At 35.8% G+C, this 40,584-nt stretch carries 39 protein-coding genes and 3 tRNA genes; 24 read left to right on the plus strand and 18 right to left on the minus strand.

Annotated elements, in window-relative coordinates:
* Nucleotides 1-226: 226 nt before the first annotated feature.
* From ACEN2H_RS09175 to ACEN2H_RS09185, 3 genes are all read right to left on the minus strand, one after another.
* Entirely contained in the window at nt 227-940 is a 714-nt protein-coding gene (locus ACEN2H_RS09175; RefSeq protein ID WP_441732038.1) for a tRNA1(Val) (adenine(37)-N6)-methyltransferase, read from the minus strand.
* Between the two features lie 75 nt (nt 941-1,015).
* Nucleotides 1,016-1,540 carry a ribosome maturation factor RimM gene (gene rimM / locus ACEN2H_RS09180; RefSeq protein ID WP_441732039.1) on the minus strand — a complete coding sequence of 175 codons (525 nt, stop codon included), beginning with the start codon at nt 1,538-1,540 and terminating at the stop codon, nt 1,016-1,018.
* 14 nt (nt 1,541-1,554) lie between these two features.
* Entirely contained in the window at nt 1,555-2,118 is a 564-nt protein-coding gene (locus ACEN2H_RS09185) for a 30S ribosomal protein S16 (protein WP_331580908.1), read from the minus strand.
* A 199-nt stretch (nt 2,119-2,317) separates the two neighbouring features.
* Here ACEN2H_RS09185 and ACEN2H_RS09190 point away from each other — a divergent pair, with 199 nt between their 5' ends.
* Both ACEN2H_RS09190 and ACEN2H_RS09195 read left to right on the plus strand, forming a co-directional pair.
* Nucleotides 2,318-2,803, plus strand: coding sequence for a DUF6252 family protein (locus ACEN2H_RS09190; RefSeq protein ID WP_441732041.1), 486 nt, complete (start codon nt 2,318-2,320; stop codon nt 2,801-2,803).
* A 152-nt stretch (nt 2,804-2,955) separates the two neighbouring features.
* Nucleotides 2,956-3,318 carry an RNA recognition motif domain-containing protein gene (locus ACEN2H_RS09195; protein WP_007137132.1) on the plus strand — a complete coding sequence of 121 codons (363 nt, stop codon included), beginning with the start codon at nt 2,956-2,958 and terminating at the stop codon, nt 3,316-3,318.
* Nucleotides 3,319-3,503: 185 nt separating this feature from the next.
* Here ACEN2H_RS09195 and ACEN2H_RS09200 read toward each other — a convergent pair whose 3' ends face one another.
* From ACEN2H_RS09200 to ACEN2H_RS09215, 4 genes are read right to left on the minus strand one after another with little or no spacing between them, the layout of a single operon-like run.
* Nucleotides 3,504-4,133 (minus strand): SCO family protein, encoded by a 630-nt coding sequence (locus tag ACEN2H_RS09200; protein ID WP_441732043.1) that lies wholly within the window; start codon nt 4,131-4,133, stop codon nt 3,504-3,506.
* The gene (locus tag ACEN2H_RS09205) at nt 4,130-4,771 is read right to left on the minus strand and encodes a toxin-antitoxin system YwqK family antitoxin (RefSeq protein WP_441732044.1); all 642 of its coding nucleotides are present in this window, start codon (nt 4,769-4,771) and stop codon (nt 4,130-4,132) included. The genes ACEN2H_RS09200 and ACEN2H_RS09205 overlap by 4 nt, the downstream gene beginning before the upstream one ends.
* Entirely contained in the window at nt 4,743-5,528 is a 786-nt protein-coding gene (locus ACEN2H_RS09210; protein ID WP_441732045.1) for a YHYH protein, read from the minus strand. The genes ACEN2H_RS09205 and ACEN2H_RS09210 overlap by 29 nt, the downstream gene beginning before the upstream one ends.
* A gap of 5 nt (nt 5,529-5,533) precedes the next feature.
* Nucleotides 5,534-5,830 (minus strand): EF-hand domain-containing protein, encoded by a 297-nt coding sequence (locus ACEN2H_RS09215; RefSeq protein ID WP_441732046.1) that lies wholly within the window; start codon nt 5,828-5,830, stop codon nt 5,534-5,536.
* Nucleotides 5,831-6,220: 390 nt separating this feature from the next.
* Between ACEN2H_RS09215 and ACEN2H_RS09220 the strand changes: the two genes are divergently transcribed.
* On the plus strand, nt 6,221-7,036 hold the full coding sequence (locus ACEN2H_RS09220; RefSeq protein ID WP_441732047.1) for a sensor histidine kinase: 816 nt from the start codon (nt 6,221-6,223) through the stop codon (nt 7,034-7,036).
* Nucleotides 7,029-7,697, plus strand: coding sequence for a LytR/AlgR family response regulator transcription factor (locus ACEN2H_RS09225; RefSeq protein ID WP_441732048.1), 669 nt, complete (start codon nt 7,029-7,031; stop codon nt 7,695-7,697). Before ACEN2H_RS09220 ends, ACEN2H_RS09225 begins: the two co-directional genes overlap by 8 nt.
* Nucleotides 7,698-7,802: 105 nt before the next feature.
* On the opposite strand, the gene leuB is transcribed toward ACEN2H_RS09225, so the two are convergent.
* The 4 genes from leuB to leuC all read right to left on the minus strand — a co-directional run bounded on the left by leuB (nt 7,803) and on the right by leuC (nt 12,683).
* Nucleotides 7,803-8,864 carry a 3-isopropylmalate dehydrogenase gene (leuB, locus tag ACEN2H_RS09230; protein WP_441732049.1) on the minus strand — a complete coding sequence of 354 codons (1,062 nt, stop codon included), beginning with the start codon at nt 8,862-8,864 and terminating at the stop codon, nt 7,803-7,805.
* 91 nt (nt 8,865-8,955) lie between these two features.
* Nucleotides 8,956-10,479: an alpha-isopropylmalate synthase regulatory domain-containing protein gene (locus tag ACEN2H_RS09235; RefSeq protein ID WP_441732050.1), complete on the minus strand. Its 1,524-nt coding sequence runs from the start codon at nt 10,477-10,479 to the stop codon at nt 8,956-8,958.
* Nucleotides 10,480-10,600: 121 nt separating this feature from the next.
* Nucleotides 10,601-11,197 carry a 3-isopropylmalate dehydratase small subunit gene (gene leuD, locus ACEN2H_RS09240; RefSeq protein WP_441732051.1) on the minus strand — a complete coding sequence of 199 codons (597 nt, stop codon included), beginning with the start codon at nt 11,195-11,197 and terminating at the stop codon, nt 10,601-10,603.
* Between the two features lie 85 nt (nt 11,198-11,282).
* Nucleotides 11,283-12,683: a 3-isopropylmalate dehydratase large subunit gene (leuC, locus tag ACEN2H_RS09245; protein WP_441732052.1), complete on the minus strand. Its 1,401-nt coding sequence runs from the start codon at nt 12,681-12,683 to the stop codon at nt 11,283-11,285.
* A gap of 672 nt (nt 12,684-13,355) precedes the next feature.
* Here leuC and dnaE point away from each other — a divergent pair.
* The 6 genes from dnaE to ACEN2H_RS09275 all read left to right on the plus strand — a co-directional run bounded on the left by dnaE (nt 13,356) and on the right by ACEN2H_RS09275 (nt 21,015).
* Nucleotides 13,356-17,891 carry a DNA polymerase III subunit alpha gene (gene dnaE / locus ACEN2H_RS09250; RefSeq protein ID WP_441732053.1) on the plus strand — a complete coding sequence of 1,512 codons (4,536 nt, stop codon included), beginning with the start codon at nt 13,356-13,358 and terminating at the stop codon, nt 17,889-17,891.
* A 202-nt stretch (nt 17,892-18,093) separates the two neighbouring features.
* Nucleotides 18,094-18,411: a thioredoxin gene (trxA, locus tag ACEN2H_RS09255; RefSeq protein WP_441732054.1), complete on the plus strand. Its 318-nt coding sequence runs from the start codon at nt 18,094-18,096 to the stop codon at nt 18,409-18,411.
* 148 nt (nt 18,412-18,559) lie between these two features.
* Complete coding sequence (locus ACEN2H_RS09260; protein WP_441732055.1) at nt 18,560-19,486, plus strand: DUF58 domain-containing protein; 927 nt, start codon at nt 18,560-18,562, stop codon at nt 19,484-19,486.
* Nucleotides 19,487-19,571: 85 nt separating this feature from the next.
* Nucleotides 19,572-19,645 (plus strand) — tRNA-Asp (locus tag ACEN2H_RS09265).
* Nucleotides 19,646-20,157: 512 nt separating this feature from the next.
* Nucleotides 20,158-20,231 (plus strand) — tRNA-Asp (locus ACEN2H_RS09270).
* Nucleotides 20,232-20,538: 307 nt separating this feature from the next.
* Nucleotides 20,539-21,015: a hypothetical protein gene (locus ACEN2H_RS09275; RefSeq protein ID WP_441732056.1), complete on the plus strand. Its 477-nt coding sequence runs from the start codon at nt 20,539-20,541 to the stop codon at nt 21,013-21,015.
* Between the two features lie 98 nt (nt 21,016-21,113).
* Here the strand turns inward: ACEN2H_RS09275 and ACEN2H_RS09280 are convergent, their stop codons facing one another.
* Nucleotides 21,114-22,211, minus strand: a complete 1,098-nt coding sequence (locus ACEN2H_RS09280; protein ID WP_441732057.1) for a glycosyltransferase family 2 protein — start codon at nt 22,209-22,211, stop codon at nt 21,114-21,116.
* Between the two features lie 15 nt (nt 22,212-22,226).
* On the minus strand, nt 22,227-23,192 hold the full coding sequence (locus ACEN2H_RS09285; protein WP_441732058.1) for a hypothetical protein: 966 nt from the start codon (nt 23,190-23,192) through the stop codon (nt 22,227-22,229).
* 56 nt (nt 23,193-23,248) lie between these two features.
* Here ACEN2H_RS09285 and ruvC point away from each other — a divergent pair, with 56 nt between their 5' ends.
* From ruvC to ACEN2H_RS09340, 11 genes are all read left to right on the plus strand, one after another.
* Complete coding sequence (ruvC, locus tag ACEN2H_RS09290) at nt 23,249-23,803, plus strand: crossover junction endodeoxyribonuclease RuvC (RefSeq protein WP_441732059.1); 555 nt, start codon at nt 23,249-23,251, stop codon at nt 23,801-23,803.
* A 141-nt stretch (nt 23,804-23,944) separates the two neighbouring features.
* Nucleotides 23,945-25,072: a radical SAM family heme chaperone HemW gene (hemW, locus tag ACEN2H_RS09295; RefSeq protein ID WP_441732060.1), complete on the plus strand. Its 1,128-nt coding sequence runs from the start codon at nt 23,945-23,947 to the stop codon at nt 25,070-25,072.
* A gap of 86 nt (nt 25,073-25,158) precedes the next feature.
* On the plus strand, nt 25,159-25,443 hold the full coding sequence (locus tag ACEN2H_RS09300; protein ID WP_441732061.1) for a GIY-YIG nuclease family protein: 285 nt from the start codon (nt 25,159-25,161) through the stop codon (nt 25,441-25,443).
* A 40-nt stretch (nt 25,444-25,483) separates the two neighbouring features.
* Nucleotides 25,484-26,263 carry a cyclase family protein gene (locus ACEN2H_RS09305; RefSeq protein WP_441732062.1) on the plus strand — a complete coding sequence of 260 codons (780 nt, stop codon included), beginning with the start codon at nt 25,484-25,486 and terminating at the stop codon, nt 26,261-26,263.
* A gap of 47 nt (nt 26,264-26,310) precedes the next feature.
* The gene (locus ACEN2H_RS09310) at nt 26,311-26,670 is read left to right on the plus strand and encodes an MmcQ/YjbR family DNA-binding protein (RefSeq protein WP_441732063.1); all 360 of its coding nucleotides are present in this window, start codon (nt 26,311-26,313) and stop codon (nt 26,668-26,670) included.
* Nucleotides 26,671-26,794: 124 nt separating this feature from the next.
* Nucleotides 26,795-27,208: a response regulator gene (locus tag ACEN2H_RS09315; RefSeq protein ID WP_441732064.1), complete on the plus strand. Its 414-nt coding sequence runs from the start codon at nt 26,795-26,797 to the stop codon at nt 27,206-27,208.
* Nucleotides 27,209-27,211: 3 nt separating this feature from the next.
* Nucleotides 27,212-27,754: a heme NO-binding domain-containing protein gene (locus ACEN2H_RS09320; RefSeq protein ID WP_441732065.1), complete on the plus strand. Its 543-nt coding sequence runs from the start codon at nt 27,212-27,214 to the stop codon at nt 27,752-27,754.
* Between the two features lie 6 nt (nt 27,755-27,760).
* Complete coding sequence (locus ACEN2H_RS09325; protein WP_441732066.1) at nt 27,761-30,445, plus strand: PAS domain S-box protein; 2,685 nt, start codon at nt 27,761-27,763, stop codon at nt 30,443-30,445.
* Between the two features lie 343 nt (nt 30,446-30,788).
* Nucleotides 30,789-31,106 (plus strand): Hpt domain-containing protein, encoded by a 318-nt coding sequence (locus ACEN2H_RS09330; RefSeq protein ID WP_441732067.1) that lies wholly within the window; start codon nt 30,789-30,791, stop codon nt 31,104-31,106.
* Nucleotides 31,107-31,119: 13 nt separating this feature from the next.
* A complete protein-coding gene (locus ACEN2H_RS09335; protein ID WP_441732068.1) occupies nt 31,120-31,833 on the plus strand; it encodes a LytR/AlgR family response regulator transcription factor in 714 nt (237 codons plus the stop codon).
* A gap of 259 nt (nt 31,834-32,092) precedes the next feature.
* Complete coding sequence (locus ACEN2H_RS09340; protein ID WP_441732069.1) at nt 32,093-32,803, plus strand: PH domain-containing protein; 711 nt, start codon at nt 32,093-32,095, stop codon at nt 32,801-32,803.
* Between the two features lie 213 nt (nt 32,804-33,016).
* On the opposite strand, the gene pckA is transcribed toward ACEN2H_RS09340, so the two are convergent.
* A complete protein-coding gene (gene pckA / locus ACEN2H_RS09345; protein WP_441732070.1) occupies nt 33,017-34,618 on the minus strand; it encodes a phosphoenolpyruvate carboxykinase (ATP) in 1,602 nt (533 codons plus the stop codon).
* A gap of 74 nt (nt 34,619-34,692) precedes the next feature.
* Nucleotides 34,693-35,085, minus strand: a complete 393-nt coding sequence (locus ACEN2H_RS09350) for a DUF423 domain-containing protein (RefSeq protein ID WP_441732071.1) — start codon at nt 35,083-35,085, stop codon at nt 34,693-34,695.
* Nucleotides 35,086-35,293: 208 nt separating this feature from the next.
* On the opposite strand from ACEN2H_RS09350, the gene ACEN2H_RS09355 reads away from it, so the two are divergent.
* Nucleotides 35,294-36,664, plus strand: a complete 1,371-nt coding sequence (locus ACEN2H_RS09355) for a saccharopine dehydrogenase family protein (RefSeq protein ID WP_441732072.1) — start codon at nt 35,294-35,296, stop codon at nt 36,662-36,664.
* Nucleotides 36,665-36,960: 296 nt separating this feature from the next.
* On the opposite strand, the gene ACEN2H_RS09360 is transcribed toward ACEN2H_RS09355, so the two are convergent.
* Nucleotides 36,961-38,349, minus strand: coding sequence for a dipeptidase (locus tag ACEN2H_RS09360; RefSeq protein ID WP_441732073.1), 1,389 nt, complete (start codon nt 38,347-38,349; stop codon nt 36,961-36,963).
* Nucleotides 38,350-38,462: 113 nt separating this feature from the next.
* On the opposite strand from ACEN2H_RS09360, the gene ACEN2H_RS09365 reads away from it, so the two are divergent.
* Nucleotides 38,463-38,547: transfer RNA gene (locus ACEN2H_RS09365), tRNA-Leu, on the plus strand.
* A 60-nt stretch (nt 38,548-38,607) separates the two neighbouring features.
* Here ACEN2H_RS09365 and ACEN2H_RS09370 read toward each other — a convergent pair.
* Nucleotides 38,608-38,904, minus strand: a complete 297-nt coding sequence (locus ACEN2H_RS09370) for a c-type cytochrome (protein ID WP_441732078.1) — start codon at nt 38,902-38,904, stop codon at nt 38,608-38,610.
* Nucleotides 38,901-39,473 (minus strand): hypothetical protein, encoded by a 573-nt coding sequence (locus tag ACEN2H_RS09375; protein WP_441732075.1) that lies wholly within the window; start codon nt 39,471-39,473, stop codon nt 38,901-38,903. Before ACEN2H_RS09375 ends, ACEN2H_RS09370 begins: the two co-directional genes overlap by 4 nt.
* A gap of 384 nt (nt 39,474-39,857) precedes the next feature.
* Here ACEN2H_RS09375 and ACEN2H_RS09380 point away from each other — a divergent pair.
* On the plus strand, nt 39,858-40,584 hold a 727-nt coding region (locus tag ACEN2H_RS09380; RefSeq protein ID WP_441732076.1), incomplete at its 3' end, for a glycoside hydrolase family 30 protein.

A 40,584-nucleotide genomic window follows, 5' to 3' on the forward strand; every position in this document is an offset into this window, starting at 1 on the left:
TTAAGGCAATTTGCGCGATTTGTTGTTTTTACAGCACAAATTTACATAAAGAAATATAACAAAACCACTATGGAATGTTATAATTTTAAACAAACAATGTGAAATAGTTGTTTTTTCTTAGGCGCAGGGGTAAAGACGCTATCAAATGGCAGTCTAGGGACATATATGGGGTAAATTGGGGAAATGTAGGGGGGTGAACTATGAATTCAAATGTGCTTTTTAAGAATTACATTTTCATATAAAACTCCTTTGTCAACGCAATATATTCTGGTGTGTAAATATGTCTTTCGGTTTCAATGATTAATTCGTCGATAGTTATATCAATATTTTCAGTCTGGCCAAAAGCCAATAAACTGCGTTTAATATCGGTTGTAGGTGTGCCTTTAACACGGGTGATTTTTAACGGGTACAGTTCGTATTCCTTGGCAAGAGTCAAAAAAGTGTCTTCTTCTTTGAAAGGAATTATCACTGAAAAAACACCGTTTTCTGAAAGCAACAAAGCGGCTGCTTCGATGAGATCTTCAAAAGGCATGGCGTCTTGAAAACGTGCCATATCTCTTTGTTTACTTTCGGTTTTGTAATCCTCATTGTAAAATGGAGGATTGGAAATGATCAGGTCGTATTCGTCTTCGGGTTCTTCGACGAATTCATGCAAACCGGCATGAAAACAGAATAAACGATCGCTCCAAGGAGAGTTTTCAAAATTTTCTACCGATTGTTCGTAGGCTTCTTCGTCAATCTCCAGCGCGTCAATTTGTTCGGCATGACTGCGTTGCGCTAACATTAAGGCAATTATGCCTGTTCCAGTTCCTATATCCAATATACTGAACGGATTGTTTTCAATTGGTGTCCAAGCGCCAAGCAAAACGCCATCGGTGCCTATTTTCATGGCACAACGGTCTTGGTCTATTGAGAATTGTTTGAATTGAAATTTTGACATGGAAACAAATGCGTAATTTTAGTTTATTTAGATTTTTAACGATAATCGAATAAACAAATAACCGATTAGAATTTTCTAAAGGTACATTTCGATTAGGCCTTCAGGCAAATCCATGATCACTTTTTTGTTCTCACGGTCAATTTTGACAAGGAAATGATCAATCATGGGTATGAGAATTTCCACATCACCTTTTAGTACTTCAAATAGAGGTTGCGCAGTGGTGTCATTGATGGATTGGATATCTCCAACATAACCAAGACGTTTGTCTTCAACTTCAAAACCAATTACTTCGTGAAAATAGAATTTGTTACCGCTAAGTTTGGGCAACATTTTTATTGGAAGATAGAGATCGTTACCTATGATGGCATCGGCTTCTTCTTCATTACTGACGTCTTCAAAGCGAATTCGAAGGAAGTCGTTTTTGTGCAACGAGCTGCTTTCAATAAAAAAAGGAACCAAGTGTTTGTTGCATTCAACAAACACTGATTCCAAGTTTTCGTATAGCTCTGGTTCGTCCGTGTCTAAATAGGCAAGGACTTCCCCTTTAAAACTAAATTTTTTGGCGATTTTGCCTAAATAGAAACAATCTTCTTTACGCATCTTCGCTTCTAAATTTATGCTTGAGTTTCTTCGTTGTTTTCTTCTGCAGCAGGAGTTTCTTCAGTTGATTCAACTTCAGCAACTTCTTCTTCAACAGCAGGAGCAGCAGCAGCAATAGCATCTGCTTCAGCTTTTGCAGCTGCAGCTAAACGTTTTGCATTCACATCTTGTTCTGCTTTGAAAGCTTTAGCTTTAACATCAGCTTGAGTTTTAGTCAAACCTTCTTTTTTAGCATCAACTGTACCAGTTTTTGCTTCTAACCAAGTTGCTAATTTTGCATCAGCTTGTTCTTGAGTTAGGGCTCCTTTACGGATACCACCGTCAAGGTGATGTTTCAATAAAGCTCCTTTGTAAGAAAGAATTGCTTTAGCAGTTTCAGTTGGTTGTGCACCATTGTGCAACCATTTAACTGCGCTATCAAGGTTTAAGTCGATAGTTGCTGGGTTTGTGTTTGGATTGTAAGTACCGATTTTCTCTAAGTATTTACCGTCTCTTTTTGAGCGAGCATCTGCTGCTACAACCCAGTAAAAAGGTTTTCCTTTTTTACCGTGTCTTTGTAATCTAATTTTTACTGACATAATCTAAATGATTAAATTTTGAGGTACTCGACCTCTGTTAATTAAGGGTGCAAAGATATACTATTTTTTGGAATATGACAATAGGACCTTAATATAACGAATATGATTGTTTTATGTCTTTTTAGTCAATATTTTTTTAACACTAATCCTGTTTATTTAGGGATAATAGCATACTTTTGTTTGTATAAAGATGCATTTTATGAAAAAACAAATCCTTCTTATTATCGTGCTGTTTTCCTTAATCTCCTGTGCGGAAGATGTTAGTTTTAACAATCCTTCCTTTCAAGGGGTAAAAGACAATGTCTTTTGGAGGGCTATTGAATCAAAAGCTTCAGTAGGCCCGGGTGGAGCTTTAGTTATTGAGGCCTATTCCGGAAACGAAGTGATTACTTTAAAGACCACTTCAACAACGGCTCAAACCTATGTCTTGGGAACCAGTACTTCCAAGACGGCAACTTATGTGAGGACAGACAGTGATGGCGCAATTACTTTCACGACTGGAATCGATATTGGCGACGGCCAAATAGTCATAAAAGAATATGATGAAGTAAACCATACGGTAACGGGCACTTTTAAATTTAATGCAGAAAATGTTTACAGCAATCCGTTAGCAGGTTCTGTTTTGAATTTCCAACAAGGTGTCTTTTATAAAGTTCCCGTAAGGCAGCAAGTGCTAACCAATTAGGAAGTAAACGCCTGTTGGGAATGGTTTTTATTTAGGCATTTTAGAAGTTCGTTCCTTTTTTTAAATTAAAATAAAAACATAAATAAGCTAATTTATAGTGTGTTATAAAAAAATAACATTATATTTGTTGCAATTATTATAAATAAGTACATATGAATATTTTTGTTGGAAGCCTTCCATTCAGTATTGAGGAAGCAGATTTAAGAGAGTCTTTCGAGGCTTATGGTGCAGTTGATTCTGTAAAAATTATTACTGATAAATTTACTGGAAGAAGTAAAGGATTCGGTTTTGTTGAAATGACGAATGATGATGAAGCTCAAAAAGCGATTGATGAATTGAACGGTGCTACTGTTCAAGGACGTGCAATTGTGGTTAACAAATCTGAGCCAAAACCAGAAGGAGAAAGAAGAAGTTTTAACAATAACAGTCGTGGTGGAGATTCACGCGGTGGTTATGGTGGTGGAAACAGCCGTGGTGGAGAAAACCGTGGTGGTGGAAACAGAGGAGGATACTAATATTTTTTTCTAAACTATAAGAAAAGGGGACCATGTAAATGGTCCCCTTTTTTGTTTTTAAGATTATGGTATTGTTCTTTTGGAAATGGATACTATTTTTAAATCTGATAGTGCTAAATATTAGTTATAATATGCTTCAAATATTACTGTTACTACAGTTCATCTGTATGAGTGTGACAACTGTTTTATTCTTTCTCTAATACTTTAATGTCTTCTGATAATGAAGCCATGCTTGTAGGATCGAGACTATTGTAAATTCCTCTTATTATCCTGCTTTTATCTATTAATACAAAGTTCTCCGTATGCAAGAAGATCGAATTGTCTTTATTTTCCCCCAAGTCTTCTTCGACGAAATAAAATTTTCTCCCTAGATTATAGATTTCGTCCTTTGTTCCTGTCAATAATTTCCATTTGTTGTATTGTACGTTTTTCTTTTTACCATAATCGGCTAATACTGAAACACTATCTTGTTCAGGAGTTACAGTATGTGACAGTAATAAAATAGCGTCGTCTTTTATAAATTCCTTTTGTAAAAGCGACATGCTATTAGTCATTTTGGGGCAAATTCCAGGGCATGAAGTAAAAAAGAAGTCAACAACACAAATTTTGTTTTCAATATTTTTTTCTGTGAAAGACTTGCCTTCTTGATCTGTAAGTTGGAAAGCTCGTATTGAATGAAAAGGTTTGTCCGTTGGTAGTTCCCACACCGGTGTGAAGTCTGAAGTGTTATAGTAGGGCAGTTTTCTAACAAGCTCTTTGTCTTGGCAAGAGAGTAATAATAGAAATAATGGAATAATTAGATACTTTAGTTTCATTCTTTGTTTGATTTTAATTTGCCATCTCTTAAAGTATAGCATAAAGTCGATTTTTGTAATCCGTATCGATGGCCGTCTTTTGCTTGGTAATTGATGTACGGTTTACCATTTTCACGCCAAGCTTTTTGCATGCCGTCTTCCTTATCGTCTTTAAAAGTTAAAAAAGAATAAGGTGTTCCGCTTTCATACCATTGTTTTTGAAGTCCTTCCCGTTTGTCATTGTTATAAATGAAGTCAAACTTTTGATGTCCATTTTCCCAATAACCAAAATGGTTCCCAAAACTTTTTCCGTCTTTATAACTACGCGAATCTTTTATTTTTCCATCCAAAAAATAGCTAATCGTTATTCCGTGTTGTTTTCCATTCAGAAAACTAAAGACTGCTTTGACTTGAGTTGGACTATAATTTTCTTTTACAAATCCCGAATAGATATCCCTTCTTAAATAAACAACTCCATTATCTAATTTTATATTCTTGTTGTCTGAAGAAATGGTATCAGTAGGTATTTTTGATATATCAACGACAAAAGAAGAAGGAGTTAATCCTTCTTCTTTTGTCGTTTTCTTGCAACTTGTAATAGCTAGCATAAAAATAAATAAACCAGCAATTTTAAGAAGTAAATGTTCCCTTAGTACCATGATAACTTCCTGCTTTTAAAATATAGAATCCAGAATTTAAATAATTCACATTTGAACAATGGTAGTGATAAATCCCGTCAGGATATTCCGTAGTTGCTCCAGTATGACCTCCATTTGTATCTAAAGTAGTAGGATAGGTTCCGTCTTTATCTTTACGACCGTAGATTGGAAAGCCATCACGCAACCAACCAATTAATTTGGAATCGTCTTTAGATGTAAAATCGCCATTAAAGTGGTAGTGGTATAAGCCTCCCGGACCGCTATGCGCACCTCCTCTGTCGAAAGTCGTAATGGTTTGAGAGTCCACAGGTACATTTCCACCTTCTCTGTCGTTATATATGGCTACTCCATTCAATGCCATACCAATTGGTCCAAGTGAAGTTGCTTCTTTTGTAGTAGCTGCAACTGGATTTATAGGAATGGTCATCACGAAAACTTGTGATTGAAGGCTACCTGGGGTTAGTGTTTGTCCTGTTGTTTGTTGTTCATAAAGTGCATTTCCCATTCCCCAATAAGGTGTTACGTGATCAGGTGTTCCGTTTGACTTTAATGTCAATGATGTTCCATCAGTTGATAAAGTTACTGCTGTTTTATAGTTGCTACTAAAAACAGTTGGAACAGTTGTACTTCCCGTTGTTGTGGTTGTTGAACTGCTGTCATCAGAAGTCGAATCATCTTTACTGCAGGCTAGGACTAGTATACTTAATGAGATTCCTATTGCAATGGTCCATTTTTTATTTTGTGCTAATTTTTTCATCTGTATTATTTTTTATTTTCTGGTCTTGGTCCTTCAGGTTTTGGTGCTTTTTTCATTTCTTCCTTTGTTATAAACCCATCTTTATCAAGGTCAATTTTATCAAAGTCGTTTTTCAAAGGTCCTTTAACTTCTTTTTTAGAAAGTTTACTGTCTTTGTTCTTATTCATTTGTTTGAATAGCTCTTCAATAGTTGGCGGTTTTTGTCCCTCTTTTCCTTGAGGTGGCTGTGCATAAGTAAAAACTGTTCCTATTAGCATTATAAAAACGCTGTAAACTATTTTGCTGCTCATTTTATTTCTCATGATTTTTGAATTTTATAATTGATATTGAGTACAAATCTGAGGATTTAAAGAATATAAACTTTTACTTTTCAGTAAACGGCTTGATGTTTTCAGTAAATGGCTTTGCTTGTACTTATGAATATTCGATTTCAAGGGGTTAAAAGCGTCGTTATTTCAAAATCATTAATTTTAATTGTATTTATTTGTAGTATGAATAAATTTACTAGAGCTGTCTTCCAGCTAGTTTTATGGTTTTTGGTTTTGATAATTCTTGCTTTAAATCAAGAGAATCTTATACGTTTTCTAATTGAAAATTCAGCTACTTATTTTTGTCAAGCAGTCTTAATTATTGGTCTGATATATTTCTTGGCGCCAAATTATCTTTTCAAAAAGAAGTATGTCCAATTTGTTTTGTTTTCGATTTTAATTATTTTTATTGGGGCTTTTATTTCTTCTTTATTCCTTAGAGGGCATCATGGGATTGATATGCCACCACCACCTGATTTTATAAAAAAGAATCAACCTGGCCCATTTTTTATCAATTTACTTTTGATTAGTGTTTCTTATGTTTTTGCGACTTTTTTAGAAACTTTTTCTTTTGCTCAAAAGAAAGAAGAGGATTTAATTTTAAGCAAAAGTGAAACTATGGAAAATGAACTTAAGTTTTTGAAATCACAGATTAACCCACATTTTTTATTTAACTCTTTGAATAATATTTATGCGCTTTCAACGATAGATTCGGGTAAAGCACAAGAGAGCATACTTTACTTGTCAGATATGCTTCGTTACGTTTTATATGATTGTGAAAAACCAGTTGTGGCTATTGAAAAAGAGGTTACTTATATCGAGGATTTTATACAATTATTTGTACTTAAAAGCAGTAAAAAATATCCTATTACAACATCTTTTAATATAGAGAATCCTAAGCTGGAAATAGCTCCAATGTTGTTAATTCCTTTTGTAGAAAATGCATTTAAACACAGTAATATTCAAAATATTGGGGAGTCTTTTATCAATATAAATTTACATTCTACAAGTGATAGCATTGTTTTTGAAATCGAAAATAGTTTTAAAAAAGGACCAATAAGCAAAGATGGAGTAGGTGGAATTGGGGTACGGAATGTAAAAAAGAGACTATCCTTACTTTATCCCGATACACATATACTGGAAATTACTGAAAATAGTGATACATTTAAAGTGAAATTAAAAATGGATATTAATGTTTAAATGTGTTATAATTGACGACGAAGAATTAGCTAGGGAACTACTGAAAAGTTATGTTGCCAAATTAGATTTTTTAGAATTGGCAGGGTCTTTTGAAAATCCATTAGAAGCGATGACTTGCCTGAAGACAGAAGATATAAAGATTGTGTTTTTAGATATTCAAATGCCTGAAATTAAAGGGACGGCATTTGCAAAATTGATACCGTCAACTGCCAAGATAATTTTTACGACGGCTTATTCTGAATATGCATTAGAAGGTTTTGAATTAGATGCCATTGATTATTTATTAAAACCCATTGCTTTTCAACGGTTTTTAAAAGCAGTTCAGAAAGTCAAATCTGAAGTGCCTAGTTTTGCTGATACAATAACTATAAAATCGGGCTATGATCTTTTTAAGGTTAAGCTGGATGACATCACACATATTGAAAGCGATAGTGAATATGTAGTTTTTCATGTCAATGGAAAAAAAATAATGAGTTATCAATCATTAAAATCATTGGAAAAAAGTTTAAACTCTTCCCAATTTATTAGAGTGCATCGCTCCTTTATTGTAAATAAGAGTAAAGTTACTGGATTAAAAGGTAGAGATTTATTGTTAACTACGATTTCGATTCCAGTTAGTGACAGTTATTATGATAAAATAAAAAAGGAGTTGTTCTCCTAAGTTTGTAAATTCAAAAAGCTGTCAATGTAAATTGACAGCTTTTTTAGTTGGTAATTGTTAGTGTGGTAGTTGTTTGTTATTTATAGAATTTGAATTTTCTGTTTATTACAAATTAGCTACTAGCCAATCTCCAACATCGCTTGTTTTATAGGCTGTTGCTCCTTTAGCAGCTAAGTCCTCGGTTACAATCCCTTTTTCTAATGATTTATTTACTGCTGCTCTAATTGTAGCCGCTTCTTCATGTAGTCCAAAAGCATCTTCAAACATCATCGCTGCAGATAATATCGTAGCTAATGGATTAGCGATATTTAATCCTGTTGCTTGTGGGTAAGACCCGTGGATAGGTTCATATAATGAAGTGTGTTCTCCTACTGATGCTGATGGCATTAACCCCATAGATCCAGAAATTACAGAAGCTTCGTCAGTTAAGATGTCACCAAATAAGTTTTCGGTGATTAAAACGTCATATGAATTAGGCCATTGCACCAAACGCATGGCTACAGCATCCACAAATTCATAACTTACTTCCACTTCCGGATAGTCTTTCTCCATTGCCTGAACCGTCTCTCTCCACAAACGGGAAGTTTCTAAGACGTTGGCTTTATCCACGCAGCATAGTTTTTTGGTACGGGTCATGGCCAATTCGAAACCTTTCTTTGCTAAACGCTGCACTTCTGCTCTAGTATAAGTACAAGTGTCATATGCCGTTTCCCCATCGTCTTTCCTTCCTTTTTCACCAAAATAAATTCCGCCGGTAAGTTCTCTCAAAAACACTAAATCGGTTCCTTCAATTCGTTCTCTTTTCAACGGTGAATTGTCTATCAATGAGGGAAAAGTAAATGTGGGACGCACATTGGCAAACAGGCCTAATTTTTTTCGCATCAACAGTAAACCTTGTTCCGGTCTAACAGTAGCTTTGGGATCATTGTCAAACTTTGGATGTCCAACGGCTCCAAATAGAACGGCATCGGCAGCCATGCAAATTTCATGCGTTTCGTCCGGATAAGGAACACCAACGGCATCAATGGCGCAAGCTCCTGTAAGAGCTGGTGTCCAAGTGATTTCATGCTTGAATTTTTTCGCAATGGCGTTAGAGACCTTTACAGCTTCGTTGATTACCTCTGGTCCGATTCCGTCTCCTGCCAATAGTGCTATTGTATATTTCATCTATTTATAGTTTTGTTTTCCTCCCATTACCCTCCAGAAAAGGGGAAGGTTATTGGGATAGGATTTATTATATTTCTTTAATTTTTCTAAATTATTTCGTTACTACATTCAGCATTTTCTGGGTTGCTACGATTGCGGCGACGGTTTGGTCAGAGTCCAGTCCCCTGGTTTTAAATTCTTTTCCGTTAATGGTCCAGGTGATTATGGTTTCACATAAAGCATCCGAACTGCTGCCGGGGGGAATTCTTACCGCATAATCGATCAGTTTTGGCAATGCTAATTGCTTACTCGTATATATTTTGGCCAATGCATTCATGAAAGCGTCAAATTGCCCGTCTCCTTGAGCATGCTCTTCAATGACCTCGCCGTCTATTTTCAGACAGAGGGTTGTTGAAGGGCGCAAACCTTTAGCATGCGACAAAACATAAGATTCCACAATGATTTTTTCTTGATAGGTTTGACTGTCCAAAACATCAGAAATGATGTATGGCAAGTCTTCTTTGGTAACCGTTTCTTTTTTGTCGCCCAATTCAATAATCCGTTGGGTGACTAATTTCAAATCTTCCTGATTTAATTTCAAACCCAATTCTTGAAGGTTTTTTTCGATATTTGCTTTTCCGGATGTCTTTCCCAGTGCATATTGTCTTTTTCTTCCAAATCGCTCCGGAAGTAAGTCATTAAAATACAAGTTGTTTTTATTGTCGCCATCTGCATGGATGCCTGCTGTTTGCGTAAACACATTGTCTCCCACAATAGGTTTGTTGGCCGGGATTCGGTATCCTGTGAAAGTCTCCACCAACTTACTCACCGAGTAAAGAGAAGATTCCTTGACGTTAATTTTTATTTCAGGCATGAAATCATTGATTACGGCAACAGTACTTTCAAGAGGTGCATTTCCTGCGCGTTCTCCCATCCCGTTTACAGTGACATGTAAACCTTTGATGCCCGCTTTCAGTGCTTCCATTACGTTGGCAATGCTTAAATCATAATCATTATGCGCGTGGAAATCAAAATGGATATTAGGGTATTTCGCGGTGATTTTTGAAATAAATTCAAAAGTTTGTGATGGGATAAGAACCCCTAAAGTATCAGGCAACAATATCCTTTTCACGGGTTGGGTTGACAAGAAATCCAAAAACTGAAAGACATATTCCGGGGAATTGCGCATACCGTTACTCCAGTCTTCCAGATAGACATTAGTGTCAATGTCGTTTGCTTGCGCTAAGGCAATCGTTTGGGCAATTTCGGAAAAATGTTGTTCGGGCGTTTTCTTCAATTGATGTTTCAGATGATTCATGGACCCTTTGGTCAACAAATTCTGGACTTTGGCCCCCGCTTTCTTCATCCAATCGATAGATAGTCCGCCGTCGACAAAAGTTAAAACTTCGATTCTGTCGTTGTATCCTTTTTCATTGGCCCAGGTCATGATCCCTCTAACTCCTTGAAATTCCCCCTCGCTCACTCGGGCGGAAGCGACTTCGATGCGATCAATATTTAATTCCTCCAATAACAATTGTGCAATGGTTAGTTTTTCTGCAGCAGAAAATGATACTCCCGAGGTCTGTTCCCCGTCACGAAGCGTCGTGTCCATTATCTCAACTTTTCTTTTTTCCATTTTTAAATTTGATGCTAATACGATTTTAAACATTTCTGTAATCGTACAATTGTATTTTATATGATCGTAAAAACAGTCAGTTCTTTAATAAAGTCAAGCTGACTGCTTTTTTATTGGTTTTTTAATAGGGAAGCTTGTCAGCAAATTCTACTACTTCCTTTTTTATGTTTTGTAGGTAGTCAATGTCGTCAAAGCCATTGATCATGTTGTCTTTTTTGTATCCTGAAATGTCAAAAGACTCCTTCTCTCCCGTCACTTTAAGTGTGATTGTTTGTTCAGGAAGGTTGACTTCAAGTTCCGTTTCTGGATCTGCTTCGATGGCTTTGAAAATTTTGTCCGCAAATTCAGCGCTAACCTGAACGGGCAGAACGCCAACATTCAGACAGTTGTTTCTAAAGATATCGGCAAAAAAGCTGGAGACCACACATCTGAAACCGTAATCATAAACGGCCCAAGCCGCATGTTCTCTTGAGGAGCCAGATCCGAAGTTTCTTCCTCCGACAAGGATTTTTCCACTGTATGTCGGATTGTTCAAAACGAAATCTGATTTTGAGGAACCGTCATTGTTGTATCGCCAGTCACGGAAAAGGTTGTCGCCGAAACCAACACGCTCTGTTGCCTTAAGGAAACGGGCAGGAATTATTTGATCCGTATCTACATTTTCAATAGAAAGTGGAACTGCTGTACTTGTAAGTATATTAAATTTATCGTAAGCCATTTTTGTTTTGTTTTGAACTACAGGATTAGGTTTAAAGGTTTACTGCAGTTGTGTGTTTATATTGTAGAACATTTGCTTTTGCAAATTAGGAAGCTATCAAATCTCGGGGGTCTGTTAACACTCCCGTTACCGCAGCAGCAGCAGCCATAAATGGGCTTGCTAATAATGTTCTCGAGCCAGGTCCTTGACGTCCTTCGAAATTTCTGTTGGAAGTACTCACCGAGTATTTACCGGCAGGAACCTTATCGTCATTCATCGCTAAGCAAGCGGAACATCCTGGTTGGCGTAATACGAAGCCTGCATCAGTCAATATGTCAAGAATTCCTTCTTCTTTTATTTGTGCTTCCACCACATGTGATCCTGGAACCAACCATGCCGTAACATTAGCTGCTTTTTGTCTTCCTTTTACAATAGAGGCAAAAGCTCTAAAATCTTCGATTCGGCCATTAGTACAGCTACCTAAGAAAACATAATCGATCTGCTTTCCTATCATAGCTTCGCCTTGGTTGAAACCCATATATCCTAAAGATTTTTTGTAGGTTTCTTCCCCTTCTGCAACATCTTTTGAGCTGGGGATACTTTTAGAAATTCCTAGGCCCATACCTGGATTAGTACCATAGGTAATCATTGGCTCAATATCTGAAGCTTCAAAGTTGATTTCTTCGTCAAATTTTGCGTCAGCGTCTGTTTTTAATGTTTTCCAATATGCTACTGCTGTATTCCAAGCTTCGCCTTTTGGAGCATATAGACGGCCTTCTAAATAATCGAAAGTAGTTTGGTCTGGAGCAATCATTCCGCCACGAGCTCCCATTTCGATACTCAAATTACAAACGGTCATCCGACCTTCCATAGTCATGTCTTCAAAAACCTTCCCTGCGTATTCCACAAAATAACCTGTAGCACCTGAGGTAGACAGCTTTGATATTATATAGAGCGCAACATCTTTTGGTGTAACTCCAAACTGAAGATCGCCGGCTACGTTAATAAGCATTTTTTTAGGTTTTGGCTGCATGATGCATTGTGTAGAAAGCACCATCTCTACCTCAGAAGTACCAATTCCGAAAGCTATAGCTCCGAAGGCTCCGTGAGTAGAAGTATGTGAATCTCCACAAACTATAGTGACACCAGGCAAGGTAATTCCGTTTTCAGGACCCACTACGTGCACGATTCCATTTTTTGCATTTCCTAATCCCCAATGGCTGATGCCGTATTCTTTAGCATTTTCTTCCAATGCTTTAAGTTGATTTGCGGACAAGGGATCTTCAACAGGCAAATGTTGATTTATGGTTGGAGTATTGTGATCGGCAGTAGCGAAAGTACGCTCTGGGTACAAAACCGAGATGCCTCTTTCTTTTAGACCTAAAAAAGCAACGGGACTAGTCACTTCATGAATGAAATGACGGTCAATAAAAAACACGTCTGGTCCATCTTCAATTTTACGCACCACGTGCGAATCCCATACTTTGTCAAATAATGTAGTACTCATTTTAAATATTTTTTAAGTGTATTTCTTCTTTTAGGAATCGTTAAACGGTTCATAATTGTAACAATGAGCGCAAATTTACAAAAAGAAACAAAGTGGACAATTTGGGTTTTTCATTATATACGATACCCAAACCCTTTTTACGGAACCTGATGACTTATATTTTAATGTTTCTTGTTTTGTCGAGTAATCTGAATTTGTTTTTAATTTCTTTGATCGTTATTTAGGATGTGGGTTTTGTTGTTTTGTGACGTTAGTTATTTCTTAATTTGAGCGTTTAAAAAACGAATTATGTTGAGTAAAAGTAAGTTTAAAGCCAATTGTTTTAATAAATAGATAATATCTCGTTGTTTTTGTATTTTAAAAAACGGGTCTTTTTGTTTGTCGCTTTTCGACAATAAGCGGTTTTTTGGTGGAATATACACTGCTGTTTTTTTGACTAGATAGTACGACATCCAAAAAAATGTTTTGCGGGTGATTTATTACTTTGTTGTACCATTTTAGAAATTAATAAGTTTAAAATTACAGGATGAACGGATTCCTTATTTAGTTATTGGTTTTGAATTTTTCATCAATATTTGTTGATAACTTGCCTCCGTTCTTACTTGAAAAAAACCTAAATTTGAAATTCATTTTTTGTAATTTATTTAATTTACAATCAGCTGATATACAAATATGTACTTAATATTCGATACTGAAACGACAGGATTACCAAAGCGTTGGGATGCGCCCATAACGGATACAGCCAACTGGCCGCGTTGTATACAAATTGCCTGGCAGCTGCATGACGATATGGGGAAACTCATCGAGCATCAGGACTACTTAGTAAAACCAGAAGGCTTTAATATTCCGTATGATGCAGAGCGAATCCACGGGATTTCTACTGAGTTGGCACAAGCCGAAGGGATTGCTTTGGCAGAAGTATTGGAGAAATTCAATGTTGCTTTAGGTAAGGCTAAATTTATTGTAGGGCAAAATCTCGGTTTTGATGTCAATATTATGGGTTGTGAATTTCATCGTTTAGCTGTTCAAAGTCCAATGGCTTCAATGCCTGTTTTGGATACTTGTACGGAAGTGACTGCAAAGTTATTGGAATTGCCTGGAGGTCGTGGAGGTCGTTTCAAATTACCAACACTTACTGAATTACATCAGTATTTATTCAACAAACCATTTTCGGAAGCGCATAATGCAACTGCCGATGTGGAGGCAACTACACGTTGTTTTTTGGAGCTAATTCGTAGAGAAAATTACACTCCTGAAAAGCTAGATGTTCCCGCAAGTTATTTTCAGGATTTCCAAAGTAAGAATCCAAGTGAGATTAAACTCATTGGTTTAAAACACATTAATTTAAAAGAAGCTTCTGATAAAATTCGTCAGCAGTTTGGAGAAAAGCAGACTGAGACAATTTCAAAACAAGAGCTTTCTCAAAACAAGAAAGTGCTTGTGGATACTGATTTTGTGCATTTGCACAACCATACACAATTTTCTGTTTTACAGTCTACGATTAGTATTCCAGCATTAGTAAAAGCGGCTTCACAACAAAAGATGCCTGCCGTAGCTATGACAGATCACGCTAATTTGATGGGTGCTTTTCACTTTGTAAGGGATGTTCTAAATCATAATAAAGCGGCGGAAGTCAAGAATGCAGCCGCAATTGAAAACGGGGAGGAACCTACTGAGGTTCCTATGAAACCAATTGTCGGTTGTGAGTTTTTTGTCTGTGAAGATCACAAAGACAAATCACGTAAAGACAATGGATACCAAATAGTGCTTTTGGCAAAGACCAAAAAAGGATACCATAATTTGGCCAAAATGTCTTCGATTGCCTACACAGAAGGGTTTTATTATGTGCCCAGAATCGATCGAAAGGTCATTCAGCAGTTTAAGGAAGACATTATTGTCTTATCCGGAAATCTATATGGTGAGATTCCTAGCAAGGTTTTAAATCTTGGTGAAAACCAAGCCGAAGAAGCCTTAATCTGGTGGAAGGGAGAGTTCAAAGATGATTTTTATATTGAGGTGATGCGTCACAATCAAGAAGATGAAAATCGGGTAAATACCACTTTGATTGCCTTGGCGAGAAAGCATGAGGTTAAAATTGTTGCTACTAACAATACTTTTTATATAGATAAAGAAAATGCCAATGCGCACGATATTTTGCTTTGTGTACGCGATGGCGAAAAACAAACTACGCCCATAGGTCGTGGTCGTGGCTATCGCTTTGGGTTGCCCAATCAAGAATACTATTTCAAGACAGGGGAAGAGATGAAGAAACTCTTCACTGATTTGCCCGAATCTATTTCTAACTTAAGTGAAATTGTCGATAAAATTGAAATTTATAATTTGGCACGTGAAGTTTTGTTGCCCAAATTTGACATTCCAGATGAGTTTGACGTGGCGCAAGACGCTGTTGATGGGGGAGTGCGAGGGGAAAATGCTTATTTGAGACATCTCACCTACGAAGGGGCAAATAGAAGGTATCCTGAAATCACGGAGGTAATACGAGAGCGTCTTGACTTTGAGTTACTGACGATTTCTAACTCTGGTTATCCTGGATATTTCTTAATTGTACAGGATTTAATTGCCGAAGCGAGGAGCATGGGCGTTTCTGTAGGTCCGGGAAGGGGATCTGCAGCGGGATCGGTTGTGGCGTATTGTTTAAAAATAACCAATATTGACCCGCTAATGTACAACCTGCTTTTTGAGCGTTTTCTTAATCCCGATCGTGTGTCGCTACCCGATATTGATATCGATTTTGATGATGAAGGACGAAGCAGTGTGATGGATTATGTGATTCGAAAATACGGTTCGAAACAAGTGGCACAAATTATCACCTATGGTAAAATGGCAACTAAATCGGCTATTCGTGACACGGCTCGTGTGCTAGATTTACCATTGTTTGAAGCCGATAAAATAGCGAAGTTAATTCCGGGTATGATGCCTGGAAAATGGAATCTGGCTCGATTTTTAAATGAAGACGAAGCATTAATAAGAAAAGCTGTTCGTCCAGAAGAGTTTGATAAAATAAAAGAATTAATCGCTCTGGCAAGTGAAGATGATTTAGGTGGTGAAACCATTCAACAAGCCAAAGTTCTGGAAGGAAATTTGAGAAATACGGGTATTCATGCTTGTGGGGTGATTATTACTCCAAGTGATATTACTGATTTTGTTCCTGTGGCTACGGCCAAAGATTCTGATTTGTATGTGACCCAGTTTGATAACTCGGTAGTGGAAACCGCCGGATTGTTAAAGATGGACTTCTTGGGTTTGAAAACCCTTACCCTTATTAAAGACACGGTTAAATTAGTAAAATATAGAAATGGAATCGACCTTAACCCAGATGAATTCCCGATTGATGATGTAAAAACATACGAGCTTTTTCAGCGAGGAGAAACGGTGGGAATTTTCCAATATGAATCTGCAGGAATGCAGAAGTACATGAAGGAATTGAAACCAACGGTTTTTCCCGATTTGATTGCCATGAATGCCTTGTATCGACCAGGTCCAATTGCCTATATTCCTAGTTTTGTAAAAAGGAAAAATGGTGAAGAGGAAATTATATATGACCTTGAAGCCTGCGAGGAGTTGCTGAAGGATACCTACGGAATTACCGTTTACCAAGAACAGGTAATGCTTTTATCCCAAAAGCTCGCTGATTTCTCGAAAGGGGATGCCGATGTATTGCGTAAAGCGATGGGAAAAAAGCAAAAAGATGTCTTGGATAAAATGAAGCCTAAGTTTATTAGTCAGGCTGCAGCCAAAGGGCATCCCGAAGACAAGCTGGAAAAAATATGGAAAGACTGGGAAGCTTTTGCCGAGTATGCCTTTAATAAATCACACTCTACCTGTTATGCTTGGATTGCTTATCAAACAGCCTATCTAAAAGCGAATTACCCTGCTGAATATATGGCAGCGGTGTTGTCTAATAACATGAGCGACATCAAGCAAGTTTCTTTCTTTATGGAAGAATGTAAACGAATGGGGCTTGAAGTATTAGGGCCGGATGTAAATGAGTCTTTTTATAAATTCACCGTTAACGACAATTACGCCGTGCGTTTTGGTATGGGAGCCATAAAAGGTGTCGGTGCCGGTGCTGTTGCAGCTATAGTTGAACAAAGGAAAGACGGAAAATACAAGTCGATTTTTGACTTGACTAAGCGAATTGATTTGCGTGCCGCCAATAAAAAAGCTTTGGAAAGTTTGGCATTGGCCGGAGGGTTTGATTCCTTTTTGGGAACAACTCGTGCTCAATATTTTCATGATGATGGAGACGGAATTACCTTTTACGAAAAAGCGATTCGCTATGGCGCAAAATTTCAAGAGAATGAGAATTCATCGCAGGTAAGTTTGTTTGGAGAAAGTAGTGATGTGCAAATTGAAGAACCAGTTGTGCCACCTTGTGAAGATTGGAGTACGATGGAAAAACTGGCCAAAGAAAAGGAAGTAGTTGGGATATATATATCGGGACATCCATTAGATGATTACAAGTTTGAGATGAAATATTTTTGTAATGCCAAGCTAGAAGCACTCAGAAGTATGGAGCTTTATGTGGGTAAAACTCTTAATTTTGGTGGGATTATAAATGATGTTCAACACAGAGTAGCCAAAAACGGAAAAGGTTGGGCGATATTTACATTAGAGGGATATGATGAAAGTTATGAGTTTAAGATCTTTGGTGAAGAGTACTTGAAGTTTCGTCATTTCTTGATTCAGAATAACTTTACTTATATGAAAATATCGGTCAAAGAGGGCTGGACAAATCAGGATACCGGTAAGAAAAGCGATCCAAGGATTCAGTTTAGCTTGGTTCAATACTTACAAGATGTATTGGATACCTTTGCCAAAAAATTAATTGTTTTGTTGAATATTACGGATCTGCAGACAGAGCTTATTCATAAATTAAGTCATCTTTTTCAAGAAAACAAAGGAGATAACGTAGTCTCGTTTGAAATTATGGAATTGGAGAAAGTCAAGAGAATTATTGAAACTGCTCCGCTTCTTTTAGAAAGTGGAGGAGATGATTTTGTGGAAGGAGATGACGATGCTGAAGTTTCTGAGGCTGGAGAAAAGGAAGCTTTAGCAGTGACAGAAGTGGAGGAAATAAAAGTGGTGACCAAGTTAACAATGCCAAGCAGAAGGCTAAAGATCAAAATATCTAACGAACTATTGGTTGAGTTAGAAAAAATGCAAATTAATTTTAAGCTGAATTAGTTTTAAGTACAAAAAGATATCGCGAAGAGCAGTAAACGCTAGCGAACCAATAAAAATTGTAGCTACAATGAGATAAATAGCAATTTTCAATCCTTTCATAACCAAAACTAATTTGTGAATAGCGTTTCATTTGTTTTTAATTTCTAAATTTGTACTCTAGTTTTGAATACGATTAAAACTTTAAACTTTAAACAAAGATATTATGGCATTAGCAATAACAGACGCTACTTTTGAAGAAGTAGTTTTGAAATCAACAAAACCAGTAATGGTAGATTTTTGGGCAGCATGGTGCGGGCCTTGTAGAATGGTAGGTCCAATCATTGAGGAATTGAGTACTGAATATGAAGGAAAAGTGGTGATTGGGAAAATAGATGTTGACGCAAACCAAGAATTTGCAGCAAAATACGGAGTGAGAAACATACCAACGGTTTTGGTTTTTCAAAACGGAGAAGTAGTAGGAAAACAAGTAGGTGTAGCTCCTAAACAAACCTACGCAGATAGTTTAGACGCGTTGTTGTAATCAGTAGATTACAATTTATATAGGAAAGGTTTGGCGAAAGTCAAACCTTTTTTTTATTTAAGCTAAATTTATATCAGCTTCATTATTTAGTTTTATTTCTGTAATCTTTTAATTTTTAAATCATTCAATCTTTTAATAACTTTGAAAGATGAAGATTGAATCGCAAATAGAAAAAATTTCTAGGTTTCAGCATCTTGAATTGTTGGCCAATCAAGTTGTGGAAGGATTTATTTCCGGAATGCACAAAAGCCCCTTTCATGGCTTTTCGGCAGAATTTGCCGAGCACAAGCTATATAATGTTGGAGAAAGCACCAAGCATATTGACTGGAAGTTATTTGCTAAGACGGATCGCTTGTACACTAAACGCTTTGAGGAAGAAACCAATATGCGTTGTCATATTATCATCGATAACTCCTCATCGATGCACTACCCAAAACTAAAAGAAAGTCAAGCCTTTTATGAAAGCAAAATTGGATTCTCCGTTTTGGCCTCGGCGGTTTTAATGGATTTGTTAAAGAAACAAAGGGATGCGGTGGGCTTGAGCGTGTTTTCTGATAGTTACGAGTACTATGCTCCTGAAAAGGGAAGTGATCGCCATCACCGAATGATTCTAAACGCACTTGAAAAACTTTTGCAAAGCTCAGTGACTACTAAAAGTACTGATACCGTCACTTTTTTACACCAAATTGCAGAAAAGATACATCGCCGCTCGATGATTATCCTTTTTACGGATATGTTTCAGTCTGGAGAGGAGGAAGCGCTGCTGAATGCGCTGCAACATTTGAAGCACAATAAACACAAGGTGGTCTTATTTCATGTCGTGGACACTAAAACGGAGTTAGATTTCGATTTCGATAACACCCCAAGAAAATTTATTGACGTGGAAACTGGTGAAGAAATTTCTGTTTTTGCCGATAATGTGAAGCAGGAATACGAAAAAAAAGCCCAGTTGTATTTTAAAAAGTTGGCGTTAAGCTGTGCTCAGAACAGGATTAAGTACATTCCTGTAAATGTTGGCGAAAATTTCGAAAGAATTTTATTGACATATTTGGCTGAGAAACAAAACTTTGGATAGTTATTCGAGAAAAAAGCTTTTTTTTTGGCAAAAACGTTTGTGTAACTCGAAATCTATTGTATCTTTGCCACCGCAATAATGAGTGGGTCTGGTAGTTCAGTTGGTTAGAATACCTGCCTGTCACGCAGGGGGTCGCGGGTTCGAGTCCCGTCCAGACCGCATATTGGGGAGAGCCTTTCTTAACAGAAAGGCTTTTTTGCCCCCATAAAGTATCTAAAGTTAGTTGTGTTGTTTGGTTAGCCTTTGTAAGCTAGCCAGGTTTAGTAGTTAGACCAATGAAAAGCTTTCCATTTACTCTGAATTTATTCAGGATTTGGATGGCTTTTTTGATTTTAAGCTACCTCTGATCAATCATGAAACCTTAGTTCAGCCAAGCTATTTGCTGCGCTAAACGAGATGTACTATATTTTCTAGGCTTTCAAAAGTCAAATCAAATTTTTTTAATCGAGTTTTAAAAGCGATTAACGTCGAAATTGTGGTTTTAAAAGTAAGAGAAGACTAGCACTTTTAAAATAAGTATGGCAATTCTTGTTCTTCTGCCATGAGTTGACAGGGTCAATACATTTGAAATAAGATAGTTGAATAATAATTCAATTGATTTTTTTTTAAAAGTCCTAAACTCTTGTGAGAATCAACTTCTATTGTATCTTTGCCACCGCAATATAGCAGCTGGTCTGGTAGTTCAGTTGGTTAGAATACCTGCCTGTCACGCAGGGGGTCGCGGGTTCGAGTCCCGTCCAGACCGCAATATTGGTAGAGCCTTTCTTAACGGAAAGGCTTTTTTATTTCCGTAAACTATTAATTTTATTTGTGTTGATAGCAACGAGACTGGGTTTAGTAGTTAGACGGATGAAAAGCTTTTCGCCGCGGCGAATGGCTTTTTTGATTTTAGGGTAATTTGTTAATCGTAATAATAGCACCTATATTGACATACTCTACTGACAAATTAAAAGAAACGCTTTGCAGAAAGCGATGAAGATTAGTTGCTTTAAAAAGAATCTAAAAAATAATTGTATTTTTATAAAATATTAGTCTAATTCAAAAAACAGAGATTGAAGCACTATTACTTTTTTTTACTTTTTTTACTTTTTAATTCCTGCCAATATTTTGACAAGCAAGTGCCTTCGCAAAAGGAATTGCTGCAAAAGGAATTGAAAGCGATCAATTGGAAAGAAGTTGACGAATACCCATCATTTGTTGATTGTCAAAAAGTAGACGACAAAATACAGCGTCAAAACTGTTTTTTTCAATACCTGACTGAATTAATACAGGATAAACTAAGCAGTGATACGCTTTCAATACTCTATCCTGAATTAGATACCATAGAGGTAAAAGTTACTATCTTTCCCGATGCAAAGATGGAATTCGAACCTCAGTTTCTAAAGGATTCGGTCGCGTATGATACCATTAAGATTGACAGTATTTTGACAGCAAGGTTGGTTAATTTTCCAAAAGTGAATCCGGCAATTAAAAGAGGAATTCCAGTAAAAACACAATTTATACTTCCAGTAATTCTTAAAGTTGAGTGATTTTACGAAGCCATTTCTTGTTAAACACCGCAATTTTTTATGCTGACTACCATCATAAAAGAATTTTTATTTCTATCAGGGTAGGTCTTTGTCTTGAATCAAAACCGTCTCCCTTTCCATTCGTATTTTCCAAACAAAGAATAGAAAGCCACGCAAACGCTAAAAAAAGGGTAGAATAAGCTGCCCAAAATAAGGTAGCGGCTTTTTTGTCTTAGAAAAGTATTTGTTTTCGTAATCAAAATGGCGTCTACTAAAAACTTGAGTAGTAAAAAAACAATGAGATTTTCAACGGGTAGCAGTCCGAATATCCAGAACCCGACAGCCAGCAGTGCACATAAGTTGCCTATAAAAACAACAATACCTAAAAATTTTCCGAAACTACTTTGGTAGGAAGTCGTTTTTGAAGCCCAACGGACTCGTTGGTAAAATAAGGATTTCCAGTCATTCAATGGTTTCGTAGTAACTATGCTGTTCTTTGATTTTAAATAGCGGACTTTCCCCGGGAATAGCGCAACTGCTTTTTGCAGTAAAAAGACGTCGTCTCCACTAGCGATTTTATCGTTGCCGTCAAAGCCGTTCAATTCTTGAAAAAGTGTTTTGGTGTAAGCCAGGTTTGCACCATTGCACATAAATCCTCTTCCTATCCCAAAACTGCCGATGGTTGCTCCTTGAAGGCTCGCCAGGTCCAGTTGTTGGAATTGGTGTAGGAACGAATTTCCGCAATCGTAAGTTACCGCTCCAGCAATCATGGAAACGTCATGAGTCTGGATGTAATTATCAAAGGCCAGTAACCACTTAGGATTAACCACGCAATCAGCATCCGTTGTGATAATCCAATCCGTATTTACAACATTCATCGCGGTCACAATGGCATCTTTCTTAGGGGAGTTTGAAACTCGAATGTTTTTTATAACCCGAACACTAAATGCTGAACATTGAATACTAAACATTTCTTCAGAATCATCATCAACAAGAATTACATTCACCCAATCCATAGGATAATTTAAATTAGAGAAGCTATTCAATAGAGCGGGTAAATTTTTGGCTTCGTTTCGGAACGGGACAATAATGGTGAATTTAGTTGTGGGCTTTAGGTCTTTAGATTCAATTTTTTTTATTTTGTTAAAACCATAAACCATAAGCCCTATGGCAATGATATAAGTGGATATCGTTAAAAATAAAACAATTGTAATCATAATTATTTTATTAGGTTAGAGCTCTCTCTCCTTAGGAGAGAGTTGGGGAGAGGATTTAAAACTCAGTACATAATAACTACCAATGACCACCGGCAAAACAATATTTAGAAACCACATGAGCGTTGTTACAAAAATGACGATCCATTCGTTTACCCCCAGTATGCCAAAGAAAAATATAGCAACACTTCCTTTAACTGCAAAGTCCAAAAACTGAAACGACGGCAAGGAGGATGCCAAGAAATAAACGCTGGATACCGCAGCCATTAGCGTTAAATAAGTTAAGTCAACATCAAAAGCGAGAAATAAAAAATAGTATTGATGCGAAAAAACGAGATAGCGACAAATTCCTAAAAGTATATTTCGCTGATGTATTTTCTTAGGAATGCCATTTATTTTGTGAATGAGTCTTTCAATGGAGTAGCCTTTGATAGTCAATTTTTTTACTGAAAATAATAGAACTGAACTAAAGATTAGAATTCCAAAAAGGATAGCAACCGTTTTTGTAGTAATTACATTATAACTAGCATTAAAATACAACAAGCCAAATATTCCGATGATTACGGTAAGCACCATTTGAATTCCGTTACAAATCAGGTTCAGGAAAACTATTTTCTTGGTTTCTGATTTTTCATAATACAATGCTTTTCCGGCGTACTCGCCAACTCCGTTTGGCGTAAAAATCCCTGCGGTCAGTGCTGCCAAAACTTGTTTTGTAGCTTCAGAAACAGAAATAGGTTTAAGATAAGAAGCTAGATTTTGCCATTTCAAAATTTCAAAATACCGATTCAAGATGCTCAATAATAAAATAAAACTTATTCCCGCAACCGACTGGTTCTTTTTGAATTTGGCGGTAAACTGTACCCAATCGAGTTTGTCATTACTAGCCAGCTGATTGTAAATGAAATAAAATGCGGCACCCACAATCAAAACTTTGATTAGAAGTACGAGGAATTGTTTAGTTTTGTGAGGAATTGAAATCATGAGTGCAAAGAAAAGGAAAACTTTAAACTTGAAACCTTAAACTTGAAACAAAACTTTTGGCAAACGAGCGCATCATATTAGGAATTGACCCAGGAACGACCATTATGGGGTTTGGTTTGATAAAAATCGTAAACAAAAAAATGGAATTTTTGCAGCTCAACGAATTGCAATTGTCCAAATATGACAACCATTACCAGAAACTAAAAATCATTTTTGAGCGCACCATTGAGTTGATCGACACCCATAACCCAGACGAAATTGCAATTGAAGCGCCTTTTTTTGGTAAAAATGTGCAATCGATGCTGAAGTTGGGACGAGCGCAAGGTGTTGCAATTGCTGCAGGCCTATCCCGAGACATTCCTATTACCGAATACGAGCCCAAGAAAATAAAAATGGCTATTACTGGAAACGGAAATGCCAGTAAAGAACAGGTGGCTAAGATGCTTCAGCAATTATTGGGACTAAAAGAACTGCCTAAAAACCTGGATAGCACCGATGGATTGGCAGCTGCGGTTTGTCACTTTTTCAATTCAGGAAAAGTGGTCGGAACGAAAAGCTACACTGGCTGGGATGCTTTTGTGAAACAAAACGAAGAACGAGTTAAGAAATAGTGATCAGTGGTCCGTGTTCAGTTGTGTTTATTGATTAGTGAAAAATTGTACACTGAGCAATTCCTGCAGACTTATGAATAGAGATACTGACCACCGAATACTTTTTTTTAAAACTGATCACTAAAAACTGAACACTACTACATGAGCGGCATCTATATACACATACCTTTCTGCAAGCAAGCTTGTCATTATTGCGACTTTCATTTTTCGACTTCGATGAAAAAGAAAGACGAGATGGTGTTGGCTTTGGCCAAAGAAATTCAAATGCGCAAAAGTGAATCGGATAATAAGCAAGTGGAAACGATTTATTTTGGAGGAGGAACGCCGAGCGTACTGACTGCTGAAGAAATTGACTTCCTAATTGCGGCAGTTTATAATAATTATGATGTTACAGAGAATCCTGAAATCACGCTCGAGGCGAATCCTGATGACTTATCGAGTGAAAGAATTCTTGAATTATCTAAAAGTAAAATCAATAGATTAAGTATCGGGATCCAGTCTTTTTTTGAAGATGATTTGAAGATGATGAATCGAGCGCACAATTCAGCGGAAGCCCAAAAATGTTTGGAAGAGGCAACCCGATATTTTGATAATATTTCCGTTGATTTGATTTATGGAGTTCCCGGTACGAGTAATGATAAATGGAAGCAAAATATCGAAAAGGCATTGTCTTTCGGGATTCCACATATTTCTAGTTATGCTTTGACGGTGGAGCCTAAAACTGCTTTGAAGAAATTAATTGATACGGGAAAAGTAGCAGAACCAAGTGATGAAGTAGCTCAAGAACATTTTGTGATTTTGGTAGAAACACTTCAAGCGAATGGTTTTATTCACTATGAGTTATCGAATTTTGGTAAGGAAAACTATTTTTCTAAGAATAATTCAGCCTATTGGCTTGGGAAAAAATATATAGGAATTGGACCTTCGGCACACAGTTATGATGGAATTTCTCGCAGTTGGAATATAGCTAATAATTCTTTATATATTAAGTCAATTGATACTGATAAACTTCCAAATGAAGTTGAAATATTAACAGATTCTGATCGTTATAATGAATATATAATGACTGGATTGCGAACTATTTGGGGCGTTTCATTAGGAAGAATCAAAAGGGAATTTGGACAATCCTATTTGGATTATTTAATGAAGCAAGCTCAGAAATTCTTAGACGATGATTTGGTTTGTATTGAAAATGATATTTTGAAACCCACAAAAAAGGGAAAATTTTTAACAGATGGGATAGCGAGTGATTTGTTTATCCTGAACTAGTTTCAGGATCTCAGGATTTCATGAACTAGCTTCAGGATCTAGTGAGTTGGGTTCAAGGGAAAGTTTATTTTTTAATTTATATTTAGATGGAAAAAGGATTTACATATATCTTGACAAATAAGAACCATACTGTTTTATATGTCGGAGCAACTAAAAACTTAAAAAATAGAATTGATCATCATATAAATGGTACAGGAGCATTATTTACAAAAAAGTACAATGCAACTATCTTGATTTATTTTGAAGAATTTTCAGATTTATCAAATGCCTTTGAAAGGGAAAAACAATTGAAGAATTGGCACAAAGATTGGAAATGGAACTTAGCAAAATTGTCTAATCCTGAATTAAAAGATTTATATTTGAAATTATAAAGGTATCTCGAGATGAGATACTGAAATAAATTCAGCATAAATGAAAACTACAATTCAACACAATAATACTACAATTCAAGTCGATTTGTCAAAACCCATTGATATTTCGATACCATTATCTAACACAGAGGATAACCCAATCGCTTGGTATGTCGAAAAACCGCAGATTGAGCCCGTTCGTTTTGGAGAATGGGTGGGGAAAGTATCTGGTGGGATGTCTTCTACAAATTTCAACAATATTCTTTTTAATCCTCATGGTCACGGAACACATACCGAATGCTTAGGCCATATCACGAGTGATTTTTATAGTGTGAACCAAGCCTTAAAACAGTTTTTCTTTATCGCAGAGTTGGTTTCAGTGCAACTGGAAGACCAACAAGGGGATCTTGTAATTACGAAAGAGGCTATATCAAAAGCTTTAAACAATAAAAGACCCGAAGCAATCGTCATCAGAACTTTACCTAATGACGCGGCTAAACTTTCGCTAAAATATTCTCATACTAATCCTCCTTTCCTCTCTGAGGAGGCTGCATTATTTCTTCGCGAAATCAGAATACAGCATTTGCTGATTGACTTGCCAAGTGTTGATCAGGAAAAAGATGAAGGAAAACTTTTGGCACACAAAGCATTTTGGAATGTTACCAATGTGAAAAATTTAAATCCAGATGCCAGATTAGATTGTACGATAACCGAAATGATATTTGTTTCTCAGGAGGTGCAAGACGGAAGTTATCTGTTGAATTTGCAAATAGCCTCTTTTGAGAATGATGCTAGTCCAAGTAAACCGGTCTTATTTTCTATTTTGGATGACAAGCAGTAAGTTTGTATTTTAAATACAGCATTTACAATTTAAAATTATTTTTAGAGATGGATCTAGGAAGCTTTTATGAATATTGCCTTTCTAAGAAAGGAGTAACAGAACATTTTCCCTTTGACCAAGACACTTTGGTGCTGAAAGTGGGTGGAAAAATGTTTGCTTTATCTTCATTAAGTCAATGGGAAAAAGGGGAGCCCTCCGTCAATTTGAAGTGTGACCCAGAACGCGCAGTTGCCTTTCGCGAACAATATGACGACATCAAACCGGGTTGGCACATGAGTAAAGTCCATTGGAACACAATTTCAATAAATAAAAAAGTTTCAGATGCCTTGATAAAACAATTAATAGACCATTCTTATGAATTGGTTTACAATGGTTTAACTAAAAAAAATCAAAAGGAGATTTCATAAAATCAGAAACCATTCGTCGATACATTTCAGTCATATAACTACACTAAGTGTAGTTTAATCTTAAATTCAATAGTTGTGTTCATACTATAACTATTTTTATTTATTATAATTTAGATAAGGGGATATGAATAGAGTGTTAAACATATTGTTGATAGAAGATGACACAATAGAAGTTATGAAATTCAATAGGGTTTTAAGTACTATGAATTTAAAACACAAGATCATTGAGGCAAACAATGGCGAAGAAGCTTTAACGATACTCAAGGTAAAAGAGATCATACCTGACATCATTATCTTGGATTTAAATATGCCCAAAATCAATGGAATAGAATTTTTGGGTATGTTAAAAGCAGATGATTATTTGAAATATATACCAGCGGTTATTTTGACAACTTCTAATAATCGTAAAGATGTTTTAGAATGTTACAGAAGTGGCGTGGCAGGTTATTTATTAAAACCGCTCAAATATGAGGATTATGTAGAGCTTATAAAAAGATTAATTGAGTATTGGAGTTGTAATGAATTTATATCACGGTAGGGTTTGTATGGAATTGTAAATAAAGCAATCGAAGAATTAGTTATAGCTAATTTTGGTGAAGTGAAATGGGAGGCCATTAAACTTCGAAGTGGAATAGACGTTGATTATTTTATAAGTACCGAACCCTACGATGATGACATTACATTTAAGTTAGCGCAAGCTATTTCGCAAGAAATGGGAATGACATTAAGTGCTGTTTTTGTTGCCTTTGGAGAATGGTGGGTTCTAAAAACTACCAAAGAAAAATACGGAGGATTAATGGAATCAGGAGGAAATAATTTGAAAGATTTTTTAATGAATTTACCTGCCTTTCATAATCGAGTAATGCTAATTTATCCCAAATTAACTCCGCCAGAATTTAGAGTTAGCGATATTACTGAAAACAGTATTAATTTACATTATTTTTCAAAAAGGGAAGGACTTCAGGATTTTGTTAGGGGCTTGATTCAAGGCTTAGGAATAATGTATACTACAGCAGTTACTATTAGTTTAATCCAGACTAGAGAAAAAGGTAGTACACATGAAGTTTTTAATATAAGTTGGTAACATAAGATGGAAAAACAAGAATTTAATTTTGATGAAAACAGCTTTAATGAGCTATTCCCTTTTTATTTACTAATAGATTCGGATTTAAAAATAAAAGGGTTTGGTAAAAGTTTAGCAAAAATTTTACCTTCGGTAAAAATAAATGACCCTTTTTTCGAGCTATTTCAACTCAAGAGACCTTCTTTAGAAGCGCTTAGCCTCGTAAGTTTGCGTGGTGTTTTTAATCAATTAGTTGTCATTGGAACAACTAGTGAAGGGCTTGATTTAAGAGGTCAGTTTCAGAAACACAATGATTCTGTTTTATTTGTAGGGTCTCCGTGGTTTACTTGTTTGAATCAAGTGACAGAAAACAGACTTCAACTTAACGATTTTGCTTTCCACGATCCTTTAGTAGACTTACTTCATGTTTTAAAAAATCAAGAAATTACAACCCAGGAGTTAAAAGAATTGTTAACTAAGATTAATAATCAAAAAAAAGAATTAAAAAGAGATCAGCATAAATTAAACAGACTTTCTCTTGTTGCTAGTGCTAATCTAAATGGTATTGTTTTTACGAAACCTGATGGGAAGATTTCTTGGTGTAATGATGCCTATTTAAAACTTTGTGGTTTTTCTAGAGAGGAAGTAATTGGAAAAACTCCTATAGAAGTTGGTACATGTGAGCATACAGATAAAGAAGGTTTAAAGAAGATGACTGTTCCATTTTTTAATGGAGAAATGTTTGATGTAGACTTGCTTCATGGTCGAAAAGACGGTAGTTATTTTTGGGCAAAGACAAAGGGTCAGCCTATTTTAGATTCAGAAGGTAAAGTTTCAGAGTACTTTGCTATGGTTGACGATATAACCGAAAAAAAGAATGCTGATTTTAGAAGAATTGAATCAGAAAACAGACTTTCGTTTCTTATTGTTAATCTGCAAACGGGTGTTATTCTAGAGGACGAAAATAGAAAACTTTTACAAGTGAGTAAGAAATTCTGCAGTATGTTTGGTATTGAAGGAGATCCGGATTCATTGATCGGTTTAGACTGTACCAATGCGGAACATGACTCCATGAAATTCTTTAAGAATCCTGATTTGTATTTGGAAAGGCTTATTAAAAGTTTAAATAGTAATGAGCCTGTTTATAACGAAGAAGTAGAATTAGTTGACGGTAGATTTTTTGAGAGAAGTTATATTCCCATTTTTAGAGATGGAATTTATAAAGGTCATCTTAGATCTTATGTTGATATTACTATAAAGAAGAAACTCGAGCAAATACTAAGAAACGAAAAGGAAAAATACGGGAATATTGTGGCTAATATGAACTTAGGTTTGATCGAGGTAGATCAAAATGATTGCATCACCTTAGCCAATCATAGTTTTTGTGATATTAGCGGATATAGTTTAGACGAGTTGATTGGGACTAAAGCATCAAGTTTGCTTTTTACAGAAGAAAGTGAGCAATTAACTAAGGCTAAAGATGAATTAAAAATTAAAGAGGTTACTGATTCCTATGAAATTCAAGTCAAAAATAAAAAAAGAGAATTAAGACATTGGTTAGTTAGCGGTGCTCGAAATTATGATATAAATGGAGGTGTTATAGGTTCAATAGGTGTTTATTTAGATATCACAGAACAAAAGGAACAGGAAGAGCAACTGTATTTACTTTCCTTAATTGCTGAAAAAAACATTAATGCAGTTGTGATTTATGACGTAGAGGGCAGGATAGAATGGGTTAACTCCAGTTTTGAAAGAATATCCGGTTATACAAATCAGGAATTAGTAGGCCTGATACCCGGCAATATATTGCGAGGTGTGGAAACTAATCCTGAAACAATTGACTACCTAAAAAATCAAATTAGTATCGGGCAACCCTTTAATTGTGAAATTATAAATTACTCTAAAACGGGAGAGAAATATTGGGTACAAATTCAAGGCCAAGCTTTATATAATAAAAAAGGGGAAGTAGTTAGGGTTTTTGCCATTGAAGAAAATATTACTGATAAAAAACTCTTAGAGTATCAAAGAGAAGTATTAGCAGAGAGTCTAGCTAAAACACATAAAGAACTCGAGGATTATGCTCAGATAGTCTCACACGATTTAAAATCTCCCTTACGCAGTATTCATTCTTTACTTACATGGATAAAAGAAGACAATGACAAGGTTTTTAATGAACAGACCTTGCAGTATTTCGGTATGATCGAGAATAAAGTAGAAAAGATGGATCATTTAATTCAAGGGATCTTAACCTATTCAAAAATTGATAAAGAAGATATAGTTAAAGAAAGTGTAAACATACAGCGAATGGTCGAAAGCATAATTGAAATTATACATATACCTGAACATATAAAGATTAGTATAAAAAACAAGTTGCCAATAATACATGCAGATCGCTATAGGATTCAACAGGTATTTCAGAATATAATAGGGAATGCGGTCAATTATATAGAAAGTAAATCAGGTTTAGTCGAAATTGCATCCGAAGAATTTAAGGGTCATTTTGTGTTTTCTATTAAAGACAACGGCGTAGGAATTGCTAAAGAGCATCACAAAAAAATATTCAATACGTTTCAATCGTATACTAAAAGTCAGGAGTCAACTGGACTTGGACTTGCCATAGTCAAAAAAGTGGTCGATGCCTACAATGGTGAAATTTGGGTCGAAAGTGTCTTGGGAGCAGGGGCTACTTTTTTCGTAAAGCTTAATAAATAAATTTGGAAAATTATATAAGCATTTGAAAAGAGCTGCTGTTTTTTCGATTTTAAAGTGTTAGTTAGAAAATCTAATGCATAAAACAATGGATCAAGTTTCTTATAGAAATAGGACATTCAGAAAAAGATTGCGGTTACGACTTTAATACTAATGACAAAGGAGAAGGTTTATAAAAGTACCGAACAAATTTTTTGATGTTTCTTATAAATTAGAAAATAATGATCCTCAATTAGTAGTAGGATTGCCGAATAGAAAAATTAATGTAAATTTATATAACGGACAATTTTTACTAAAAGCCAAAAAAATAATGGAACAATTTTTATTTTATAATAGCTAGAAAAAAATGGAACAGCCTAATTTAAATTATATAAACGAGCTCTCAGGGGACAATCTCGAATTTAAGAAAAAGATAATTAGTATTCTCAAAAAAGAGCTCTCAGATGAAATTGGGGTCTATGTTGAACAGCTTAAAAACGCTAATTATTTTTTAGCATCTCAGTCTGTTCATAAATTAAAGCATAAAATATCCATATTGAGTTTGGAAAAAAGTTATTATATTGCCGAAGAATATGAAAATAATTTAAAAAACAACACTACTAAGTTAGATCTTGATTTTCAAAATATCTTAAAAAACATGCAGGAATTTGTAAACCGTTTGTAACACCGTTAGATTTATGAATTGCATTATAATTGACGATGAGGAAATGGCCAGAGCCATAATATCTGAAATGATCAGCCGGTATTCAGAACTCAACCTAATACAAGAGTTTCCTAATGCCATTCAGGCAATTAAATTTTTGAATAATGAGGAAGTTGATTTAATTTTCTTAGATATTCATATGCCTGATTTTACGGGTTTCGATTTTATTCAAAGTATAAAAAACCCACCTAAAGTTATTTTGGTTACTTCAGATAAAAATTTTGCTATAGAAGCATTCGAGTATGAATGTATCGTAGATTACCTTGTAAAACCAATAACCGAAGATCGTTTTCAGAAAGCAGTTCAAAAAGTAGAATCTTATAAAAAGGACGCAAAGCAAGAGGAAGTAGCAGTAGCAGCTGTTGGAAAGGATAATAGAAATGAATTTTATATTAATATTGATCGCAAATTAATCAAAATTGAAATGGCTTCTGTGAATATTATAGAAGCTAAAGGAGATTATATTCATATCAAAACGGAGGAAAAAAACTATATTGTTCACTCCACACTTAAAAAAATGAACGAGAAACTACCTAAAGACTTATTTTTAAAAGTACATCGTTCCTTTATTATCAACACCAAAAAAATCATTGATATTGAGGACAATAGTGTATTAGTTGGTAAAGACGTAATTCCGGTAAGTCGAGCAAATAGACCTGAATTGATGAATAGATTAAATCTTTTATAAGGTATTTGATATTGCGAAATTTCATTTTGTAATAATAAAGGTGTTGTTGTAAAACAGGTTTTATAGTTGTTTTTAAGAGGTCGTGCTTTATAAGTACAGCCTCTTTTTTTTGTGTAAAATTGTTGGTTCACAAAAGTTTAACTAAAAAATTAAAATGAAATTGCAGAATAATAGAATTAGGTATTACTTTTGCGACGGGTTTTTTGTATGTCGAAATGACTCGGCATAAAAGATAAATCTGAAATTAATTCAGCTTAAAATGAAAGAACAAATTAAAAAATTCTTGAACGAGGAACAAGATCCTAAAGCCATCGAAAAAATCACTTCAAAGCTGAATGATTTACTGATGAAAAATGAAGAAATAGGTTATATCGGGGTGCAGAAAAAGCCTGCTCTTACCGTATTTCCAGACAGCATTGTTATGACCAATAAAAGAATCATTATTTGTCAGCCAAAAAATCTAGGTCTTTCTATGGACTTTACTGATTATAGTTGGGATGATTTAGAAGCTGCTTTTGTGAAGGAAAACATTCTTGGGTCCGTATTTTCATTTTCGACCAAGACGGATATGCAGATTTCCATAGATTATATTCCAAAAATACAGGCGAGAAAAATGTATACTTTTGCAAAGGAACAGATGGATTTAGTTAAAACAGGAGCTATTTTTAATAATGTAGTAGCTGAGGAAATCCAATTTGAAAGCATAGATTCAACCGGAGAAATTGAAGAGATGGACACGGAAGAAGTGACTAACTTTGCTGAAATAATTGCTGTCTCGTCAGCCAATTTTCATCCTGAAAATCTATCCTTTAATGAAGTTCAAGAAAACACAAAAGACAGTTCGTTGAGTGAATTGTCGCAAGATGCGCTTTTTGAAAAACTACAGAATTATAAAAAACTACTTGATAACGGATTGATTTTGCAAGGCGAATATGATGCTTACAAAAAAGAGATCTTGAGTTTTATGTAAGATTCTTAAAGTCTAAAATCATAAAGTGAAAAATTGCTTGCGCTTTTTGACTTTATTATTTTTCTTTTTTTTTTAGGAATAATTATTTTAGATTTCACTCCGCAAATGTAAAAAAAATCGTGATCGACTAATCTGATTGTTCTTTGGGAATGAATTGATGAAAAAAGAGCCGCTCCTGAGGAACAGCTCTTTTAATTTGAATTAACAATTAACTTATGCTTTGGGTGCGCCAGCCAGAATTTCGGCATTTGCAACTTCTTCAAATGCAGCAAAGTTTGCTTTGAATTTTTCAGCAAGTTCAACGGCTTTAACATCATATAAATCTTTGTCTTCCCACGTACTTCTTGGGTTTAGAATATCAGAGGGAACTTCAGGACAGGTTTGCGGTATAGCAATACCAAAAACAACGTGATCTCTATAATCTACACTGTCTAACTCTCCGTTCAGAGCGGCAGTAATCATGGCACGTGTGTATTTCAATTTCATTCTGTTACCCGTGCCATAAGGTCCACCAGTCCATCCTGTGTTGATTAGCCATACTTTTACATTATCCTCTTTTATTTTTTTGCTTAACATTTCTGCATACCTTGTTGGGTGCAACGGCATGAATGGTGCTCCAAAACAAGCAGAGAAATTAGGTTGTGGCTCAGTAACACCTGCTTCGGTTCCAGCAACTTTTGCAGTGTATCCAGATATAAAGTGATAGGCTGCCTGGCCTGGCGTTAATCTTGAAATAGGAGGTAATATCCCAAATGAATCTGCCGTTAGGAAGAATATGTTTTTGGGGTTTTTACCGATAGAACCATGTTGAATGTTGTCAATATGGTATATAGGATAACTTACTCTGGTATTTGGAGTTATGGAAATATCTTGAAAATCAACTTCGTTTGTGTCTTTTTTCAAGATTATATTTTCTAGTATTGCCCCTCTTTTAATAGCTCTAAAAATATCCGGTTCATTTTCTTCTGAAAGGTTGATTACTTTCGCATAGCATCCTCCTTCGAAGTTGAAAACCGTATTTTCATTGGTCCATCCGTGTTCGTCATCGCCAATCAATTTTCTTTTTGGGTCTGCAGATAAGGTTGTTTTTCCTGTTCCAGATAAACCAAAGAAAATAGCTGTGTCGTCATCATCTCCTACATTAGCGCTACAGTGCATTGGTAAAGTGTTTTTGAATACAGGTAATATGAAGTTCAACGCAGAAAAAATTCCTTTTTTAATCTCTCCTGTATATCCGGTCCCACCGATAAGAACTATTTTTCTAGTAAAATCTAGAATGGCAAAATTGCTTTGGCGTGTTCCGTCAGTTGTGGGATCTGCTAAGAAGCTAGGAACACAAATTAATGTCCATTCTGGTGTGAAATTTTGAAGTTCTTCCAATTCGGGTCTCAAAAACATATTGAAGCAAAATAAGTTTGCCCAAGGTGTTTCTGTCACTACACGAACATTTAATCGGTAATTAGGGTCTGCACATACATAGGAGTCCCTTACGAAAATCTCTTTGTTCGATAAATAGGCTGTTACTTTTGTATACAAAGCGTCGAATGCTTTTGGCTCAAAAGGGATATTTACCTTTCCCCACCAAATTTCCTTTTCTGTAAGGCTGTCTTTTACGATAAATCGATCTAAAGGAGATCTTCCTGTAAATTCGCCAGTATTAACGGCTAAAGCTCCAGTCGAAATCTCGATTCCTTGACCTGACGCTACGGTCATATCATGTAATTCGTTGGCTGATAATTGATAATGAATCTTTGCGTTTTCGATCCCTATGTCTTTCAACGAAATCGATTGCGTAAACGGTGTGTTATTATTCATAAAATTATGTATTGTGTAGTTAAATTTAATGAGTGCAAAAGTAGAACTTATATTTTAAATACGTTTTAATTATCTTAATTTTGTTGTCTTTTCTTAATAAAATTAAAAAATAATACTGCCCAAGCCAGTATTAGCAGGAGCCCACCGATGGGAGTAACAAATCCGATTGCTTTAAAATCGAAGGAAGTAAGACTGTTCGCAGCTAACAAATAAATGGACCCTGAAAATAAAAGGACACCCGAAAGTATTAAATAATAGATTGTTTTTTTCGTTTTTTCAGATATCTCAGATATCATGCTAATAAAGATCAAAAACAGCGCATGGTACATTTGATATCGTACTCCCGTTTCAAAAGTAACTAATTGCTCTGCAGGCATTACTTTTTTTAAGGCATGTGCGCCGAATGCACCTAAAATAATCGCTATCATCCCGAAAAGTGCTCCAGTTGTAATTAATTTTTTATTCATTTTTAAAGTGGTTTTGTCTCTGTAAAAGTATTCCTTATCTCGCCAAACTGAAAGAATTTTAGTAGATAGTTTATGTCTTTTTATTTTTGCAAAATTAGGAGCGTCAATTCTCTACTGTCATTTATGTTGAAAACATATATATAATTTCACAATAAGCGTTTGTTATAAATACAACAATTATATATATTTGTGTTATATTTATTTAAGCATGAGAGTTATTTTAATTATTGGTGCAGGCAGATCAGCATCTTCGTTGATACAGTACCTTCTAGATAAATCAGAAAAAGAGAGATTGCATCTTATTATAGGTGATTTGTCGTTGGACTTAGCCGAAAAGAAAACAAATAATCATCCCAATGCAACCCCAATAGCATTAGACATTTTTAATGACGCTCAAAGAACCGAAGCGATTCAAAAGGCGGATATTGTTATCTCTATGTTGCCGGCCCATTTGCATATTGAAGTGGCTAGGGATTGTGTTATTTACAAGAAAAGCTTGGTTACCGCTTCCTACGTAAGTAAAGAGATGCAGGAACTTGATGCTGCCGTCAAAGAAAATAATCTAGTTTTCATGAATGAGATTGGGTTGGATCCTGGAATCGATCATATGAGTGCCATGAAAATCATTGACGAGATCAGAGATATGGGCGGAAAAATGCTTTTGTTTGAATCTTTTTGCGGCGGACTTGTCGCTCCCGAGTCAGATACAAATAGGTGGAATTATAAATTCACATGGGCTCCTCGTAATGTTGTCTTAGCGGGGCAGGGCGGTGCAGCTAAATTTATTCAAGAGGGCACTTATAAATATATTCCCTATTGTAATTTGTTTAGAAGAACTGAGTTTCTCGAAGTAGAAGATTATGGTCGATTTGAGGCTTATTCGAATAGGGATTCTTTGAAATATAGAAGTGTATATGGTTTAGATGATGTATTGACTTTGTATAGAGGTACTATCCGGAAGGTTGGTTTTTCAAAAGCTTGGAATATGTTTATACAATTGGGCATGACTGACGACAGTTACGTTATGGAAGACTCCAAGAATATGAGTTATAGAAGATTTGTTAATTCATTTTTGCCGTATCATCCAACGGATTCTGTGGAGATTAAGACCCGTTTGATTTTGAAAATAGATCAGGATGATATTATGTGGGATAAATTATTAGAATTGGATTTATTCAATGACAAAAAAATCGTAGGCCTAAAAGACGCCACCCCCGCTCAAATATTAGAAAAAATTTTAAATGATAGCTGGACTTTGCAGCCAGAAGATAAAGATATGATTGTGATGTATCATAAATTCGGATATGAATTAGATGGCATAAAAATGCAAATCGATTCGAAAATGGTGTGCATTGGTGAAGACCAAACCTATACAGCAATGGCTAAGACAGTTGGATTGCCAGTTGCAATGGCTACTCTACTAATATTAAACGGAAAGATAACGACGCCCGGAGTGCAATTGCCCATTCGGAAAGAAGTATACTTACCGATATTAAAAGAATTAGAAGAATATGGAGTCGTTTTTAAAGAACAAACGATGCCGTATTTTGGGTATAAACCTGATAAAGATTTTATTTAGTCTTTTTTCAGATCTTGTAGTAATAAAGAATCCGCTTCTATCGAAGCGGATTTGGTGTTTTTGGAAGAAAGGCGTTCTAGATGAGGAATTTTAAACTGATAGGATAGTCGACTCTTTTTAATTAAAATTTATATTTGGCTGTCTGCGGTTTGCATTAGGGATAGCAGTGAAAATCCTTTTTATCTTTTTGATAAAAAGATTGTAACGAATAGCCCGACCCGCCTTTTTTGGCGGGTAATACCTAAAAAAAAATCCGCTCATTGCTGAACGGATTTTGAAGTATATTTGAGATTATTTTATTTGTTTAGCTCCACGAAATATTTGTAGAACAACGGAATGGTTTCAATTCCTTTAAGGAAATTAAAGACTCCGAAGTGCTCATTAGGTGAGTGAATCGCATCACTGTCCAGACCAAAGCCCATTAAGATGGTTTTGCTTTTTAGTTCTTTTTCAAATAAGGCGACGATCGGAATACTACCTCCAGAACGTACCGGAATAGCAGGAACGCCAAAAGTTTGAGTGTAAGCCATGTTAGCCGCTTTGTAACCAATGCTGTCAATAGGCGTTACATATCCTTGTCCGCCATGATGTGGTTTGACTTTTACGGTAACACCAGTTGGAGCGATGCTTAAGAAATGTTTTGTGAATAATGCTGTGATTTCTTCCCAGTCCTGATTAGGAACTAATCGCATTGAGATTTTGGCGAAAGCCTGACTCGCAATTACCGTTTTTGCACCTTCTCCGGTGTAACCGCCCCAGATTCCGTTAACGTCAAGTGTAGGGCGAATGGAGTTTCTTTCGTTAGTAACATATCCTTTTTCACCATCAACATCGTTGAGGTTTAATGCTTTTTTATAATTTTCTAGGCTGAATGGTGCTTTGGCCATTTCAGCTCTTTCTTCAAGAGATAATTCTTCTACTTTGTCATAGAATCCAGGAATAGTAATGTGATTGTTCTCGTCATGAAGCGACGCAATCATTTTAGCGAGGATATTAATAGGGTTTGCTACTGCACCACCGTATAGTCCAGAATGCAAATCTCGGTTGGGTCCGGTCACTTCCACTTCCACGTAACTTAGGCCACGAAGACCTGTCGTAATTGATGGTTGTTGGTTTGATATCATTCCAGTGTCAGAAATCAATATGACATCATTTTTTAGTTTGTCATGGTTGTTTTCCACAAAGGTTTTTAGGTTGACACTACCTACTTCTTCTTCGCCTTCAATCATGAATTTCACGTTGCAAGGCAAATTGTTGTTTTGCACCATGTATTCAAATGCCTTTACGTGCATGTACATTTGGCCTTTGTCATCGCAGGCACCACGTGCAAAAATGGCTCCTTCGGGATGAGTTTCTGTTTTTTTGATAACGGGTTCAAATGGAGGAGAGGTCCATAATTCGATTGGATCTGCCGGTTGAACGTCGTAATGACCGTAAACTAAAATTGTTGGTAATGCTGGGTCAATCATTTTTTCGCCGTAAACAATTGGGTAACCATCTGTTTCGCAAATTTCGACGAAATCACAGCCTGCTTTTTCTAAGCTTACTTTTACCGCTTCGGAAGTTTCGATAACATCTTGCGAGTATGCTGGATCAGCACTTACAGAGGGCATTTTCAATAATTCTATTAATTCTTGGATGAAACGATCTTTATTTTGTAGAACGTATGACTTGATATTTTCCATTTATTTGCTTAATTTTTATGTGTACAAAAGTACGAAAAAGAGAATGATTAATTTTTTTGGGAAATCGCTTTGAATGTTGGAAGATATGATTATATTTGCACCCACAATTACACGCGGATATGGTGAAATTGGTAGACATGCCAGACTTAGGATCTGGTGCCGCAAGGCGTGTAGGTTCGAGTCCTATTATCCGCACCAAAAGAGTTTCTCAATCGAGAAGCTCTTTTTTATACAAATAATTCTGTTTTTTTGCTACAATTATTCCGATTTTTGCAACTTGTGATTGGCCATATAGTTTAGATAATAAACAATAGATTCAATCTTTTTCTCTGTCAAATTAGGGATTGTGGGCATTTTTACGCCATTTCTGAAAGAAGCCGGATTCTTTATGAATTTTTTTAATTGTTCTTGGTCCCAATATTCGGTGACGCTTTTGGGGTAATTTAGTTCCGGTCCCATACTTCCGCCAATTTTATTGATGGCGTGACAGCTAATACAGTTTTTATCGAACAGCGCAAAGCCAATTTTAGCTTCTTCCTCATCTTTAGGGCTTATATAAGCGAACTGTTTTCAATAGTAGGGACTAAGTGAATCCTTATCAAGTTATAAGGCCATTTGAAATCAGTATCTGTTGGAGATGTGCCCTCATAAATCAAATAAAAGGGAGCTGCTTTCATTTCGCGACCGTCTTTAATGATTTTCGACCAGGATTCTCCTTCTGGAGCATCAACATCGCTGACCGCTAAAAAGGATTTTACGGATAAAAACTTCTGCAGTGGCATCATCGGTTTATAGCCGTCTTCACACTCAAATACAATTTGGTATTTATCGGTCTGCAGCTGTTTTATTTTTGAATAGGTATCAAGTAATTGGAGAAGTGAAATGGCATTATAACGCTTTTTGCTGTGGTATACGGGATCTTCTTTAACAATCACTACTTTGGTTTTTTTAAATTCCCCTTGTTTTTGTAAGGCGACTAAATCGATCGTTAATGAATCAGAAATAGGGGTTAAATCACTAAGTGAAGTAGCAGTTGCAGCACTTTCTTTTTGTTTTGTTTTTTGCTGACAGCCTAAAGTTAGAATGGACAAAAGGACAAAAAATTTATTTTGAAATTTTCGCATTGTTTCATGTTGAGATTTATGTAGAAGGGCACATTAAATTTGCTCTTAAAAAGATAGGCATGATGAGACCGACAGTATAAAAATAGAATATTTTTCTAGATTTGTGGGTTCAAAAGCATCAGAATCTACTCCATTTTACATCTTATGGGGTGTAATTGAGAAAAAGCAGTTGCACGTAATGCTTTTTTGGGTACTGTATTCGAAGTAAAATAGTTCAGAAGTTCTTTTTTGTAGTTGTTGTGAGTTTTTTAAAGGACAATTAGATTTAAATAGACCAATGGGTTAATAAAATTGTTATTTTAGCTTTTGATTCAGTTTTCTTTATTGGAAGAAATTATCCTGAACAATTCAAATTATTTGTAATAACACCCTAAGAATATTTAGATGAAAAAAAGCATTTTAATTGTAGCACTGTTTTCCTATTTTTATAGTAGCGCACAAGTAGTTTCTGAAAATCAAACAAAAAACAAAGAGATAACGGTTTACACTACTGCAGAAAACACAGCCTTTAAACTAACGAGAACATCCTCAATTAATTTTGTTTTCGCGAGTCAACCATTGGAAACACAAATTTCTGTTTTTGTAGACCCTACTAAAAAATTTCAAACTTTTTTAGGTATCGGCGGTGCTATTACTGATGCAAGCGCGGAGGTTTTTGCCAAGCTATCTAAAGAGAAGCAGCAAGAATTTTTAGAGGCATATTATAGTACTAAAAATGGAATTGGATATTCGCTTGCAAGAACGACGATTCATAGTTGTGACTTTTCAACGGATAGTTATACGTATGTCGAAGAAGGGGATTCAGATTTGAAAACGTTTAACATTGATCATGACAGACAATATAGAATTCCATTGATAAAACAGGCAACAGCGATTGCGGGAAAGTTAACAATGTATGTTTCTCCATGGAGTCCACCTGCTTTTATGAAAACTAATGGCACAATGCTACAAGGCGGGAAATTGAAACGGGAGTTTGACCAGCCTTGGGCAAATTACTATGCTAAATTTATAAAAGCCTATGAGAAAGAAGGAACTCCTATTTGGGGAATGACGATTCAGAATGAACCAATGGCGACCCAAAGATGGGAGTCCTGTATTTATACTGCAGAAG

This window comes from Flavobacterium sp. W22_SRS_FP1, assembly GCF_052113685.1.
In the GTDB taxonomy this organism is placed as follows: domain Bacteria; phylum Bacteroidota; class Bacteroidia; order Flavobacteriales; family Flavobacteriaceae; genus Flavobacterium.

Coding starts and splice junctions, on each gene's coding strand:
- ACEN2H_RS09175 (WP_441732038.1), bottom strand. CDS start 940: ATGTCAAAATTTCAATTCAAACAATTCTCAATAGACCAAGACCGTTGT.
- rimM (WP_441732039.1), bottom strand. CDS start 1,540: ATGCGTAAAGAAGATTGTTTCTATTTAGGCAAAATCGCCAAAAAATTT.
- ACEN2H_RS09185 (WP_331580908.1), bottom strand. CDS start 2,118: ATGTCAGTAAAAATTAGATTACAAAGACACGGTAAAAAAGGAAAACCT.
- ACEN2H_RS09190 (WP_441732041.1), top strand. CDS start 2,318: ATGAAAAAACAAATCCTTCTTATTATCGTGCTGTTTTCCTTAATCTCC.
- ACEN2H_RS09195 (WP_007137132.1), top strand. CDS start 2,956: ATGAATATTTTTGTTGGAAGCCTTCCATTCAGTATTGAGGAAGCAGAT.
- ACEN2H_RS09200 (WP_441732043.1), bottom strand. CDS start 4,133: ATGAAACTAAAGTATCTAATTATTCCATTATTTCTATTATTACTCTCT.
- ACEN2H_RS09205 (WP_441732044.1), bottom strand. CDS start 4,771: ATGGTACTAAGGGAACATTTACTTCTTAAAATTGCTGGTTTATTTATT.
- ACEN2H_RS09210 (WP_441732045.1), bottom strand. CDS start 5,528: ATGAAAAAATTAGCACAAAATAAAAAATGGACCATTGCAATAGGAATC.
- ACEN2H_RS09215 (WP_441732046.1), bottom strand. CDS start 5,830: ATGAGAAATAAAATGAGCAGCAAAATAGTTTACAGCGTTTTTATAATG.
- ACEN2H_RS09225 (WP_441732048.1), top strand. CDS start 7,029: ATGTTTAAATGTGTTATAATTGACGACGAAGAATTAGCTAGGGAACTA.
- leuB (WP_441732049.1), bottom strand. CDS start 8,864: ATGAAATATACAATAGCACTATTGGCAGGAGACGGAATCGGACCAGAG.
- ACEN2H_RS09235 (WP_441732050.1), bottom strand. CDS start 10,479: ATGGAAAAAAGAAAAGTTGAGATAATGGACACGACGCTTCGTGACGGG.
- leuD (WP_441732051.1), bottom strand. CDS start 11,197: ATGGCTTACGATAAATTTAATATACTTACAAGTACAGCAGTTCCACTT.
- leuC (WP_441732052.1), bottom strand. CDS start 12,683: ATGAGTACTACATTATTTGACAAAGTATGGGATTCGCACGTGGTGCGT.
- dnaE (WP_441732053.1), top strand. CDS start 13,356: ATGTACTTAATATTCGATACTGAAACGACAGGATTACCAAAGCGTTGG.
- trxA (WP_441732054.1), top strand. CDS start 18,094: ATGGCATTAGCAATAACAGACGCTACTTTTGAAGAAGTAGTTTTGAAA.
- ACEN2H_RS09260 (WP_441732055.1), top strand. CDS start 18,560: ATGAAGATTGAATCGCAAATAGAAAAAATTTCTAGGTTTCAGCATCTT.
- ACEN2H_RS09280 (WP_441732057.1), bottom strand. CDS start 22,211: ATGATTACAATTGTTTTATTTTTAACGATATCCACTTATATCATTGCC.
- ACEN2H_RS09285 (WP_441732058.1), bottom strand. CDS start 23,192: ATGATTTCAATTCCTCACAAAACTAAACAATTCCTCGTACTTCTAATC.
- hemW (WP_441732060.1), top strand. CDS start 23,945: ATGAGCGGCATCTATATACACATACCTTTCTGCAAGCAAGCTTGTCAT.
- ACEN2H_RS09300 (WP_441732061.1), top strand. CDS start 25,159: ATGGAAAAAGGATTTACATATATCTTGACAAATAAGAACCATACTGTT.
- ACEN2H_RS09305 (WP_441732062.1), top strand. CDS start 25,484: ATGAAAACTACAATTCAACACAATAATACTACAATTCAAGTCGATTTG.
- ACEN2H_RS09310 (WP_441732063.1), top strand. CDS start 26,311: ATGGATCTAGGAAGCTTTTATGAATATTGCCTTTCTAAGAAAGGAGTA.
- ACEN2H_RS09315 (WP_441732064.1), top strand. CDS start 26,795: ATGAATAGAGTGTTAAACATATTGTTGATAGAAGATGACACAATAGAA.
- ACEN2H_RS09325 (WP_441732066.1), top strand. CDS start 27,761: ATGGAAAAACAAGAATTTAATTTTGATGAAAACAGCTTTAATGAGCTA.
- ACEN2H_RS09330 (WP_441732067.1), top strand. CDS start 30,789: ATGGAACAGCCTAATTTAAATTATATAAACGAGCTCTCAGGGGACAAT.
- ACEN2H_RS09335 (WP_441732068.1), top strand. CDS start 31,120: ATGAATTGCATTATAATTGACGATGAGGAAATGGCCAGAGCCATAATA.
- ACEN2H_RS09340 (WP_441732069.1), top strand. CDS start 32,093: ATGAAAGAACAAATTAAAAAATTCTTGAACGAGGAACAAGATCCTAAA.
- pckA (WP_441732070.1), bottom strand. CDS start 34,618: ATGAATAATAACACACCGTTTACGCAATCGATTTCGTTGAAAGACATA.
- ACEN2H_RS09350 (WP_441732071.1), bottom strand. CDS start 35,085: ATGAATAAAAAATTAATTACAACTGGAGCACTTTTCGGGATGATAGCG.
- ACEN2H_RS09355 (WP_441732072.1), top strand. CDS start 35,294: ATGAGAGTTATTTTAATTATTGGTGCAGGCAGATCAGCATCTTCGTTG.
- ACEN2H_RS09360 (WP_441732073.1), bottom strand. CDS start 38,349: ATGGAAAATATCAAGTCATACGTTCTACAAAATAAAGATCGTTTCATC.
- ACEN2H_RS09375 (WP_441732075.1), bottom strand. CDS start 39,473: ATGCGAAAATTTCAAAATAAATTTTTTGTCCTTTTGTCCATTCTAACT.